This window comes from Sporichthyaceae bacterium, assembly GCA_036269075.1.
In the GTDB taxonomy this organism is placed as follows: domain Bacteria; phylum Actinomycetota; class Actinomycetes; order Sporichthyales; family Sporichthyaceae; genus DASQPJ01.
The window spans coordinates 1-56608 of record DATASX010000095.1 but is presented as its reverse complement, the minus strand read 5'-3'; the positions used below and the strand labels follow the sequence as shown (position 1 = coordinate 56608).

Here is a 56608-nt window from a genome sequence, read left to right as displayed (position 1 = left end):
CAACCATGTAGACCTGGCACTCGAGGCCGAACTGCTTGCAGGCGAAGGACATCGCGCTGCCCCATTGCCCGGCACCGGTCTCGGTGGAGATCCGCCGGATGCCCTCCGCCGCGTTGTAGAACGCCTGCGGCACCGCGGTGTTCGGCTTGTGTGAGCCGGCCGGGGAGACCGACTCGTCCTTGAAGTAGATCCGTGCCGGGGTGTCCAACGCCTTCTCCAGGCGGCGGGCCCGGACCAGCGGGGTCGGCCGCCACAGCGCGAGCACGTCGAGCACCTCGCCGGGGATGTCGATCCACGGCTCGGCGGACATCTCCTGGCCGATCAGCGCCATCGGGAACAGCGGGGCCAGGTCGTCCGGTCCGACCGGCTGCCCGGTCCCCGGATGCAACGGGGGCGCCAATGGCTCGGGCAGGTGCGGCGCGACGTTGAACCACGCACTGGGGATCTCGTTGGTACCGAGCGTGTATCGCATCCGGGCCGCCTCCGTCGCGTCGGTTGGAGACTGGCACGTCTACGCCAACGGAAAGGGACGCGTCAACCATCGCCCAGAGGCCGCCTGATTTCATGGCGGTCTGGACCCGTGGTGCGGGACGACGAAATCAGGACGTGCAGATGGCGACAGCGGTGGCGGGCAGCGCACATCGGGAGCAGCACGAGAAGCTCGTGACCCAGCTGCGGGAGCGGCTACGGGAGCGGGCGCTGGGCGGGTCGCAGCAGAGCCGCGACCGGCACGTCTCGCGCGGCAAGCTCCTCCCCCGCGAGCGCATCGAACGTCTGCTCGACCCGGGCAGCCCGTTCCTGGAGATCGCCCCGCTGGCCGCGGAGGAGATGTACGACGGCGACAGCCCCGGCGCCGGGATCATCACCGGCATCGGTCGGGTCCGCGGCCGGGAGGTCGTGATCGTCGCCAACGACGCCACCGTCAAGGGCGGCACCTACTACCCGATGACCGTCAAGAAGCACCTGCGGGCCCAGGAGATCGCGCTGGCCAACCGGCTGCCCTGCGTGTATCTGGTGGACTCCGGCGGCGCGTTCCTGCCCCGCCAGGACGAGGTGTTCCCGGACCGCGAGCACTTCGGCCGGATCTTCTACAACCAGGCCACGATGAGCGCGCGAGGCATCCCGCAGGTGGCCTCGGTGATGGGTTCCTGCACGGCCGGCGGCGCATACGTGCCGGCGATGAGCGACGAGGCCGTGATCGTGCGCGACCAGGGGACGATCTTCCTGGGCGGACCGCCGCTGGTGAAGGCGGCCACCGGCGAGATCGTCACCGCCGAGGAACTCGGCGGCGGACTGCTGCACTCGCGGACCTCCGGGGTCACCGACCACCTCGCCGACGACGATCTGCACGCGCTGGAGATCGTGCGCGGCATCGTCGGCTCGCTGGGCCCGGCCGGCCCGTCGGCCTGGGTGCGAACCCCGACCGTCGAGCCACCGCGCCCGCAGTCCGACCTCTACGACGTGGTGCCCACCGACTCGCGCATCCCGTACGACGTCCGCAAGGTCATCGAGATCCTCGTCGACGGCGGGGCGCACCAGGAGTTCAAGGCCGAGTACGGCACCACCCTGGTGACCACGTTCGCGCACCTGCACGGACACCCGATCGGAATCGTCGCGAACAACGGCGTCCTGTTCGGTGAGTCGGCGCAGAAGGGCGCGCACTTCATCGAATTGTGCGTGGCCCGCTCGATCCCACTGCTGTTCCTGCAGAACATCACCGGGTTCATGGTCGGCCGCGACTACGAGGCCGGGGGCATCGCCAAGCACGGCGCGAAGATGGTCACTGCGGTGGCCTGCGCCCGGGTGCCGAAGCTGACCGTGGTGATCGGCGGCTCGTTCGGCGCCGGCAACTACTCGATGTGCGGTCGGGCGTACTCGCCGCGGTTCCTCTGGATGTGGCCGAATGCCCGGATCTCGGTGATGGGCGGGGAGCAGGCCGCCTCGGTGCTGGCCACGGTTCGCGGCGAGCAGGTCGAGGCCAGGGGCGGTGACTGGTCGGCGGAGGCGGCCGAGGCCTTCAAGGCCCCGATCCGCGAGCAGTACGAGTCGCAGGGCAACCCGTACTACTCGACAGCCCGCCTGTGGGACGACGGGATCCTCGATCCCGCGATCACCCGCGACGTGCTCGGCCTGGCGTTGTCGGTGTGTGCCCAGGCGCCCCTGGAACCGGTCTCCTATGGCATCTTCCGGATGTGAGGACCGTGTCAGACATGAATTTTCCGTTCGGCTCCGTGCTCGTCGCCAACCGTGGCGAGATCGCAGTCCGGATCATTCGCACCCTGGGGACGTTGGGCCTGCGTTCGGTCGCTGTGTTCAGCGACGCCGATGCCGACGCTCGGCACGTGCACGAGGCCGACGTCGCCTTCCGGCTGGGCCCGGCGGCTGCGGCGCAGAGCTACCTGAGCATCGAACGGCTGCTGGTCGCCTGCGCCGCCACCGGCGCCCAGGCGGTTCACCCCGGCTACGGGTTCCTCTCGGAGAACGCCGCGTTCGCCGCGGCGCTGGAGGAACGCGGGATCGTGTTCGTCGGTCCGCCGGCTCACGCGATCGCGGTGATGGGCGACAAGATCACCGCGAAGAACACCGTGGTCCGATCGGGTGTCCCGGTCGTGCCGGGTGTGGCCCGTCCCGACATGAGCGATGCCGACCTGCTCGAGGCCGCCGAAGGGGTTGGCTACCCGGTGCTCATCAAGCCATCGGCCGGTGGCGGCGGCAAGGGCATGAGGGTGGTCACCCGGACGGCAGACCTGCAGCCCGCGTTGGACAGCGCACGCCGCGAGGCCCGCAACGCCTTCGGCGACGACACGTTGTTCCTCGAGCGGTTCGTCAGCACGCCGCGGCACATCGAGGTCCAGGTACTGGCCGACGCGCACGGCAACGTCGTTCACCTCGGTGAGCGGGAGTGCAGCCTGCAACGGCGGCACCAGAAGGTGATCGAGGAGGCACCCTCGCCGTTGCTGGACGAGGCCACCCGGCGCCGGATCGGCTCCGCCGCGTGCGCCACCGCCCGCAGCGTCGACTACCGCGGCGCCGGCACTGTGGAGTTCATCGTCTCCGCCGACGCCCCGGACGAGTTCTTCTTCATGGAGATGAACACCCGCCTGCAGGTCGAGCACCCGGTCACCGAGATGACCACCGGCGTCGACCTTGTCGAGTGGCAGCTACGGATCGCGGCCGGGGAGAAACTGACGCTGGATCAGTCCGACATAGGTTTCATCGGCCATGCGGTCGAGGCCCGGGTGTACGCCGAGGACCCGGACCGCGGGTTCCTGCCCACCGGCGGGGTGATCGCCGAACTCGTCGAACCGGCCGGCGCGGGTGTGCGGGTCGACTCCGGCATCCGGGCCGGGTTCCGGGTCGGCTCGGACTACGACCCCATGCTGGCCAAGGTGATCGCCTACGGGGCGGATCGCGAGCAGGCGTTGACCCGCCTGGACACGGCGTTGGCCCACACGCTGGTCCTCGGGGTCACCACCAACGTCTCGTTCCTGCGGGCACTGCTCGGCGACCCCCGGGTCCGGGCCGGCGACTTGGACACCGGCCTGCTGGACCGCTTCGTGACTGACCGTCAGATCGAGCCGGTGCCGGTCGAGGTGCTGCTCGCGGTGGCTGCTGCGGACTGGCCGGCCCTGATCGCCCACGATGCCTCGACCGATCCGTGGGCCAGTCTCGTCGGCTTCCGGATGGGCGACCCGGCGGCGCACCGGGTCCGGTTGGAGCACGCCGGCGGCGTGACCACCGTCGAGTTGACCGGCGCGCCGGCGGCCGCGCACGCGATCTTCCACGGCCCCGACGATGCCGTCGGCGACCCGGTGTCGTTCGCCGCGTCGCGAGTCGAGGAGGGGGTTGCCGTCGTGCTCGACGGCGTGCGCCGGGTGCACCGCGTGCTCGCCGTCGACGACGGTTGGTGGGTGCACGAAGCCGGCGTCACCCGGCACCTGCGGCGGGCCCGGCACGAGCGGTTGCGCGGGGCCGACGCGGGGTCCGGGTCGGGCGAGATCACCTCGCCGATGCCGGGAACCGTGCTGGCCGTGCTGGCCGCCGACGGGACGAGCGTGGGCCGCGGCGAGGCGGTGCTGGTAGTCGAGGCGATGAAGATGGAGCACACGTTGACCGCCGCGGCCGACGGCGTCGTGTCGGTGCTGGTGCGCGTCGGGGAACAGGTGAAGCTGGATCAGGTCGTCGCCCGCATCGCGCAGGCCGAGGGGAGCCCGGATGAAACCCACTAGGAGCATCGCATGAAGCACGCCGACTGCCCGGTCGTCGACGTCACCGTCGAGGTGGCGGCGGCGCCGGAACGGGTCTGGGAACTGGTGAGCGACATTGCGGTGATCGCGAGGCTGAGCCGGGAGACGAAGTCGGTCGAGTGGGTCGACGGAGCCGCCGGTCCGGCCGTCGGGCACCGATTCCGCGGCGTGAACGAGCACGAGGCCGCCGGGCAGTGGACCACCGAGTCGACGGTCGTGGTCTGCGACGCGCCCCGAGCCTTCCAGTGGGACGTCGGCGCGGCGCAGGCACCGGCGGCCAGTTGGGGTTACGAATTGCAGGCCGTCCCCGCGGGCACCCGACTGCGCGGCTGGGGCCGGCTGGGCCCGGGGCCGTCGAACCTGACCAAGGTCATCGAGAAGTTCCCCGAGAAGGAGGAGCGCATCGTGGCCCGCCGGTTGGAGGAGTTCCAGGCCGGCGTGGCGAAAACCCTCGCCGGCATCAAGACCCTGGCCGAGACGTGACCTCGGTGTCGTGAGGACCGCGACGACGCTGGAGGCCTCCGGCGGCTGGGCCGAGGCCTCGCAGTTGGCGCTGGAGGCCGAGGTTCTCGGCCTGGACGTGTGCTGGGTGGCCGAGGCATGGGGGTCGGACGCCCCGTCGTTCCTCGGCTGGTTGGCCGGGCGCACGTACCGGATGGGCTTGGGCTCCGGGATCCTGCAGATCGGCACCCGCAGCCCGGTGCTGATCGCGCAGACCGCGATGACCCTGGCAGAGATGTCCGGCGGGCGTTTCCGGCTCGGCCTCGGCGCCTCGGGACCGCAGGTGCTCGAAGGCCTGCACGGGATCGGTTTCGCGCACCCGCTGGGCCGGACCCGGGAGACCCTGCGCGTGATCCGCGCGGTTCTGGCCGGGGAGAAGGTCGACTTCGCCGGCGAGCACGTGCGGATCCCGTTGCCCGGTGGGCAGGGCAAGCCGATGCGGACCTCGCTGACTCCGCGTTCGGACGTCCCGATCTACCTGGCCACGCAGGCGCCGAAGATGCTCGAACTGACCGGCGAGACCGCCGACGGCTGGCTGGGTACGGCATTCGTGCCCGAGGGCGCCGACGCGCTGCTGGCGCCGTTGCGGGCCGGGGCCGCCCGCGCCGGGCGCGATCTGTCCGCCCTCGACCTGTGCCAGGGCGCGGAAGTCGCCTTCGCGGCCGACGAGGTCCAGCTTCACGAGATGGTGACCGAGCGCAAGCCCGGCCTGGCGTTCAGCCTGGGCGGGATGGGCACGTCCAGCACGAACTTCTACTACGACGCCTACCGCCGGCAGGGCTGGGGCGAGCGTGCCGACCGGGTTCGCGACCTCTGGCAGGCCGGCGACCGGCCCGCGGCGGCTGCCGCCGTCAGCGACGAGATGGTGTTGGCGACAACACTGCTGGGTACCGAGGAGATGGTGCGCGACCGGTTGGCCGCGTGGCAGGCCGTCGGGGTCACCACGGTCCGGCTCTACCCGGCCGGGACCGACCTTGCCGAGAAGCTCGACACGCTGGGTCGGGCGATCGACCTGGTCCGGGGCCTCCCGCCGGGCGGCCCGGCATTCTGACGAGCGCTCAGGTTGGCCGGATCCTGCTCGGTTTTGTCGTGATTCGCCGCAGCGCTCGACGCGTTCGCCGTCGGTTTCCTAGGGTGGCGGCATGACAAACATTCTCATCGCAATCACCGGATCCGACGTCTGGACCTTGGCCGACGGCACCAAGCACCCGTGCGGCTACTGGCCGGAGGAGCTCGTGGCGCCGCACCGCGTGTTCGCCGCCGCGGGCGCCGAGATCACTCTGGCCACCCCCGGCGGTGTCCGTCCCGTACCGGACCAGGCCGGATTCTCCCCCGAGATGAACGGTGGCTCGGCCCAGGCAGGCCAGGCGCACCGGGACTACCTCGACTCGATCTCCGGCGAGATCGACAAGGTCGTCAAGCTGGAGGACATCCGCCCGGCCGATTACGACGCCGTGTTCATCCCGGGCGGCCACGGGCCGATGGAGGACCTCGCGGTCGACGAGAGCTTCGGAGCGCAGCTGGTCGAGTTCGTCGCGGCGGGCAAGAAGGTCGCCGCGGTGTGCCACGGCCCGGCCGGTCTGCTCGCCGCCCGTAAGGCCGACGGGAGTTGGCTTTTCGACGGCTACCGGCTCACCGGCTTCAGCAACGAGGAGGAGACCCAGGTCGGCTTCGCGGACAAGGCACCCTGGCTGTTGCAGGACAAGCTGGCCGACAACGGCGGGCTGTACGAGTCGACCTCGGCGTGGGCGGAGCGGATCGTCATCGACCGCGCGCTGTACACCGGCCAGAACCCGGCTTCCTCGCAGGCCCTGGCGCAGGCGATCCTGAGTCCGTGACCCACGACGGGCTGCGCGCGGCCCTGGAACAGCTGGCGCCGACGGTCGGGAGCCACGCCATGGCGTGGCCCCGGCTGTCGGCGCACCGGTGGACCGAGCCGCAACCGACGGAACTCACCGGCGTGGACGCCCTGTCGTTGTGCGCAGTTGTCTCCGGTCGCAAGACAATCGAGATCGAGCGCCGGACCTGGACGTACGACCCGTTCAACTACCTGGTGCTGACCCGAGGGACCGAGTACGTCACGCAGATCGTCGAGGCGTCGCCCGAGCATCCCTATCTCTCGCTGGCGCTGAGTCTGGAAGCCGGGCTGGTCCGGCAGGTCGCCTCGGAGATGAAGGAACGGACCCTCACGGTCCTGCGTCACCCGGTGGCGGCCGGAGCCGATCCGGACCGGCCCGCGTTCGTCAGCGCCTTCGACGACGAGCTCGCGGGCGCCCTCCTGCGTTTCCTGAAGGCGATCGGCACGGAGTCCGACCGTCGGGTGCTCGCGCCGTTGTATCTACGCGAGATCGCCTACCGGCTGCTGCAGGCCGACCAGCGGGACCGTTTGCTGCAGGTCGTCGCCGCCGAAGCGACCGATCCGGTCTCGACAGCGGCTCGCTTCGTCCGTGCCAATCTGGCGAATCAACTGACGGTGGCTCAGATAGCTGCCCAGGTGGGGATGAGCGCCTCGGCCTTCGCGCATCTTTTCAAGGAGGTCACCGGGGTCTCGCCCTACCAATTCCTGACCCAGGCGCGTCTGGACCGGGCACGCCGGCTGCTCGAGGCCGGCGACTTGACCGTCGGCGAGGTGGCCCGGACCGTCGGCTACACCGGCCAGTCCCATTTCAGTCGTGAGTTCCGGCGGCGCTTCGGTAGCACGCCTAGTTCGTTCGCCCGTGCGACACCGGCGGCCTCGACGGGTCGGTGACCACGGATCGCCGAGTCTCGGTCAGGCGCGCTCGAGGCTGCGTAGTCCGCCGCCGGGCGTCCACCACTCGACGACCAGCAGCGTCGCCTCGGGATTGAGGTGGGTATGCACGACCTCGGCGACGTCGAGGGTGAAGCGGTCCCCGTCGGGCCCATCGACGATCGACCCGACGGCCACCGCGCGTCCCGAGACCTTCGCCTCGCCGGGCCAGTCCGCGTGCGCGCCTTCGACCGGGTCGACCGTCGCGCTGTGCAGAGCCAGCCGGGGATCTCGGCGCAGGTCCGCGCTCTTGCGTGACCCGGCCACCGAGCCGAGCACCAACTCGCCCGCCTCGAACGCCACCTCGATGCCGGAGATGCGCGGCGCGCCGTCGGCCCGCAGCGTCGCGGCGGTGTGGTGCCGACGGTCGGTGAACGCCGCTCGCACTCGCGCCGCGAGATCCGGCTCGCCCCGTTCGAAATCGCCCCACGCGGTCATGACGCCCACGATTCCACGGTGATCTCCGTGTGACACGGTGTGGTCTGGGCCGAACGAAGGAGGAGCCCGGATGCGGACTGTGCTGGTCACCGGGGCGAGCAGCGGTCGCTGCGGCGATCGCCGACCTGCCGCAGGAGTGGGCGGCGCCGGGCTGTCCGGCGGGACGGAGTTCTCCGTGGTGCGCTTCCACGCCGACTGGGACCGGGCTGCCGCGGTGTACGCCGACACGCAGGCGCTGAGCGCGGATGACGTCGCTGAGGCTGTGCACTGGGCGGCGAGCGTGCCCCCGCACGTGAACGTCCATCTGATCGAACTGATGCCGGTGGCCCAGAGCTTCGCCGGGTTTCAGATCGCCCGTTCTCAATGAACGGCGCCCGCGAAGAACCGATTCTGACGCCAAGTCAGAAAATATGGGATCGACCGATGCCCCGGAGGACTCCGCCGGATGTTGCGCCGTGCTTCATCTCCCGTGCAGGGCGAGTCCCGCTTGCGGACATCGGCGCCGACTGAGATCCGGCCGGGGGTGGCGCACTGGTGTCGGTTCTGAAGTCTGCGGCCGTGATCGGCGTCGGCGCCCTGAGCGTGACCCTGCTGGCGGCGGCGCCGGGTGCCGGCGCGCGCAGGTCCCAGCCAGGGCCGGAGGTGGCGGTCACCTCGGTCGGCTACCGGATCACCCCGGCCGGACGGCAGACCCGGCTCGGTGACCTGCCGTTGGCGCTGGCGATGTCGCCGGATGCCTCCATGCTGGTCGCGAGCAACGACGGAGAGGGTCTGCAGTCGTTGCAGGTGATCGACCCGGCCACCGGGCACATCACGCAGCACCTGGACTACACATCGCCGGCAGCGTTGTTCCGCGGGCTCGCGTTCAGCCCCGACGGTTCGCGCCTGTACGCCGCCGGGGGCGGCGACGAGACCGTGCACACCTACCAGGTCCTGGGCGGTCGCCTCGTCGAGACGCCCGCGATTCGGCTGCTGCCGGGCCTGCCGGAGTTGCCGAAACTGCCCGGCAGCAAACCTGATGCACCCCAGCCCAACGACGGCGCGAAGCTCTACCCGGGCGGCCTGGCGGTGACCCCGGACGGCCGCCGCCTGGTCGTCACCGACCTGTTGGGCGACTCGGTCTCCGTGGTCGACCTGACCACGTCGGCCGTCCGCACGATCCCGGCCGGGCACCGCCCCGCGGCCGTCGCCATCACGTCGGACGGCGGCACCGCCTGGGTTTCGGACGAGGGCGGGGACAACCTCACCGAGATCCGCCTGTCCGGCGAACCGGCGCCGGTCGGCACTGTCCGGGTCGGGACCCACCCGCTGGGGATGACCTTGGACCGGCGGACCGGCAAGCTCTGGGTCGCGGACGCGGACAGCGACCAGCTCAGCGTTGTGGACACGGCCCGGCGCGCCCTGGTCGCGACCGTGGACCTGACCACTCGGCACCACGGCCTGGTCGGCATGACCCCGGTCGCCCCGGCGCTCTCGCCGGACGGAACCGCCTTGTACGTCGCGGACTCGGGCGGCGACGCCGTCTCAGTCATCGACGCCCGCTCCGCCCACCTGCGCGGGGCGATCCCGGTGGGCTGGTACCCCAGCGCCGTGGTCGCCACGACCTCGCACCTGTTCGTCGCCAACGCGAAGGGCTACGGGTCCGGGCCCAACGACTTCGGCAACTTCCCGGAGCCGGTCTCCGCGGTCCGCGACCCGGAGTCCTACGTCGGGGCGATGATCGTCGGGACGCTGTCGACGATCAGTGCGCCGATCCCGAGCGACCAACTCGAGGAGTGGACGGCGCAGGTCGCGGCCGACTCCACCGCCCGCCATCGCTCGGTGCGGTCGTTCCTGCCCCCGATCAAGCACGTCGTCTACCTGGTGCAGGAGAACCGCACCTTCGACCAGGTGCTCGGTTCGCTGGGCAAGGGCGACGGCGACCCGACGCTGGACCTGTTCGAGGACGGCAGCGCGCCGAACCAACGCGAACTTTCCTACCGGTACGTCACCTTCGACAACTTCTACGCCGACGCCGAGGTCAGCGCTCAGGGATGGAACTGGACGGTCGCGGCCAACTCCAACCCCTACACCGAGCACCTCTGGCCGGCGAACTACTCGGCCCGCAAGGGCCCGTACCCGTCGGAGAGCGGAAAGCCGGAGGAGGCGCCGAACCGCGACCCGAAGGATGCCTACATCTGGGACCGCCTGGCCGATGCCCACGTGTCGTTCCGCAACTACGGCTTCTACGTCAGCCCCGACAAGGCCGGCGCATTCCACGCCGTCGACCCGGTGCTCGACGCGAACACCGACCACGCGTTCCGCGCGTTCGACCTGAACTGCCCGGACAACGCCGACACCTTCCAGCCGCGCGCCAAATGCGGCGTGGATCGCATCGACGAGTGGCGCCGCGAGTACGCGCACTACGAAGCCACCGACTCGCTGCCAACCGTCGAGTTGATGCGCCTGCCCAACGACCACACGTCCGGGACCAAGCCGGGAATGCCGACGCCGCGGTCCTACGTGGCCGACAACGACCTTGCGCTGGGCAAACTGGTCGAGACAGTTACGCACTCCAGGGACTGGGCTTCCACGGCGATCTTCGTCACCGAGGACGACGCCCAGAACGGCCCGGACCATGTGGACGCACACCGCACGCTCGCGCTGCTGATCAGTCCGTGGACGCACACCGGGGCAGTGGATTCCACGTTCTACTCGACCGCCTCGATGCTGGCCACGATCGAGGACGTCGTCGGCATCGGCCCGATGACCCGGTTCGACGCCTTCGCCACCCCGATGACCGCGGCATTCGTGACCCGTCCGGATCTCACGCCGTACCGGTACACCCGACCGCCGTTCGCCGGTGAGGAGGCGAACACCGACTCCTCGCCCTTGGCAGCGATCTCGGCGCGGCAACGCCTGGACGTCGAGGACCAGATCGACCCGCAGACCTTCAACGAGGCGATTTGGCAGAGCATCCGCGGCCCCCGCTCGCCGATGCCCGCGCCGCGCCACAGGCTCGCGGCGATGCCGGTCGCCCGTGCTGGCGGCGACGGCGACGACGACTGAGCACCCGCGGCGCGCCGCGATCACAGCTGAGTAACGACTCGTCCCGTTCACACCCCTTGCAGGTTCCGGTAACCCGGCGTGCTTAGGCTCGAATCAGGTCGGTTCGCCGGCCGGAAGCCCGCGGGCGTGGGGAGCGTTCGCGATGGCGGGGAGTGCCGGTCGGCAGCGCGGCCGTTCCGGTGCACCCCGGTGAGGGGAGGGAAGATGTACCAGGATTCGGTCGCAGATCCGCGAGCCGGTGCGCAGGTGTGCCCGTTCTGCGGGGTCGACCTGGAGCAGCACATCGTGTGCCTGGGCGAGCAGGTGTTCGTCTGTGAGGTCTGCATGCACGAGGTGCCGGGGCCGGTGCCCGGTCAGCGGCGCTCGGGCACACCTCGCTGGGCTCAGTCGAGTTCGACGGAGAAGTCCCAGACGGCCAGCACCTTGCCGTCGTGACGCAGCGTCAGTTGTGCTGAGCCCGAGTGGTACTGCGCCCGCAGGACCAACTTCGCCGGGGCGGCCGGGCTGACCTGGACCGAGTCCGGACCGACCGCGGTGAGCGCGACGGTGCGGCCTTGCTCGTCGCGTGAGTTGAGGTCTCCCAGCGCAACTCGGAACGACCCGGACCAGGCCGTCAGGTGCAGGGTGAACGTGCCGACCACCGGGTTGTCCTGGGCGGCCGGGGCCGAGGTTGGCAGCGGCGGGGCGGCGAAGTAGGGACCGGTGGCCACGATCACACCGCGTGCGCCCGGCAGCGTCACGTACACCGGCGCTCCCATGGCCAGCAGTTGCGGATGACCTTCGTCGGCCTGCGGTGGCGGTGCCGCGCTGGGCGCCGTCGGAATCGGCACCGCCCCCAGCTTGGCGACCGTGTCGGGCGCCGAAGCCGCGGAACTACCGCAGCCGGCCAGGAGCAGCACCGCGGCCGCGCAGACCGCGCCCGAGCGCAGCCCGCGGCGGGTCGTCACTCAGGACCCGGCGCGGGCCAACGGCGCCACTGCCGAGTCGTCGGGCCCCGATGCGTCGTCGGAGGAACGGTCCTCGCCGTAAGGGCTGCCGGCCGGCACGGTCGGGCTGCCGACCGCCCACGGGTCGGCCACCGCGGGGTACACGATCGACCCGCTGGGCGCGGGTTTCAGCGCGTGCCCCGAGGGGTTGTTGAACACATCGCCGCCGAACGGCCGCAGCCCGTAGGCGCCCGCGTAGCCCAGGTGGCCGTCGCCGTCAGTGCCGCCGTCGGTGTGGAAGATGTTCTCCATGCTGCGCAGCCAGCTGTAGTGGTTGTACGGCTGGTTGCTCACCGAACCCGGCTTGATGAACCGGGAGATGAGTACCGCGCCGGTGATCCCGCCGCCCGGCGTGGTGTCCTGACCGAAGGCCCGGTAGCCCGGCTGGCTGGTGTTCGGGCCGGGCAGCTCGTTGCAGCAGGCCACGACCGACTGTGCGACGTCGGTCGGGGTGTTCAGCTCCGACTTGGCGTTTCCGGTGAAATCGGCGATCGAGTTGCCGTACATCTTGTACGGCGGGAACGCCTCGTCGAACAGGATCTGGATCAGGCCGTCGTGCTGGAACGCCCGCGAGCTCATGATCTGCGGGATCACCCGCTGCAGGAACAGGTCCGCCGCGTACAGGCCACCCTGGTGGTTGTTCGGGTCGCCGGACAGGTTGTCGCCCAGACACGTCGAGTCGTGGGCATCGGAACAGTTGTCCGGGGTGATCCAGGAGAATTCCGGGGTGGTGTCCTCGGACTTCAGGTCCTCGGCCATCCCGCTCCGCGCCGCGTGTTCACCGGAGGCCGGCAGACCGTCGAGCGGGACGACGCGGGCGCAGTCGTCCGGGTTGTCGATCACCGAGTGGAACCACGCCGCCGGGTTGTGTTTTGGGACGTACTGGTCGTCGGCTGCCGCGCCGCCGATGTCCTTGACGCCGTCCCCGCTCGGGTCGCCGGGTATCCCGCAGCGGTAGGGGTCCTCGCGGCCGGGAGCGCGGCCCATGTCCTGGGCGTAGATCTTCCAGGACACGTCCTGCTCGTCGAGCTGGTTGAACAGGGTACGCACCGGGCGCGGGTACACGCAGCCGCTGGTGGCGTGGACCTGGCCATCCTGGGCCGGGGTGCCTGGCGCGACGTCCTTGTAGGTCGGGCAGTCGGCCTGGTTGTCCGGCGCGGGTGCCTGACCGCCGACCAGGCTGATGTAGTTGTCCAGGCTGTAGTGCCCGGTGCCGTAGTACTGAGCGAGCAACTCGCCGTAGCTGGGCAGCGTCTTCCACAGGTAGTCGTTCTGGTTCAGCCCGGAGAACGTCGCCTCGTAGGACTTGTTCTCCAGCAGGATCGTCCAGACGTGGCCGATCCTGGCGTGGTCCGACGAGCCCGTGGCCGAAGCCGCGGCGCCGGTGCCCGCCAACGAGGCGACCACGATCACCGCCGTCGCGGCACTGAGCCGTACGCGTGCCCTGCCCCACAAGCTCATGCGTCCCCGCCTGTTCGACCGACGGACCGATTCGTCCGCGAAGTCTAAGTACGTCACGAGGATCGCACTGATCCCATGATGACGAAAATGCCGCCGGCAGGTGAACATCGCGTGTCGGGGCCCGGCGCCCGGCGACCGCGCGGTCCAATCCGGTGAACGCGAGCGCGAACAGGCGCGAAACGTTGCCCACTGGTGTGTCGCGTCCCGTCGCGTCGCGGGCCCAGGACGGTCACCCTCGTGGTCATGACGACCACATTCGCCGCCGCCCGGCGGCACCGCCCGGGCGGTGTGATCGAGAAGCTGCCCGAGGTCGACGCCTTCTTCTGGATCATCAAGATCCTCTGCCTGACCGTGGGAGCCACCTTCGCCGAGGCCGTGTCCGGCATCGCCGGCGCGAGCTCGAAGACCACGGCCGTCATCTTCCTGGCCGCCTTCGCCGCCGTCCTGCTCTTCCAACTCTCGCTCGACCGGTACGTGCCCGAGGCCTACTGGCTGGCCGTCACGATGGCCGGTGCGTTCGCGACCTGCTTCACCACCGTGCTCACCGACGACTGGGGCGTGACACCGTCCGCGGCGACCGTCCTGCTGGCCCTGCTGCTGGCCGCCGTGCTCGCTGCCTGGCAGGCCCTGGCGGGCACGCTCTCGTTGGACCGCGTCAACTCACTCGAGCGGGAGGGGTGCTACTGGACGGCCGTCCTGGTCAGCTTCGTGCTCGGCGAGACCGGCCGGGTCTGGGCCGTGCAAGACGTCTCCGCCTCGCCGTTCGGCACGATGCTGATGCCCGCTTTCGCCTGCGCCGCAGTGCTCATCGCCCACCGGTTCGGTGCGTACGTCTCGATCAGCTTCTGGATCGCCTTCGTCCTCACCGGTTCGTTCGGCGCCGACCTAGGCGACTGGGTGCGGGCCGCGCGGTCCGACGGCGGCGTGGGGCTGGGAACCGGGACGACCACCGGGCTGTTCCTGGTGGCGATCGTGCTCGTGACCGCCTTCCGTGCCTCCCGCCGGGTCGACGTGGATCCCGCCACGCTGCACGGCATCTGATCACCCGTCAGCACTGCGTCGGAGGAGCCGCGGGTGCCGAGGCTCCTCCGACGCGCGTTCAGCAGATGCGTGGCAACTGCTCGCCGAGCGGCATGTCGACCACGCGGGTCGCGCCGAATGTCGTGCGGGCCACCACAATTCCCGGGTGATCCGCGACGCACTCGCCGATCACCGTCGCACCGTGGCCGGCCGGGTGCTCGCGCATCGCGGCCAGCACCGCCTCGGCCGAGGCGGCCGGGACGAACGCCACCAGCTTTCCCTCGTTGGCCACGTACATCGGGTCGAGGCCGAGCAACGCGCAGGCGTTGGCGACCTCCGATGGCACCGGGATCGCTCGTTCCTCCAGGCGGATGCCCACCCGGGAGGCGGTCGCGATCTCGTTCAGCGTGGTGGCCAGCCCGCCTCGGGTCGGGTCGCGCAGAACGTGGACGTCGGGCTCGGCGGCTAGCATCGCCGCGACCAACCCGGCCAGCGGGGCGGTGTCGCTGACGATCTGGCTGCCGAACTCCAGGCCCTCACGCACGCTCATGATCGCCACGCCGTGCTGGCCGATCGGGCCGCTGACGATGACCACGTCACCGAGAGCCGCCCGGTCCGGACGGATGTCGATCCCGTCCGGCACCAGGCCGATGCCGGCGGTGTTCACGTAGACGCCGTCGCCGTGACCGGCGTCGACGACTTTCGTGTCGCCGGTCACGATCCGGACCCCGGCGGCCCGGGCCGCCGCACCCATCGCCTCGGCGATGCGGCCGACCAGGCTCAGGTCGGTTCCCTCCTCGAGCACGAAACCGCAGGACAGGACCGCCGGCACGGCGCCGCTGCAGGCCAGGTCGTTGACCGTGCCGTTGACCGCGAGCTCGCCGATCGAGCCGCCGGGGAAGAACAGCGGGCGGACCACGTAGGTGTCGGTCGAGAATGCCAGCCGGGCCCCGCCCAACTCGACCACCGCCGAGTCGCCCAGGATCACGGGGTGGTCGCCGGCGAAGGCCGGCACGAAGAGGTGGTCGACCAGTTCGGCGGACAGCTGCCCACCGCCGCCGTGGCCCATCACGACCTTCGGGCTGTCGCGCAGCGGCAGCGGGCAGGTCCAGGCCGACAGGTCGAGGACGGACTCAGCCAACGCCGCTCACCTCCCGCTGCGGAGTCAGGCGCCGGTACAGGTAGTAGGCGGCGCAGGCGCCCTCGCTGGAGACCATCGTCGCGCCCAGAGGGTTGCGCGGGGTGCACTCCTTGCCGAACGCGGCACACTCGTGCGGCTTGATGAAGCCCTGCAGCACCTCGCCGCTGCGGCACAGCGCCGACTCGGTCACGGAGATGCCGGTGACGTCGAACCGGTGCTCGGCGTCGAACTCGCGGTAGCGGGGGGCCAGACGCCACCCACTGGCCGGGATCGTGCCGATGCCTCGCCAGCCGCGGTCGGTGACCTCGAAGACCTCCTCCAGCAGCGCCCTGGCGGTCGGGTTCCCGGTCGACGGGACCGCGCGTTCATACGCGTTCTCGAGTCTTGCCTCGCCGCTCTCGAGCTGTCGAACGGCCCGTCGGATCCCTTCCAGGATGTCCAACGGTTCGAAGCCGGTGACCACGATCGGCATCCCGAACCGCTCGACCAGCGGCGGGTACTGCTCGGTGCCCATCACGCTGCAGACGTGGCCGGCGGCCAGGAACGCCTGCACCCGGCAGTTCGGCGCGGACATGATCGCCTCGATGGCAGGCGGGACCAGCACGTGCGAGACCAGCATGGTGAAGTTGCGGATACCGCGCCGCGCAGCCTGGTACACCGTCATCGCGTTCGGTGGCGCGGTGGTCTCGAAGCCGATCCCGAAGAACACGACCTCGCGGTCGGGGTTCTCGGCGGCGAGTCGCAGCGCGTCCAGCGGGGAGTACACCACCCGGACGTCAGCGCCCTCGCTCTTGACCCGGAACAGGTCCCGGTCGGTCCCGGGTACCCGCAGCATGTCGCCGAACGAGCAGAAGATGACGCCGGGGCGGGAAGCGATCTCCAGGGCCTTGTCGATCAGCTCCAACGGGGTGACGCAGACGGGACAGCCCGGGCCGTGGACCAAGTCGACCTGATCGGAGATCAGCTGGTCGATGCCGTGGCGGATTATCGAGTGGGTCTGCCCGCCGCAGACCTCCATGATCGACCATTGTCGAGTAGCGGTCGCGTGGATGTCGTCGACCAGGTTCCGGGCCAGCTCCGGGTCGTGGAACTCCTCGAGGTACCTCATCGGTTGCTCCTCTCCTCGCCGCTTGCCTCGGCCGCGGCGCGCGCCCAGGCGTCACCGAACTCGGCCTCCAGTTCACCCATCCGTTGGAACAGCGCGAGCGTCTCCAACGCGGACGTTTCGTCGAGGCGCTGCAGTGCGAAGCCGACGTGCACGATCGTGTACTCGCCGATCTCGAGGTCCGGGACGAACTCCAGGCAGACCTCCTTGAGGACGCCGCCGAAGTTGACCTCCGCCATCCGGCCGTCGGCCGCTTCCCAGATCCGGGTGACCTTTCCCGGGACTGCCAGGCACATGCTGTACTCCTTCTCGAAGCGCCGAAGTGACGGGGGGTCAGCTCGCCTCAAGGCGGGGTCCGGGCGGCCACCACCAGTTGGCCGAGCGCGAGACCAGCGTCGCTGGGTGGCACTCGGCTGTGGCGCAGCACACGGAAGCCGGCGTCGGCCAACGACCGCACGCACAGCGTGGTGAGCAAGGCGTTCAGGAACACACCGCCCGACAGCGCGACGGTGTCCGGGGCGCCGGCGGCACGCAGGGCGACGGCGGTACGCGTCACCAGATCGGCGACGGCGAGGTGGAACCGGGCCGCGATCACCTCGGCCGGGGTCCCGGCCAGCACGTCCGCGGCGGCGGCGGCCACCACCGGTGCCGCCCTCAGTTGCCGTGGTACACCGGTCTCGATCCCGAACCGGTAGGGGGCCCCGGCCTCGGGCAGGGCCGCGGCGGCCAGTTCCTCGAACCGCATCGCGGCCTCGGCCTCGTAGGCCACCCGGTGGCAGACCCCGGCCAGCGAGGACATCGCGTCGAACAACCGCCCCATGCTTGAGGTCGGCGCGCACGCCACCCCGGTCTCCAACTGACGGGCCATCAGGTTGCGCTCGACCGGGTCGCACGCGGCAACGCAGGGCAGCCGCGGATCCCAGTCCACCCCCGCCGCGCGCAGGTGCGACAGCGCCATTCGGCACGGGTTGCGCACCCCGGCGTCCCCGCCCGGCAGCGGCACGTAGGCCAGGTGCGCGGCGCGTTCGTAGCCCGCGTAGTCCGCGACCAGCACCTCGCCACCCCACACCGCGCAGTCGGCGCCGTAGCCCGTGCCGTCGAAGGCGAACCCGAGCACCCGCGTGGTGCCGTCGTGCCCGTTCTCGGCCATCGCTGAGGCGATGTGCGCGTGGTGGTGCGCCACCTTTCGTACTTCGCGGTCGCCCGCGTGCCGCCGCGCCCAGGCGGTGCTCCGGTAGCCGGGATGGGCGTCGCAGACGAGCAGTTCCGGTCGGACGCCGGTCAAGGTGGCGAGGTGCTCGGTGGCCGCCTCGAACGCCTGCTGGGTCGCCAGGTCGTCCATGTCGCCGACGTGTGCGGACAGCCAGGCGAAGCGCCCGTCGCCGACCGCGAACGTGTTCTTCAGATCGCCGCCGACGGCCAGGGTCGGGCGGACCGGGACCGGCAGCGCGATCGGCATCGGCGCGTAGCCGCGGGAGCGGCGCACCGGTAGTTGGACGCCGGCCGCGAGGCGGACCACCGAGTCGTCGCACGGCACATGGATCGGGCGGTCGTGGCTCAGCCAGGCCTCGGCGATTCCGGCCAGTCGGTCGAGGGCGGCGCCGTCGTCGATGACGATCGGTTCACCGGCGAGGTTGCCGCTGGTCATCACCAGCGCCCGGGGACCGGGCGGGTCACCGGGCAGGCCGAACAACAGATGGTGCACCGGGGTGTAAGGCAGCATGACGCCGAGGTCGGGATGCTGCGGCGCGACGCTCGCTGCGACCAGGTCCGTCGCCCGGCGGCGCAGCAGCACAACCGGGCGGCGCGGGTCGGAGAGAAGCTCCCTCTCGACGGGACCCAACACGGCCAGTGCAACGGCGGTGGGGACGTCCCGGACCATCACCGCGAACGGCTTGTCGCCGCGGTCCTTCCGTTTGCGCAGGCCGGCCACGGCAGTCTCGTCGTCCGCGGCGCAGGCCAGGTGGTATCCGCCGAGACCTTTCACGGCGACGATCGCCCCGCCGGCCAGCAATTCCCGCGTCGCGGCCAACGCGGCGTCGCCGGACACGTCAGGTGCGCCCGGTCGGTGCAGCCGAAGTTGCGGTCCGCAGTCGCGGCAGGCCACGGTCTGCGCGTGGAACCGGCGGTCGGCCGGGTCGGCGTACTCGCCGGCGCAGGTCGCGCACAGCGGGAGGTCGGCCATCGTGGTGGCCGGCCGGTCGTAGGGCAGGTCGACGATCACGGTGAACCGCGGGCCGCAGTTCGTGCAGCTGATGAACGCGTGTCGGTACCGACGGTCGGCCGGGTCGCGAAGTTCGGCCAGACAGTCGTCACAGGTGGCGATGTCGGGGGAGACGAGAGTGCGCGCCGGCCCGCCCTGGGAAGCGGCGATCGTGAACCCGGTGCCGCCACTGCAGGGGATCTGACTGACCGTCACCTCGGTCACCGCCGCGAGCGGGGGAGCATCCGAGCGGATCCGCTCGGTGAACCTGGCCAGCGCGGGCGGGCTGCCCTCCACCTCTATCGTCACTCCGTCCGGGCCGTTGGCAACCGATCCGGACAGCCCGAGTTCTCGCGCTGAGGCATAGACGAACGGCCGGAACCCGACGCCTTGCACCAGGCCCCGCACCTGCACCCGATGCCGACAGCGTTCGACCGCGCGCTCACTGGCTACGTTGGGCGTGGCAACCTCTCTCTGCAGTTCGTCACCGACCGTGGCCGGAAACAGTCCTTCCTCGCCGGTTCCGCGGGCTGTCCCGAGCGCAGTTGCTGCCGTCGGGAAATCTGCCCGGCCGTGGGCGATCAGGCCGCCCGGCCCAGACGCGACAGGTCCCGTGCGATCGGCACGGCGACCGCCAGCGCCCCGCCGACCCACCGCTTCACCTCCGCCGACTCCTTGATCCCGGCACAGGCCGAGCAGATCCGGGCCATCCCCTCCTTGCCCTCCCTGGTGCCGACGAGGAACCCGACCGCGAAGCCGACCAACGTCTCCATCAGAACTCCGTTCTCGCAGCGCAACGGACGGACCCGCGCCCCGGGTCGGGGGGCGGCACAGTCACATCTCCCGAATCTCCAGGTAGCGCTTGATGTCCGGCAGCGACTGCACCACCGCAGCCACCGTCGCCGCGAGCAGCAGGGCCTTGATCAGGCGAACGATCACGTTGACACCTCCTCGACAGTTGTTCTTCCGACATTCGGCCGCGTCTCGGCGGCCAGGCGCTCGACGAGACCGCGCAGGGCAGCCACCGATTCCGGCACCGCGGCGGCCACCACTGGGGTCAGGCCCATACCTTCGGCGGTGACCGCCGGTTCGCAGGCCAGCACGTAAATCCGGTCCACCCGGCCGCCCAACGAGCCGAGCGTGCGCAGGATCGCGACTGGTTCCATCCCGTGCGCGTCCAGCAGTGGGCCGTCCTCCGGAGCTCCGACGCCGGCCGGGTCCACCTCCACCAGGGTGACGGTCCCCGGGGCCTCACCGCGGGGTGCGGCGTCGACGATCACGAGAACGTCGTAGCCCTCGAGCAATTCGTAGGTCAGGTGCAGGCCACGGATGCCGAAGTCGACAGCCGTGAACTCCGGCGGTAGTTCCGAACCGCTGAACTGCCGCAGTACCTCGGGGCCGAATCCGTCGTCGGTCAGGAAAATGTTGCCGACACCCGCGATCAGGGCCTTCATGACGGGATCACCAGTTCGACCTCGTCGGGGTCGAAGTACAGGTACCGGCCGTGCCACCGGGAGATCTCCGCAAGTTCCGCGTCGTCGTCCGGGGTAACGCCGAGATGGCGCTTTCCGTCGACGTCGAACAGCACGCATTCGACCGTCGCGGTCCGCCCGGCCAGGAACAGGTCCTGGGCGTCGGTTCGGCGCCCGGCCGCGCCCGGCCGCAGGCGCACGCGGCTGCCGCGGGCCACCACGACGCCATCGATCAGCACGGAGTCGGTCTCCGGGTCGACGGAGGCGTCGGCCCCGGGGTCCCACCAGGGTGCGTCGGGGGTGAAGTACGTCGGCAGGTCCTCCTGCGCGGCCGGTCCGCCGGGTGCGACCCCGGTTCCGTCGCCGGTCTCCCCGGTCACCTGCCGCAGGTAGCGCAGCGCGCCGTGCAGCCGGTCCAACTGGTCCGCGGGAAGGGTCTCGACGTGGTCGATGACCGCGGCAGCACGGGGGTCGGTCGCCCGGGCCTGTGCCTTCTCATCCTCGGTCAAGGTCATGGTGCGCAGCGTCAGGATCTCATCGATCTCGCAGGCGTCGTAAAGGTTTTCCGGGCTCTCCGGGGCAATCTCGGGATGGTCGGCCAGGATGATCGGCGAGGAGAGCACCACCGCAGCCGGGCGTTGTGACCCACCCGCGAGCACGGGCCAAGTGCCTTCGTTGGTGCAGGAGTCGACCAACGGACGTGCCCATTCCGGTGGGTCGGTCATCGACAGGAAATGGCCGGCATCGAGTGCGAGCAAGGTGTGCGCGGCGATCAGGGCGCGGGACAAGGCCTCATCCCGATCCGCTCCACCGCCTCGGCTGAGGTTGGCGACCTCTACGGCCAACCGCACTGCGCCGTAGGGCCCGGGCAGCTCCGTGACGCTCACCGAGACCGCCCCACGAACGGTCCGGCACAGCCGGTGCACTCCAGCCTCGCTCCGCTCGTCGCCGTCGAACTCGAACTCGTGTCTGACTCCGGCACGCAGCTCGGAGACGGCGCAGCGTAAGCAGACCTCGCGCTCGAGAGTTTCGTCCCAGTCGGGTTGGCCGCCCCCGGTGCGGCGGATCACGTGCAGGAATCGGATCTCGACGGTCAGCCGCGCCGAATCGGGGGCCTCGGTGACGACCTCGGTACGGCATCGGGACCGCTCGGACGGGTCGGCTGCGGCGTACGCCGGCGACATCAGCACGCCGAACTGCCAGCGGGTCCGGTTCTTCGCCGAGGACGCCCGGTAGGGGTAGAGCACGTAGCCCTCGTACAGGACGGCATCGGCGACGGCCCGGGCACCGGCAAACGGGTCGGTTGTGGTTGTCATGCGGTTTCTCGCGCTTCGGTGCGGTCCGGCGTCCCGGCGAGCCCCGGAACCTGATCAGGTCCCGGCAGCTCATCGATCCCGGCCACCTCGTCGAGCAGTGTGGTGATCGCCTGTTCCCACGTGGGGATCGCCCGGCGGTTCTTGAATGCGCCCAAGGTCTGCAGGGTGTCGCGGGACAGCCGGATCCATCCGCAGTTCGGGAAGAACCGGTCCATCATCTCGCGCCAGACGCCGATCGGGACCAGGCATGGCGCCTCCGCCTGCCAGGAGACCGGGGCCACGCTGAAGCCCGTCTCGCCCTTGGTGAACACCGTCCCGCTGAACAGCAGCATCAGCGGGATGTCGCCTTCGTCGAGGGCGTGGAAGTAGGTGGTGGCCGCGATCTCCAGGTCGTAGGTGCACGGCACCGGGAGATCGAAGTCGCACGAGTCGCTGAACCCGGGGACCATCGCGGGCACGGTGGCGAACTGCAACGGACGCAGTGTGTCGGCCCATCGGGTGGTGGCGCCGAACAGATCGCCGAGGTTCGCGGCCTCGGTAGGGCTGTACCGGCGCTTCTGCGGTTCGATCCGCAACTGAGCCCGTAGCGCGATGGCGTGAACCTTCGCCCCGCTCCGTTCGGTGACCCGCAGGCGGATGTTCAACGTGGGACCGGCCGCGTAGATGTCGGCAGCCACGCCCAGGCACTGGAAGGACAGGTCAGCCACGGGTTCCCGCCGTCTCGATGTCCTCGGCCGTCACGACCTGCGCCCGGTCGCGGACGCGGTCGAAGAAGGCGTCGAGGTCGGCTTTGACCTCAGCGCCGCCGTCGAAGCCGCTCCAGTGCATCCGCACCTTGCCGACGAGTTCGTAGCAGGCGTCGATCGGTATCAGGTAGCACTCGTGCCGGCCTGCCCGATCGCGCCGCACCACCAACGCCTCGATGTCGGGGAGCATCGCGGCGACCAGCAGGTTGTCGGCCCAGACGGCCTCCCAGGCGGAGAGGTCCAACAGCGACTCGGTGGCACCTGCCGGGCTCGGGTAGTGCGCGACGATTCGGTCCACCACCGAGTTGTGGAAGAAGAAGGCGATCGCGACCGGTACCTGCAACTGTTCCCAGTGTTCGGCGGACAGGTGCAACTGAGGGTCAGTCAGATATCGCTCGGGCACTGCCCGGTAGTGGCCACGGCTGGCGCCCGTGGCGGTGAACAGCAGGGCACACGGTCGGCACGTGCACAGCAGGCGCCTGCTGTCGATGTCGACCACGTGGGAGTGCTCGTCGGACACGTCGAGGCCGCACATCTCGCAGAACTCACCGAGCGGCCGCGGTGCGCGTTCAGCGAACCGGACCGGTAGGGAAGTCGTCCTCCGCGCCACGAACCGGTGCAGGCCGGGTGCGTTGCTCATCTCATCTCCTCCGTTCGCCGACCGTCAGACTCCGATCTCCGCGGTCAGTGCCACCCGGACCCCGGCGTCGTCGTCGAGCAAGGGGAACGGCGCGAGGTGTCGGCCGGTGCCGTCCTGGGCCTTGCCCGCCAGTCGGAGGTCGTAGCGAGCGGCGCACGAACCGCACTGCAACAAGTCGCCGCTCAATCCGGACCCGACAGCACTCAGCACCGATCCGCACGTGGCACAGGTGTCGGCGTAGGCGTAGAGGCTCTCGCCCAACCGGCAGATCAACAACTGCGCCTGGTCCAGGCGCACCGCGCCGAAGCGTCCGACCGTAGGCAGCTCGGCCGTCGGCACCGCCCGCCAGCGCGGGCCGGGAAGCGCTGCCTCCAGGCCCGGGCCACGCCCGATCTGGAGCAGCCGCTCCGGTGGCGTCGACTGGCCCTCGACCTCGATGCCGGCTACCTCGGGGGCCGCTTTGAGCACGGCCTCCTCGATCGTCATCCGCACGGTGACCGTCGAGGACGGACATCCGTGGCAGCTGCCGTCCAAGCGCAGGTGGGCCACCCCGGCACCGTCGATGCCCAGGTAGGCGACGCCGCCGGCGTGCGAGCCGAGATAGGGCCGCACCTTGTCCAGCGCCTGCTCGATCCGGACGTCGACCTCGACGGGGTGCAGCCCGTGCAGGATCAACTGGCTCTCGACCAACGGATCCTGCGCCAACGTGAGCAGCAATGCCGGGTCGGCCGCCACGACAATCTCGACGACGTTGGCAAGTCCCGATCCGTAGTAGTCGACCAGCAGGCCGATCAGCTCTTCGGCTGTCGCCGCGGCGCGCTTCCCGCCCTGGCGAGCGAGTTGAGCCAACAGCGACTCGACCCGCTCGCCGATCTCCTCGGCCTGACTGCCCATCAGGTTGCCAGCGTCTGCTGCATCATCGCCGGGTTGTGGACGGTCTTGATGGTCTTGCCGTCGCCCAGGTACATGTGCACGCCGCAAGGCAGGCACGGGTCGAAGCTGCGAACCGCTCGCATGATGTCGATGCCCTTGAAGTTGTCCGGTGGGTTCTCCTCGAAGATCGGGGTGTTCTGCACCGCGTCCTCGTAAGGACCTGGAGTCCCGTAGACGTCGCGCACGCTGGCGTTCCACGGCGTGGGCGGGTACGGGTGGTAGTTGGCGATCTTGCCCTTCTTGATCACCATGTGGTGGCTCAGCACGCCGCGGACGGCCTCGGTGAACCCGCAGCTGAACGCCTCGTCGGGAACCGTGAACGAGTTCCACGTCTTGGTGTTACCGGCGCGCACCTCCGCCAGTGCCTGCTCGATGAAGTACATCGCGCACCCTGCCGCGTACGCCTGGAAGTAGGTGCGCGCCCGATTGCGCTCCAGCGCGTTGCTCCACTGCGGGATCTTCCACTCGAACGTTGCCTCGGGCTTGTTCATGGTCTTGGGCAGGTTGATCACGACGCTGTGCCCGGTGGACTTGACATAACCGCAGTCGACCAGACCGCCGAGAGCGGTCGCCCACAGCCGGGCGATCGGACCGCCGCCGGTGTCGCAGGCCAGGTGATCGGTCCCGTCGAACCAGCGCGGCGACATGACCCAGCTGTACTTGTCGTCGAAGTCGCGCTTCTGCGGGCGCGGGATCGTCGACTGGTTCCACGGGTGGTTGCGGTCGACGGGGTTGCCGAGCACGTCGCGCTCGACGAACATCGGCTCGCTCTCCCAGCTCTGGTAGTACGAACTGCCGAGCAGGATGCGGATGCCCAGGTTGATGTTCACCAGGTCGTTGGTGATCAGCTTGCCGTCGACCACGACGCCTGGACTGACGAACGCCTTGCGGCCCCAGTTGGTCATGTTCTCGTACTTGAAGTCGCAGTGGCGCGGGTCGTTCAAGGCGCCCCAGCAGACCAACTGCGTGCGGCGCAGGCCGACCTGCTCGTAGCCGGGAAGTGCCTGGTAGAAGAAGTCGAACAGGTCGTCGTGCAGCGGCACCACGCGCTTCATGAACTCGATGTAGCGCATCAACCGGGTCAGGTAGTCGGTCATCAGTTGGATGGTCGGCGTGGTGCCGACACCGCCCGGGTACAGCGTGGACGGGTGGACGTGGCGGCCTTCCATCAGGCAGAACATCTCGCGGGTGTACCGGGAGACCTGCAGGGCTTCGCGGTAGAAATCGCCCTCCAGCGGGTTCAACGCCCGCATGATGTCGCCGATGAACTTGTAACCGTGGTCGGCCGCGTGAGGCGACTCGGTGCGGTTGGCCAGCTCCAGCACCCCGGGGTTGGTCTCGCGGACCATCCGCTCGCAGTAGTCGACTCCGACCAGGTTCTCCTGGAAGATGTTGTGGTCGAACATGTACTCGGCGGCCTCGCCGAGGTTGATGATCCATTCGCCCAGCGCGGGCGGGTGCACGCCGTAGGCCATGTTCTGGTTGTAGACCGAACAGGTTGCGTGGTTGTCGCCGCAGATGCCGCAGATGCGGCTGGTGATGAAGTGTGCGTCGCGCGGGTCCTTGCCCTTCATGAACAGGCTGTACCCGCGGAAGATCGACGAGGTGCTGTAGCACTCGGCGACCGTCTTCTGCTTGAAATCGATCTTCGTGTAGATCCCGAGGCTGCCGACGATGCGGGTGATCGGGTCCCACGCCATCTCGGTCAGGCCGTCCGAACCCGGCTGATTGGCCGACGCGCGGTGCTTGGAAATCGTTGTCATCGCCGGGTCACCGTCCCTTGTATCCGGACTTGAGAGCGGGGCCGCGGGTTCGCCACGACGGTTCCTTGTTCAAGGTGTCCATGGTGAACTTCCGCAGCGTCCGGATCACCGTCCCGTAGGCCATCGACGCGGTCGTCGACACCTTGCCGCCCGGTGGCTCGTCCATGAACGGCATGAACTTGTCCGGGAAGCCGGGCATCGTGCAACCGATGCAGATTCCACCGACGTTCGGGCAGCCACCGATCCCGTTGATCCACCCCCGTTTGGGGACGTTGCAGTTCACGACCGGACCCCAACAACCGAGCTTCACAATGCACTTGGGGGAGCCGTACTCGGTGGCGAAGTCGCCCTGTTCGTAGTAGCCGGCGCGGTCGCAGCCCTCGTGCACGGTGGCCTCGAAGAGCCACCGAGGTCGCAGTTCCTTGTCGAGCGGGATCATCGGGGCCTGACCGGCCACCTGGTAGAGCAGGTAGACGAGGGTCTCGGAGAGGTTGTCCGGGTGGATCGGACATCCCGGGACGCAGACGATCGGGAGCCCGGCCTTCGACTTCCAGTCCCAACCCAGATAGTCCGGCACCCCCATTGCGCCGGTCGGGTTCCCCGCCATCGCGTGGATGCCGCCGTACGTGGCGCAGGTGCCAACCGCGATCACCGCGGTCGCCTTCGACGACAGCCGGTCCAGCCACTCGTTCGTGGTCCGGACCTCGCCGGTCTCCGGGTCGTTGCCGAACCCGCAGAAGTAGCCGCCGTTGTCCTTGTTCAATTCCTCGTTCGGGATCGATCCCTCGACGACCAACACGAACGGTTCCAACTCGCCGCGGTCGGCCTTGTGCCACCACTCGATGAAGGTGTCGGCGCCGGTCTCCGGCCCGCACTCGAAGTCGATCAAGGGCCAATGGACCGCCACCTTGGGAAGTCCGGGCAGAGCGCCGAGGGCGATCTCCTCGATGCTCGGCTGGGTGGCGGCCGTCAGGGCGACGGAGTCACCGTCGCAACCGAGACCACCGTTCATCCAGAGAATGTGTACGACACCTTCGTCGGTCGCCGTGCTCATCGCCTCGGTACCTCCTCGACGCCCGCGACGTCGATAGCGGGAAATGTGTCGGGACGGCTCGCACTCTACGCCCGCCGTCGATATTGGCAATAGCTCGAAAAGCCTTTGTGCATAAGGGATTTTCGGCTGAAATCCGGGAGTTCGTCGAATGCGATCTCGGGTACTCACGGACTCCGGGATTCCGTAAATGCCCGACTGCGCCACTCGGTCGGACGCGCTAACGTGAGCCTCATGGAGCTCTCGCAGGGCGTGCGCAAGTTGGGCCCGCACAACGGCGCGGTGCGTGTCCGCACTGGGCGTGAGGGCGTCGCCGCGCGCGTCGGGCACGATCTGTTGATCGGTTTCCAACAGTGGTCGGGGTCGGTGGAGATCGGGCCCGGCGGTCAGCAGGACGTGTCGGTCGAGGCTGCCGTGGAGGTCGCGTCGCTGACGGTGCTCTCCGGCACCGGCGGGGTGAGTGAGCTGTCCGCCGCCGACCGCGCCGACATCACCAAGAGCGCGCTGAAGGTGCTCGACGCCGAACGCCACCCGACGATCGAGTTCCGGTCCACGGCGCTGCGGTCCGGCTCCTGGTTGCTCGACGGCGACCTGACGGTGGCCGGCCGCACCGCCCCGCTGACGCTGCGGGTCGTCGAGTCCACCGCGGGCGGGTACCTCGCCACCGGGCGGATCCGGCAGAGCGATCTGGGCATCAAGCCGTACAAGGCGATGCTGGGCGCTCTGCGGCTGGCCGATGAGGTCGAGATCGAGGTCGAGGTGCGCCTGTCCGACCAGTGACCGAGCGACGGACTGCCCCGGCCAATCGTTGACTGCTCGTGATCACGCGGGGAGACTGGTTGCAGAGCGTCTCGCGCCCAGGCCCCCGGCGCGCTCTCGAACGAGTTGCCCCGGCGTTCGAAGGGTCGTCCGATGTCGCAGTCGCTGCACGAGTCGAACCGGGCTCGCCATTGGGTCTGCGCGCTCCAGATCGCGGAGCGCCGCCATCAGTTGGGGCTCACTCAGCAGGACGTCGTCGATCGGTTGGCCGCCCTGGGGGTGTCCACGACAAACCGGACGTTGTCGGCGATGGAGCACGGCCAGGGGATTGACGTCGGGCGAGTCCCGGAGCTCGCGGTCGCGCTCGACTGCTCGGTCACTTACCTCCTGGGCCTGACTTCCCACCCAGCGCAATGGGTCCCGGATGACGGGTCGCGCCCGGGTGTGTCGGGGGTGCCCCGGGCCGGGGGCGACGCGGCCGGCGGCTGGTACCACGGGGTCTGGCGCTCCGACGCCGATCCGGAGGACGGCGACCGACCTGCGCTGACCCAGCTGACTGCGAACCAGCGGGCGAGCCTGCGCCGGTTCACCGATCGTGGCGCCACGGCGGAGGAGTCTCGCGCCCGGCCACGGACCCGCCATGCATGAGCTTTCCCTGTGCGGCGCGATCGTCGACGTGGCCCGACGCCGCGCCGGCGACCGCCGGGTGGAGGTGATCCACCTGCGGATCGGCGAACTGCGACAGGTCGTTCCCGACTCGCTGCATTTCTGCTGGTCGATGGTCACCGCGGAGACGTCGCTCGAGGGCTGCACGCTGGACGTCGAGCGAGTCGCCGCGGTCCTCGAGTGCGGATCTTGCGGGAGCTCCTGCGGGATGGGCGAACAGATCGCATTCGCCTGCGTGACCTGTGGCGCACTTGACGTGTCCGTCGTCGCCGGCGAGGAATTCCTGGTCACCGCACTGGATCTGGTTCCTGCGTGAACCCGATCGCGGGGTGCTGAGGATGGGCCGATTCCACCGCCACGACGACGAGTCGCGCCACGGGCACGGCCACGGGCACGGAGATGACCACGGCCACGACCACAGCCACGGCGACGGCCACAGCCACGGTGACCTGTCCGGGTACGCGACCGAGCGTGAGCGCGTCCTGGTGCTCGACCGCATCTTCGACGAGAACGACCGGGTTGCGGCGGCCAACCGCGACGACTTGGCGGCGGCCGGCACCTACGCGGTCAACCTCATGTCCTCGCCCGGTTCGGGCAAGACGACCCTCTTGCGGGAGACCCTGCTGCGGCTGGCGGACCGGCTTGCGATCGCCGTCATCGAGGGCGACATCGAGACCAGCCTGGACGCGGATCGGCTGCGCGGGCTGGGTGCGGTGGTCGAACTGGTCAACACGGGCAACGGCTTCGGCGGCGAGTGCCATCTGGACGCCCCGATGGTTCGCCGGGCGCTGACCCGGCTGTCGTTGGAGTCGCTGGACCTGGTGCTGGTCGAGAACGTGGGCAACCTGGTCTGTCCGGCGGAGTTCGACGTAGGGGCCCATGCACGGGTGATGATCTGGTCGGTCACCGAAGGCGAGGAGAAGCCACTGAAGTACCCGGTGATGTTCCGGGCCGCCGACCTCATCCTGATCAACAAGGTCGACCTGCTGCCGCACCTCGACGTCGACCTCGCGGCATTCCGGGCGAACCTGGAGCGCGTGCGGCCCGGTGCCGCGACACTCGAGATCAGCGCGCGCACCGGCGTGGGGCTCGACCGGTGGTGCGACTGGCTGGCGAACCACGCCTGACCGATCGTCAGAACCATGCTCGGGCGATGATGTGGCCGTGGGTGAAGCGCGCGGTCGACTGGTCCTGATCCGGCACGGCGAGACCGAGTGGAGTCGGCTCGGCCGGCACACCGGGCGCACCGATCTCGAGCTGACGGCCGCCGGCGAGGCCGCCGCCCGAGCGCTCCGGGTCGGGCTTGGGGAGTGGCGGCCCGCCACCGTCCTGGCCAGTCCGCGGATCCGGGCGCGGCGCACCGCGGAGTTGGCCGGCCTGCACATCACCGACATCGACGAGCGGCTGGCTGAGTGGGACTACGGCTCGCTCGAGGGGCGGACCACCACCGAGGTCAACGTTGAACGCGCCGCCGCCGGCCTACCGCCCTGGTCGCTGTGGCGCGACGGCGCCCCGCAGGGCGAGACCCCCGAGCAGATCGGTGCTCGGGTCGACTCGCTGCTGGCCGACCTGTCCGGAGCGCTCGCGGCCGGCGACGTCGCCCTGGTCGCGCACGGCCACGTCTCCCGCGTCCTCGGGGCCCGCTGGCTGGGCGAGCCGGTTGCGTTCGGCTCGGCCCTGATCCTGGGCCCGGCCCGGGTCTGCGTCCTGGGCGCCGAGCACGACCGACCCGCCATCGAACTGTGGAACGCCACCGGACTGCCCGCCGCCTAGCCGCCGGACCGCCCCCGCCGGACCGCCCCCCGCCGGACCGCCCCCCGCCGGACCGCCCCCCGCCCGCCACCTGACCCGTTCAGCCCGCCACCAAAAACCACTGGCGGGAAGAGTTGCAAGTGGTGTGACGACTTTCGCCCCGGCGGTCGCCTCAGGCGTGGCAACTCTGCCCGTGGGTGGTGGGTTGAGGCCAGGGGTGGTGGGTTGGGGCCAGGGGTGGGGTGGGGTGGGGTGGGGCTGGGTCCTCAGCCGTCGCCCGGGCCCGGTCCGGAGTCGAACGTCTCGCGCCCGCCTTGTTCGACCGCATGCTCGTGCACGGTCTGCGGGTTGCGCGCCGGCGGGGTCTGGGCCGGGGCGACGGTTGCCGGCGGGGTCGCGGGTGGCTGGTGGCCATGCCCGTCGCCGGGCGCCGGCGGCGGCGGGGTCGACACCGGCGTGGCCACCGGGGTGGGGGCGCTCGTCGGCGGCTGCCCGGTGCTGCCCGGGAACGGCGGGAACTGGAGCCCGATCCCGGGGGCCGGGGTGGCGCCGGCCGTGGGGGCCGCGGTCGGCGTCGGCGCGTCGGTCGGGTCCGGGGTCGCGGGGGTGGCGCCCACGCCCGGTCCGATGTTGAAGTCCAGTACCGGCTTGCCGGCCAGCGCGCCGCGCATGAAGGCGGTCCAAGTCTTGGTCGGGTACTCCGCTCCGAAGAACGTCGCCATGCCGCCGGCTCCGTTCAGCGACTCGGTCCCGTCGCCCTTGAAATACACGACTGAGGTGGCCATCTGCGGCGTGCAGCCGTTGAACCAGGCGGTCAGATCCTGGTGGGTGCCGGTCTTGCCGGCCACCGGGCGGCCCAGCGCCTTGGCGTTCTGGCCGGTGCCGTTGGTGACGACGTTCTCCATCGCGCGCAGCACATCGGACAGCACCGGTGCTCCGAATGCGGGGGAGGAGTCGACCTCGGTCTTGGTGATCGGCAGCCGGCCGCTGTTCGGCCCGTTCACGTACTCGACGATGTGCTGCTGGGCGTGGATGCCGTCGCCGCAGAGGGTCGCGTAGGCGTCGGCGACCTCGGTGGCCGGGATTGACGCGACACCGAGCGAGATCAGCGGGTAGTCGTAGAGGCCAGCGGCATCGCGCGGGATGCCCGCCCGGGCCATCGCGTCGTGCACGGCCGCCGGGCCGATGTGCTGGGTCATGTCGACGAACACGGTGTTGATCGACTGCTCGAGCCCGGTCATCAGGCTGACCGCCGGGCCGTACGACTTGTTGAACTCGTTGCGGATCGACTGGTTCTTCGGCAGTGGGAGCGGGGAGTTGCCGTCGTAGGTGCTCTGCAGGGTGTCGCCGTTCTCCAGCGCCGCGGCCAGCGCGAACGGTTTCATCCCGGAGCCCGGCTGGATGGGCGTGGTGGCGGTGTTCACCTGGGCGTACTTGTCGGTGCCCAGGAAGTCCTTGCCGCCATACATCGCCAGGATCCGGCCGGTCTTCGGCTGGACGGAGACCAGACCTACCCGCAGGCCCGCGTTCTTGGTCTTCGGGAACTGCTTGGGCACCGTCTGCTCGGCCGCCTTCTGCGCCTGCACGTCCAGCGTGGTGACGATCTGGTAGCCGCCGCTCTCGATCTGATCCTTCGTCAGACCGCGGTCCAGAAGTTCCTTCTCGACCGTGTTGAGGATGTAGCCGACCTGACCGCCGTAGCGCGAGGTGTTGGTCGGCTGGCCCGGGAACGTCGGGAAGACCAGCGCGGCGCGGTCGGTCGGGCTCACTGCCTTGGTGGTGACCATGCCGTCGAGCACGTAGCCCCAGCGCGTCTTCAATGCCGCCAGGCCGGACGCGGTCGAGGGGTCGTACAGCGTCGGGGAGCGGATCACCGAAGCCAGCACGGCGTCCTGAGCCACCGTCAGCTTGTTCACATCGGTGTGGAAGTAGGCCTGCGCGGCCGCCTGCACCCCGTAGGCCCCCCGGCCGAGGTAGATGGTGTTGAGGTAGTTCTCGAGGATCTGGTCCTTGGACAGCGTCTTGTCGATCTTGATCGACAGCAGCGCTTCCTTGATCTTGCGGTCCAGGGTGCGCTGGGAGTTCAGGTAGTAGTTCTTCACGTACTGCTGGGTGATCGTCGAGCCGCCCTGGGTCGAGCCGCCGTGCAGGTTCACCCACAGCGCCCGCATGATCCCCGACGGCGAGACCCCGGAGTCGGAGTAGAACGTCCGGTTCTCGGCGGCGAGCACCGCGTTGCGCAGCTGCTCGGGCATGTCGGCCAACGGCACGATGCTGCGGTTGGTCTGCCCGAACCGACCGATCTCGGTCTTGCCGTCGGAGTAGTAGACCCGGGAGGTCTGCAGCAGCACGCTCGCGTTCGCGTCCGGGATGCTCACCCGGGAGTAGGCCAGGAACGCCAGCGTCATCGCCAGACCGACGATGCCGATCAGTGCCCACGCGGCCCGCAGGCCGTATCGCTTGCGCTTGACCCGCGGCATCGGCGGCGGCGGCACCCCGACACCGCTCGGGCTGCCCGCCGGGCGGAACCACCGGTCCGGGGACCCGGCCTGGTCACCGCGACGTCGACCGGTCGGCCCGGACAGCCCTGGCACCCGACGGCGCAAACGGTCGAACCTGCTCATCGGCGCACCATCGATCGCCCGCGCGAGTCGGACAGTGGCGGGCACTGTGACATTGATTCGCTCGCAAGCTCGCTCATCGCCCCTCCAGGACCGCCTCTCCCCAGGCGTCCCCCCGATTGTGGGGCCGACTAATGGCTACGCGGCGGATACGCGCCGTTGCTTGCCGTGATTTGGCGAAGCGGCTCCGACGTCGGGTCGGTGCGCTACGTCGGGCTCGGCAGCCTCGAATATGACCCGTGAACCTTGGATTCGGCGCGCGATGTCCGAAAAAGGCAGCAGCCTCGATCCCCGGTCGGGGATCGAGGCTGCTGATTGCTCGGGTGGCGCCGCGGGCTGCGGCGGTCCGATGGCTACTGGCCGGAGCCGCTGCTCGGGCTCGCGCTGCTCATGCCGCTCATTTCGCTGCTGCTCGAGCTGCTGCCGGAGACCAGCGCCTTGGCGAAGGCGTCGATCGCGGCCTCGAGGGTGGAGACGTGGGTGGCGAGGTCACTGGTGACCGCGGCGGCGGGAAGCGCGTTGCCGGTGATCGACGCCAGGAACGTGCCCGCCGCCTGGGTGTAGGCGGTCAGGGCGGCGGCCGCCTTGGACTTGCCGGCGGAGTCGCCGGTGGCGTCAGCGACCGCGTAGTTCACGAAGTCGGTGACGTGTGCGTCCCAGGAGGCCTTGAAGTTCTTCTTGGCGGTGGCCCCGGCGGCACCGACGATGTCGGTGATCTCGTCCGAGTTGGTCTGGACCGCCTTGGCGGCCGCGGCGAACGCGTCGCTCTTGGCGCCCTTGGGGTCGGTGTAAGCGGTGAACACCGCGACACCGGAGAGGTAGACGTGGCCGATCAGCTTGCTGGTCAGCTCCGACTGCAGCGTCGAGGCCTTGTCGTCGACGTTTCCGGTCTTCTTCGTGGCCGCCGCGACGCCCTTGGAGATCACATCCGCACTCATCGCCATGTGGTCGGCGGCGAGCTTCAGGTCGTTGTAGGCAGCGGTCTTGCCTGCCGCCAGGTCGTCGACGGCCTTCTTCAGGGTCAGGATGTGGGTCATCGTGTCCTGCTGGACGGCCGAGGCGGACAGCTTGCCGCCGGTGACCGAGTTGAAGAAGGTGCCGACGGCCTTCGCGTAGGCGGTCAGCGCGGTGACGGCCGCAGACATCCCCTTGGCGTCCTTCTTCTTGGCTGCCACCGCGTAGTTCACGAAGTCGGTGATGTGCGCGTCGAAAGCCGACTTGAACTTCGCGCCGTTGGCGTCGCCGACCAGGCCGGTGACCGCGGTCTCCAGATCGGTGGCGTTCGCGCCGACCTGCGTGGAGGCGGCCTTGAAGGCGTCGGAGTCCGCGCCCTTGGTGTAGGCGGTCGCCACAGCGATGCCGGCCAGGTAGACGTGCTCGGTGAACAGGTTCGTGAGGGCGGCGCGCAGCTTCGCGGCGTCGGTCGTCTCGTCGCCGGAGAGCTTCAGGGCCTTGGCGAATCCGCCGGCCAGCACGGTGGCGGAGCCCGGCATGTGCTGGGCGGCGGTGCGAATGGCGAGGAACGGGTCGCCGGCCGCCGCATCGGCCGCGGCACTCGGGGCGGTGCTGGCCGCGGGGGCGGCGGAGGCGCCGGCGTCGGGCTGGGTGGGGCTCGAGGCCTGGTTGCTGTTGTCGTTGCTGCTGCCACAGCCGGCGAGACCAGCGATCAGGACCGCCGCGACGGAGCCTGCGACGATGGAGCGGGTGGGCATGATTCGCATCTGTTTCGTCCCTGGGTGTGAGCGAGGCGGGTGCGGTGGCACCGCACCGATCAACGGAGGATCCCGGTTTGTCGTGATCCGTTCCGTTCTCGACGGCTCTTCGATCCTCATCGCGAGGCAGATTGGCCGTTCGCCTGGAAAATTACCCGTGCCGGGTATCGGTTCCCGGACGGCACGGGCGGCAGATCGGGACCCGTTGCGGAAACGTTGCACTAACTGCGAGCGGCCGGGCGGCCGGGACACCCGCGTCAGGGATGGCCGAACGCAGCGGGCGTCAGGTCTGAAGGGGACTGGGATGGGCCGGGGGCTGGGAAGCCGGGAACGACGGGTCTGCGGGCGGCGAGGGCACCTGACCTACCGGCCCCACGAGGTCGAGGTGGCGGCGCGACTGCAGGCGTCGACCGCGCACGGTGCGGCGTGGCGATGCCTGCGGTGCGGCGACTGGGCGGTCGGGCCGCCGGCCGCCAGTGGACCCGCGGCCGAGGCACCGATCCCGCCGCGCGGCAAGGCCCTGAGGCAGCAGACGCTGCTGCGGGTGCTCGCGATCGAGCGCATGGTCCGCGCGGTGGTACTGGTGATCGCGGCGTACGGGGTCGAGCACTTCGCCAGCGCGCAGCAGTCGTTGCGCCGGTCGTTCGAGGACGTGCTTCCCAGCGCGCGGCCGCTGGCCAGTCGGCTGGGCTTCGACCTCGACAACTCGGTCATCGTCCGCGAGACCACCAAGGCGCTGGACGCGAAGCACAGCACGCTGGTGCTGGTCGCGGTGGCCCTGCTGGCCTACGGCTTGCTGGAGGGCGTCGAGGGCGTCGGGCTGTGGTTGGCCAAGCGGTGGGGTGAGTACCTGACTGTGGTGGCGACGGCCGCGTTCCTGCCGTTGGAGGTCTGGGAGCTGCACGACCACCCGACCGTGACCAAGGCCGCGACGTTCGCGATCAACCTGGCCGCGGTCGGCTACCTGGTGGTGGCCAAACGCCTGTTCGGGGTGCGCGGCGGAGGCCCGGCCTACGAGGCCGAGCTACGCTCCGAGAGCCTGCTTGACGCGTCGCCACTGACCCCTGAACAGGTGTGAGTCAGATCACATTTGGCCCAGGAACAAACCCTGCCACCGCACCGGTTACCGTGCAGTAGCGGGTCGGTGCGAGACCGTTGGCAGCGAAAGCTCCGGCCGCCCTGACGCCCTCACCGGGACGGAGGACGTCAGGCGCCCACCCGCTCAGCGTCGCCCGGAGCGCCCGCCGCTCCGGGCGACGCGTTTTTTGTGCTCAGTGGGGCCGGCGGCCATCGTCTGTTGCCCACCTCGGCCTCTACCATTGGCGCATGGACGGTTACGGCTACCTGACGATCAAACGTGAGGACGACACGGTCCGGCTGACCATGAACCGTCCGGACCGGCGCAACGCCCTGTCGAACCAACTTCTGGTTGAGTTGGGGCACGCGTTCGTCGAGATCGGGGAGACCGACGCGACCGGGATCGTGCTCGCGGGGGCGGGCCCGGTCTTCTGCTCCGGACACGACTTCGAGGACGTCGCGACCCGCGACCAGGCCGGGGTGCGCGAGATGCTGCGCACCTGCACCGCGCTGATGGCGACGATCCAGTCCGTGCCCCAGGTCGTGATCGCCCGGGTCCACGGGTTGGCCACCGCGGCGGGCTGCCAGCTGGTCGCCTCCTGCGACCTGGCGATCGCCGCGAACTCGGCCGCGTTCGCCCTGCCGGGCGGCAAGGGCGGCTGGTTCTGCCACACGCCCGCGGTCGCCGTCGGCCGCAGCGTGGGCCGCAAGCGTCTGATGGAGCTGGCCCTGACCGGCGAGGCGATCGACGCCCAGACCGCCGCCGCCTGGGGCCTGATCAACTACGCCGTCCCCGACGCGAACCTCGACGACGCCGTCGACGAGCTGCTCGCGCTCGCCACCCGGGGCAGCCGGCGGGCCAAGGGCGTCGGCAAGCAGACGATCTACGCTCAGCTCGACCGGCCGGAGCACGACGGCTACGTCATCGCCACCGAGGTCATGGCCGCGATGTCGAGCTCGCCGAGCGCCCGCGAGGGCATGGCCGCGTTCCTGCACAAGCGTCCGCCCGTCTGGCCGGAGTGAACTGCTACCGCAGGCGTAGCGAGCGACCCGCCTGAGCGAGGAACGAGCGATGGCGACAGGCGATCAATTTGCACTGTTGAACGGGCAACGCCTGCACTGGACTGATTCCGGGGGCTCCGGGCCGGTCGTGCTGCTCTCGCACGGCTTCCTGATGGACCACACGATGTTCGACCCCCAGGTCGCCGCGCTGGCCCCGGAGTTCCGGGTGATCACCTGGGACGAGCGGGGTTTCGGCGCGACCGAGTTCGACGGAAAGCCGTTCGACTACTGGGATTCCGCCCGCGACGCGTTCGCGCTGCTGGACCACCTCGGGGTCGACAGCGCGGTGGTCGGCGGGATGTCGCAGGGCGGGTTCCTCTCGCTGCGGATGGCCCTGCTGGCTCCGGAGCGGATCCGCGGGCTGGTCCTCATCGACACGCAGGCCGGGGCCGAGGACCCGACCCAGGCCGAGACCTACCGCGACATGCTCGAGGCCTGGGCCACGGTCGGGCCGGGCGAGGGCCTGGCCGGGGTGGTGGCCCAGCTGATCATCGGCGATCCGGAGATAGAGGCGGTCTGGATCGCCCGCTGGCAGCAGGCGGACCCGGCGCTGATCGTCGAGCCCGGACGCTGCCTGCTCGAGCGCGACGACATCTCCGGCCGACTGGTCGAGATCACCTGCCCGGCGCTGGTGATCCACGGCGACGAGGACTCAGCGATCGAGATGCCGGCCGCACAGGCCTTGGCCGCCGGGCTGGTCGGCGCGGGCGAGGTATTCGTCGTCGAGGGCGCCGCGCACGCCGCGAACCTCACCCACCCGGAACGTGTCAACTTCGCATTGCTGCATTTCCTGCACCACCTCTAGCTCCGGACGAACCGCAGCAGCCGGACGGACTCCGGGGTCAGCATCTGCCCGCCGTCCGGTACGAACCCATGCTTGGCGTAATACGCCTGGGCGCGGCTGTTGCCCTCCCAGCACCACAGCATCGCGGGCCCCGTCCCGATCGCCCCGGTCAGCAGTCGGTCGGCCAGTCCGGTGCCGTGCTGGGTGGCTCGGACGTAAAGCATGATCAGCTCCACCGGCAGCGGCGGATCGGCACCGCGGCTGGGGCCGGAGGTGGCGAAGCCGACGGCCGCCGCGCCGTCGAGGGCGATCCAGGCCGTTCCGCCGGCGTCCAGGAACTCCACCCAGGTAGCCCGGCGGCGGTGCTCCGGCGCGCTGTCCGCATAGAAGTCGGCGGGCAGCACCGAGGCGAACGCCTCGCGGTAGCAAGCGGTCTGACACCGCGTCAGTTCCGCGACGTCGGTCGGCACCGCGCGACGGATGACCGGACTCATGCCACCAGCATGCGGTATCCGTAGGGTGGCTCACCGAGGAGGTAATCGTGGGCGAGCCGAACGTGCGGAGCGGCCCCGAACTGCTTCACGGGGAGGACTTCCACCCCGGCATGGAGTTCAAGTTCGGGTCGGTGACGTTGAGCGAGGCGGACATGATCGCCTTCGCGGAACTGTGGGACCCGCAGTACTTCCACGTCGACGCGAAGGCCGCCGCGGACAGCCCGTGGGGCGGGATCATCGCCAGCGGCATCCAGACTGTCGGGGTCTACCAACGGTTGGCCGTCGAGGCGATGTGGAGCAAGACGGCGGTGAAGGCGGGCCGGGGGTTGACGGTGAAGCTGCGTCGTCCGGTTCGGCCCGGGGCGACTTTGACCGGCAAGGTCGTCGTCGCCGAGGTGACCCAGCGCCCGGAGCGCGGCGAGGCAATCGTGGTTGTTGCGGCCGAACTGGTCGATGACGCCGGGGATGTTGTCCTGGAACTGACCCTGGACGGGGTCGTCCTGCGTCGTACCCCGCCCGGGGAGTGATCATTCGCCCGATCAGGAATTGGGGCAGACTGCCGGGATGACTTCGCAGTACGTGCTCACGCTGGGCTGCCCGGACCGCACCGGCATCGTGGCCCGGATCGCCGCGTTGCTCGCCGAGGCGGGCGCATCGATCACCGAGGCCGGCTACCACGCCGATCCCGAGACCAACTGGTTCTTCACCCGCCAGGTCGTGCGCGCCGAAGGCCTGGGCCTCGACGAGCTACGGGAGCGCTTCGCCGCCGTGGCCACGGAGGTCGGGGCCGGCGAAGCCTGGCGCGTGCGCGATGCCGACCAACCGCGGCGGGTCGTCGTGCTGGTCTCGAAGGAAGGCCATTGTCTCTACGACCTGCTCGGCCGCTACGCGGGCCGCGAGCTGCACATGGACATCCGTGCGGTGATCGGCAACCACAACGACCTGGAACCGATCACCCGGGCGCACGACATCCCGTTCCACCACGTGCCGTTCGCGCCCGGTGCTCAGGGCCGCCGGGCGGCGTTCGACGAGGTCCGCAAGCTCGTCGACGTCGAGGAACCGGATGCGGTCGTGCTGGCGCGGTTCATGCAGATCGTCCCACCGGACCTGTGCGAGGCGTGGGCCGGCCGGATGCTGAACATCCACCACAGCTTCCTGCCGAGCTTCATCGGCGGGAAGCCGTACCACCAGGCGCACATCCGCGGGGTCAAGCTGGTCGGCGCGACCTGCCACTACGTCACCGAGAATCTCGACGCCGGGCCGATCATCGAGCAGGACGTGATCCGGGTCGACCACTCCGACACGGTGGCGGACATGGTCCGCAAGGGCCGCGACATCGAGAAGGTCGTACTGGCCCGCGGCCTGCGGGCGCACCTGGAGGACCGGGTGCTGGTGCACGGGAACCGTACGGTGGTCTTCGGGTAGAACCCGCTGGAGGACGAGTGAGCGCACTGCCGGGCCTGCCCGGACCGGTTGCCGCGACCCTGGCGCGCTGGCACGCGATGGTCGAGGTCGGCGACCTGTCCGACGTCGCGGAACTGCTGCACCCGGACGTCACGTTCTCCTCACCCGCATTCTGGAAGCCGTACCCGGGGCCGGTCGCGGTGGCGCACGTGCTGGCGACTGCGGTGCGCAACTTCGAGGATTTCGCCTACCTCCGCAGCTTCGCGACCGCCGGCGGGCACGACGTCGTGCTGGAGTTCTCCGCGCGGATCGGTGAACTGCAGCTCGAGGGCATCGACATGATCGCGTTCGACGCCGCTGGGCTGATCGCCCACTTCGAGGTGATGATCCGGCCGATGAAGTCGTTGGCCGCAGTCGCCGAACGGATGGGCGCCACCCTCGACCTGAGCCTGCTCGGCAAAGCCCCACGCCCCTGAACCAACCCGGCTCCGCCCGAGGGTGCCTACAGGTCACTCTCGAGCGGACGCCACAGCGGGACGGGTGGCTGGAGCGCGGGCGCAGCCTGGATCGTGGGCCCGGGCGCGGCCTGGATCGTGGGTGCGGCCCGGATCGCGGCGGCCACCCCTGCGGCGGCCAGCTCCAGCGGCCGGACCTCCCGCCAAGTTCGGGCCAGCAGCAGCCCGCCCTCCAGGGCCGCGAGTACCTGGCAGGCAAATTCGTCGGCCTGCGCGGTCGCGATCCCGGCGTCCTCGAACGCGGCACGCAGTCGCGTCCGCCAGGACCGGAACGAGTCGGCGCAGGCGGCACCGAGGGTCGGGGCGCTGGTCGCGGTCTCCAAGGCGACGGTCGCCACCGGACACCCGCACTCGAACTGACTGTCCCTCAGGTTCGTTGCGGCGAGAGCGAACCAGCGCTCGACGGCGGCCGCGACGTCCGGCGCAACGGCCAGACACTCCTCCAGCGCGGCCAGGACCCGCGCCGAGCCGAGTGCCACCGCCTCAGCTCCCAACTGCTCCTTGCCGCCGGGGAAGTGGTGGTGCGCCGAGCCCCAGGGTGTGCTTCCGGCCTCGACCACGTCGCGCCAACCGGTGGCCGCGTAGCCGTCGCGCTGGAAAAGGCGGGCGGCCGCGGCAATCATGCGGTCTCGGGTGCCGGGAGCCATTCGAACAGATTAGGACGAACGTCCTGTAAATGCTTGACGACTGGCTACCGCGGGATGTCGTATTAGGACAGTCGTCCTAGAAAGCCGGGAGGGCCCATGCCTGAGCTGACCGCGCAGATCGTCGACACGTTCCTGACCGGTCCGCAATTGGGCCACATCACGACCCTGAACCCGGACGGCAGCCCGCACTCCACGGTGGTCTGGGTGGGAGCCGAGGACGGCGAGGTGGTGTGCGCACACCTGTCCGACGGCTACCGCAAGTTGCGCAACGTGGCCCGCGACCCGCGGGTCTCGATCACGGTCGAGCTGCCCACGATCGCGCCGAGCGGTTTCCAACACCACCTGGTGATCGAGGGCCGGGCCAGGCTGACCGAGGGCGGCGGCGCCGAGCTGCTCCAGCGGCTGGCACGGGAGTACCTGGGACCGGACGTGGTGTTCCCCGGCCCGGGCGCCCCGGACGGCTACGTGCTGCGCACGACGGTGGACACGGTCCGGGGCGTGTTCCCGTAGGTCCTAAGGCACGTGGCGGGCGGCGCCCTTGTCGGCCGACAACGCCAACGCCGCGTAGGCGCGCAGCGCCGCGGACACCGGACGCTCGCGCTTGAGTGGGGCCCAGCCCAGCTCCTCACGCTCGGCTCGGCGCTCGGCGAGCACCGCGTCGTCGACCAGGAGCTGGATCGACCGGGTGGCGATGTCGATCTCGATCAGGTCGCCGTCCTCGACCAGCCCGATCGCCCCGCCGCGGGCGGCCTCCGGGGAGACGTGTCCGATCGAGAGCCCCGAGGTCCCCCCGGAGAACCGGCCGTCGGTGACCAGCGCGCATTTGGCGCCCAGGCCGCGGCCCTTGAGGAAACTGGTCGGGTAAAGCATCTCCTGCATCCCCGGCCCGCCCTTTGGGCCTTCGTAACGCACCACGACGACGTCACCGGCCACGATCGTGCCCGCCAGGATCGCGGTAACCGCGTCGTCCTGACTTTCCGTCACCTTCGCCGGACCCTTGAAGTACAGCTGCTCCAGCACCACGCCGGCCGTCTTCACCACGCAGCCGTCAGGAGCCAGGTTGCCGTACAGCACGGCCAGGCCGCCGTCCTGACTGTAGGCATTCTCGATGTCGCGCACACACCCGTGCTCGGCGTCGGTGTCCAGACTCGCCCAGGTAACCGTCGAGCTGAACGGATCCACCGTGCGCACGCCACCGGGCGCCGCGGCGAAGAGCTCCAGCGCCTCCGCCCGAGCGTCCGCGCGGCCGATGTCCCAGCGTGCCAACCACGAGTCCAGATCGGGGGAGTGCACGGTGTGCACGCCGCGCTCGAGCAGCCCACCGCGGTCCAGCTCGGCCAGGATGCGGGGGATTCCACCGGCCCGGTGCACGTCCTCCATGTGGTACAGCGGCGTGGACGGGGCCACCTTGCAGATGCACGGGGTGTGCCGGGAGAGCTCGTCGATGTCCGCGAGATCGAAGTCGACCTCGCCCTCGATCGCGGCGGCGAGCAGATGCAGGATCGTGTTGGTCGACCCACCCATCGCGATGTCCAGGCGCATGGCGTTGGAGAACGCCTCCCGGGTTGCGATGGAACGGGGCAGCACCGACTCGTCGTCGGCGCCGTAGAAGCGGTTCGCCAGCTCGACGACCAACCGGCCGGCCTCGACGAACAGTCCGCGCCGGGCTGCCGAGGTGGCCAGCGTCGAACCGTTGCCGGGCAGCGAAAGGCCGAGTGCCTCGGTCAAGCAGTTCATCGAGTTGGCGGTGAACATGCCGGAGCAGGAACCACATGTCGGGCACGCGGAGCGCTCGATGTCGGAGAGGTCCTCGTCGGACACGGAATCGTCCGCGGAAGCAGTCATGGCCGAGATCAGGTCGAGTTTCGGCCGGGCGACGCCGTCCCGCACGACGGCCTTGCCGGCCTCCATCGCCCCGCCGGAGACGAACACGGTCGGGATGTTCAGCCGCATCGCGGCGATGAGCATCCCCGGGGTGATCTTGTCGCAGTTGGAGATGCACACCAGCGCGTCCGCGACGTGCGCCTGAACCATGTACTCGACGGAGTCGGCGATCAGCTCGCGGCTGGGCAGGCTGTAGAGCATCCCGCCGTGGCCCATCGCGATGCCGTCGTCGACCGCGATCGTGTTGAACTCGCGGCCCACCCCGCCGGCGGCGGCGATCGCGTCGCACACCAGCGCGCCCATGTTGCGCAGGTGGACGTGGCCGGGCACGAACTGGGTGAAGCTGTTGGCCACCGCGACGATGGGCTTGTCGAAGTCGCCATCGGTCATCCCGGTGGCCCGCCACAGGGCCCGGGCACCGGCCATGTTGCGCCCGTGGGTCGTGGTGCGCGATCGCAGCTCTGACATGTTCGTCCTCTCGCCGTTGCACGTTCATCCTAAGAGCGATTGCCGGCGATGAGATTTCTGTCGGTGGCCGGTCTTAGGGTCGAGGAAAGCCCGTCACTCCATGAGGAGGAAGTTCATGCCGCAGCGGTCGAGCTATGCGCCGGGCACGCCGTCCTGGGTGGATCTCGGAACCCCGGACGTCCCCGGATCCACCGCCTTCGTCAGCAAGCTGTTCGGCTGGACGGCCGACACGGTGACCGACGAGGCGGGCAACCACGTCTACACGATGCTCAGCAAGGGCGGTCAATCCGTCGCCGGACTGTCCGGCCCGCCGCCGGGGGCGGAGAAGCTGCCGCCGTTCTGGTCCTCCTACATCTCGGTGGCCGACGCGGCGCACACCTGCGCCCTGATCGAGAAGGCGGGCGGCACAGTCATCATGCCCGCGATGCAGGTGTTCGAATCCGGGTCGATGGCCGTGGCGATGGACCCCAACGGCGCGTTCTTCCGGATCTGGCAGCCGATCGAGCACATCGGCGCCGGGCTGGTGAACGAGGCCGACACCTACTCCTGGAACGAACTGATCACCGCCGACGTGGATCGCGCCAAGCAGTTCTACGCCGACGTGTTCGGCTGGACCTACGACGGCATGGACATGGGTCACGGCATGTACTGGGTGGTGCAGGGCTCCGAGTCCGGCGGCTTGGCCGGGCTCATGTCGCGCCCCCCCAACATGCCCGCGGAGGCGCCCGACCACTGGGCGGTCTACTTCATGGTCGACGACATCCAGGCCAAGATCGACGCGGTGGTCAGCCAGGGCGGGGTGGTGCTGTTCGGCCCGGAGGACATCCCCGGCGTGGGACGCATCGCGACGGTCGACCACCCGGCCGGTGGCGGCTTCTCGTTGATGCAGCCGCCGGGGTGAGACGTCGTCGCACCGCAGCGGGCGGGTGTCCGGTCGCCATTGTGACCGGAGTCTCAGCGATCCTCGCCCGCTCCGGGGGCGCCGATACTCTGGGGTGGAGGCGTCGCGGCTGGACAGGCCGCTGACCTCGCGTAGCGCCCGGTCCGGAGAGGGGTGAGCAATGCTCCCCGTCTCTCTGGCCTTTGTTGCCGCGTGCCTGTTCGCCGTTGGCGCCAGCCTGCAGCAGCAGGTCGGGCGAGCCTCGTTGCCGGTCACCGTTCCGCCGCACGTCCCGGTCCGCCGGGTGCACCGTTGGCTGCCGATCACCGCGGCGCTGAGCCATCTTTTGCGTCACCCGGTTTGGTTGGCCGGGTGGGTGGTGAACGGGGTCGGATTCGGGATCCAGGCGGTCGCGCTGCACACCGGGTCGGTGGCGCTCGTCCAGCCGGTCATGGTCACCCAGTTGCTGTTCACGGTCCCCATCGCTGTGCTGACCACCCACAGTCGTCCGTCTGGCGCGACGTACCTGTCCAGTGCGGCGATCTTCGCCGGTGTCACGTTGTTCATCGCGAAGTGGGGCACGGCCAACCCGCCGGGCCCGGCCGATCGGACTCGGGTGCTCGGTGCGGTGGTGACCGCACTCGGCCTCGCCATCGCGTTGGTGACGATTCCGGCGCGGTTGCACCGGGCGTCTCGGGCGGTGCTCGAGGCAATCGCGGCAGGGCTGTGCTTCGCGGTCAGCGCCGCCCTGATGAAGCTGACCCTGGACTCTCTGCTGCGCAGCGGCCTCGGCACGGTCGGGGAGTGGCCGGCTTACCTGCTTGCGATCTCGACGGTCCTGGGTCTGGTGATCGGGCAGGATGCGTTGGCCGCCGGCCATCTCTCGACGACCGTGGCCGGGATGGCAATCACCAACCCGTTGGCCAGCGCGGTGATCGGCGTCTACGCCTTCCGGGAGAAGATCCCGATCTCCGCGGGCGTCGTCGTCGGGCTGTGCTGCGCCGGCGTGCTGATCGTGTCCGGCGTGATCGGCCTGGCCCGGTCGGCGTCGCGGTTGGCCGCGAAGGTCGACCCGGACGACGAGGCGACCGGTCGCCCGACCACGATCGGCAGTTGGCCGGCCGGGCTGACCCCCGGCGGCTGACGCCCACCCATCAACGTCAGTCGTCCCGGAAACGTCAGTCGCCCCGGAAACGTCAGTGGCCCCGGAAGCAATGAGTCCGGGGCCACTGACGATCGCCTCAGTTATGCGTCACTTCTTGAACATCAGGGTCTTGGTGTTGGTGAACTCGGCCAGACCCTCGGCCCCGTTCTCCACACCCACGCCCGACTCCTTGTGACCACCGAACGGCAGGTCGATGCCGTGGACGTGGATCTCGTTGACCCACACGGTGCCGGTCTCGATGCGCAGGGCAACCTCGTTCGCCAGCGGCTGCGGGCCCCACACCGAGCCACCGAGTCCGAAGCGGGTGTCGTTGGCCTTGGCCACGGCCTCGTCCACGTCGGAGTACTTGATCAGCGGGAGGATCGGGCCGAACGGCTCCTCCTGCACGATGCGGGAGTCGTGCGGGGGGTTGTCGACGACGGTCAGCGGGACGAAGTTGCCCGGGAGCGACTCGTCGATCTTGCCGCCGACCGGGACTTCGTAACCGTTCTTCTCGACGTCGGCGAACATGTCGATCAGCTTGCCGTACTGCATCTTGTTCTGGATCGGGCCGAAGTCGACGCCCTCCTCCAGACCGTTTCCGACCTTCTTCGACGCAGCGATCGCGACGAACTTGTCGCGGAAGGCGTCGTAGATCGAGTCGTGCACGTAGAGACGCTTGACTGCGATGCACCACTGGCCCGAGTTGCCGAACGAGGCCTCGAACAGGGTGTTGACGAGCTCGTCGGTGACCTCGGCGCCCGGCAGCACGATCGCCGGGTCGTTGCCACCGAGCTCCAGGGTGACGCGCTTGAGCGTGCCGGAGCTCGACGCCATGATCTTCTTGCCGGTGGCGGTGGAGCCGGTGAAGGAGATCTTGTCGACGTTCGGGTGCTCGGTCAGCTGCTGGCCGAGCTCGTTGGGGCCCGAGACGATGTTGAGCACGCCGGGCGGGAAGATCTCCTGGGCGATCTCACCGAAGCGCAGTGAGGTCAGCGGGGTGGTCGGGGCCGGCTTGAGCACCATCGTGTTGCCGGTGATCAGGCAGGGCGCGACCTTCCACAGGCCGAGCAGGACCGGGAAATTCCAGGGCAGGATCGCGCCGACGACACCCAGCGGGGTGTGGTGAACCTCGACCCAGTGCTCGTCGGTGTCCTCCATGACCTCGACCGGGAGCTTGCGCAGGCCGACCTCACGGACCCAGTACACCGCGGCACCGGTCTCGGCCTCGGCGCCGACGCGGCCGGGCGGGGCCTTGAGCGGCTTGCCCTGCTCGGTGGTCAGCAGGCGGGCCAGGTCGGCACTCTGCGCCTCGAGGGCGTCGGCGTACCGCTGGACGTAGGCCGAGCGCTCCTCCCACGACAGGGCGGACCAGGCGGGGAACGCGGCGCGGGCGGCGGCGACAGCCTCGTCCATCTGCTGGGCCGAGGCGGCGGGAGCCTGGGCGATGACCTCATCGGTGGCCGGGTTGACCACGTCGAAGGTGCTGGTTCCATCCACCAGTTTGCCGCCGATGGAGAGCTTGTAAGGACCGCTCCAGTCGATGATTCCGGCCTGGGAGCTGATAGCGACAGTTGTCACGAGGGGGTCCTCCTTGCGGCGCGGCGGTGCCGCCGTGCCGTCTTCCGATTAAGTGGGGACAGTTCCGCTGAGGCCGCAGTCGACAACGTGTGAGCCAACACACATTTGCACTTGCCAGGTCAGCAGAGGTTGCCAACACTACGCCGGGTATTCGGGCAGGCCAATGCGATGTGTGCCACGTAACGGACTGGCCCGATCGCGACGGAACGGCTGCCCCGTAAGGAGAAATCGACGGGTTCAGGACCCCGGGGAAAGGGTGATGTCGGCGACGAGTTCGCCGCGGTCGGCCTCGCTCGGGTTGGGCACGGTGAGCATCTGCGAGACCGCCGGGAGGCCCTCGGTGGAAACGCTGTAGTGCCCGTCGACCAGACCGCCGAACTCGAAACTGCCGTCCTCGGCGGTGAGTTGCTCGTGCAGGGCGATGCCGTCGGCGCCGAGCAGGCGGACCGGGGCCGCGGCCACCGGCTGACCGGACGGTGTGCGGACGACGCCGTGCACCCGGGCCACCGAGCCCAGTGCCAGGTCGCAGACCGCCGGGTCCTGCGGGCGGCGCACGGTCCGGACCCCGGGGGCCGTTCCCGGCCCGACGGCGATCAGCGTGAACGTGCCCTCGGCGGGGGCGGTGAGCCGGAACAGGCCGGCGGAGTCCGTGCGGCCGTGGGCGACCACGACCGCGCCCTCGTCGAGCAGAGTCACCAGGGCATTGCCCACCGGGGTGCCGTTGTTGCGGACCGTTCCGCGAAGTTCCGAGTCGGGGTACAGGGTGACGTTGAGCTCGACGCCGGCCGGCGGGACCTCGAGCACGGCCGCCTTCGGGGCGTGGTCCGGTGCGGTGACCGCGATCAGCAGTCGACCCAGCGGCACGGCGACGCGAACCTCGCGACCGGTCCCGCTGCGGGCGGCCGCCACCTGGTTGCCGTTCGGCTCGATGACGCAGACCGAGGCGCCGGTGATGGCCTCGCCGGAGGAGCTGCGGACCGCGATGACCAGCATGGCCGTCTCGGCCGCGCGCCCAGCGGTCGCGTCCGCCTCGACGGTGGGGGCAGCGGTGCCGTTCGACGTCGGGTTGGACATGGCGGTACCTCTTCCGTTCCGGTGCCCGGTCGGTCGCGTCGGACGCGTGACTTCCCAGGGGCGTCGGTGCCTCGGCAAGCACGCTACGCCGTTCCTCACGCCAGGTGTACGGTACCGTACTCAAGTTGCGACAAATTGTGAGTATTCGATCACGCATAGTGGTCAAGTGTTGGCTGCGAGTGCACGTCTCAAAAGCGTGAAGACCCCACAGGACTCTCACAACGACGGCACAGAGCCGGAACAGCGCATCGGCTGATGCTGTGGGCATGTCGATGTTGAACTCGTCTTCCGAACCGCTCATGACGCAGGCCGAGGCGTCCGTTCCGGCGCCCGCCCGCGGTACCTCGACCACCCCTGGTCCGCGGCGAGCCGATGGTTCGGCCGCCCGGGTGCTGGTCGTCGACGACGAGCCGAGCCTGTCCGAGTTGTTGATGCTCGCCCTGCGGTACGAGGGCTGGGAGATCCGCACGGCCGGCAACGGTGCGGACGCCCTGCGGATCGCCCGGGAGTTCCGGCCGGACGCGGTGGTGCTCGACATCATGCTTCCCGACCTCGACGGCATCGCGGTCCTGCGCCGCATGCGCGCCGAGATCGGCGATATCCCGACCTTGTTCCTGACCGCCAAGGACGCCGTGGCCGACCGCGTGGCCGGCCTGACCGCCGGTGGCGACGACTACGTGACCAAGCCGTTCAGCCTCGAGGAGGTCGTCGCCCGGCTGCGCAGCCTGGTCCGGCGCACCCTCGGCCCGGCCGCCCAGGAGGGCAACCGGTTGGTCGTCGGCGACCTGGTCCTCGACGAGGACAGCCACGAGGTTCGTCGCGGCGGCGAGACGATCGCGTTGACCGCCACCGAGTTCGAGCTGCTGCGCTACCTGATGCGCAATCCGAAGCGCGTGCTGTCCAAGGCCCAGATCCTGGACCGGGTGTGGCGCTACGACTTCGGCGGCCAGGCCAACGTCGTCGAGATCTACATCTGCTACCTGCGCAAGAAGATCGACGCCGGCCGCCCGCCGATGATCCACACCCTGCGCGGCGCCGGCTACGTGCTGAAGCCCGCCTCCTGACCCTACGTTGTCGGCCCTTGTGGTCGCGGCGGGGCTCAGCCGCCCGCGTTGCGCACGATCGAGGCCGCGACCTCGCGGGCGATGGCGAACACCTCGTCCTCGGGCATGCCCAGCCCCTCGGCGGAGATTGCCGCGGTGTGCAGGCAGATCAGTGCCATCCGCACCTGCATGCGTAGCTCCGGCGGGCTCGACTGGTCGACGACGGTGTCGGCCACCAGGTCGATCGACCGCTTGCCCTCGTTGCCGTGCAGACCGAGGTGCCGGACCAGGCGCTGGTTGGCGTGGATGAACCGGCCGATCATCAGGCCCTGCGTGCGGGCCAGGTCGGACCAGCGGGCCAGCAGTTCGGGCAGCTCCGGGGAGGTCGCCTGGGCCCAGGCCACCAGCTCGTCGACGGCGGTGAGGTAGCCACCGATCAACTCGCGGGCGATCTCCTCCTTGCTGATGAAGTGGTGGTACAGCGCTGCCTTGCTCACACCGAGCGCCTCGGCGACCTCGCGCATCGAGACCGCGTCGTAGCCCTCCCGGCTGAACAGGTCGAGCGCGACCGCGAGGGCGCGTTCGCGCGTACCCGTCGTCGGTTGAGGCGCCGTGCTCATCGCCCTACCGCCCGGTCCCCGAGCGGCCCGCGCGCCGTACTGGCGGTCATGCGGATCCTCCGAACGTCTCGAAATGGTTGTGCGCCAGTCGAGTGGCCGACATCGCGTTGAAACTTACCGACCGGTCAGTTAGCTTAGTCCTGTCGCACAGGTTGTGCCAGGGGGGCCACAGTTGTGCGCACGTCGGGAAGGAATCAGCATGGCGGCAGGGCAGTCACCGGCGGCGGTCGGGTCGGATTCGACTCGGGTCCGGGTGGTTGACGAGCACGGGTACGAGCAGCGGACCCATCGGGAAATCCTCCTGGTGATGTCTGGCCTGATGATCTCGATGCTCCTGGCGATGCTCGACAACATGATCGTCGCGCCCGCGCTGCCGACGATCGTCGGTGATCTCGGTGGGCTGCAGCACCTGGCCTGGGTGACCACGGCGTACATCCTCGGCACCACTGTCGCGACCCCGCTGTGGGGAAAGCTCGGCGACATGTTCAGCCGCAAGGCCATGTTCATGACGTCGATCGTGATCTTCCTGGTCGGCTCGGCGCTGAGCGGTGCGGCCCAGTCCATGAACCAGCTGATCGGGTTCCGGGCCCTGCAAGGCATCGGCGCCGGCGGTCTGTTGGTCGGGGTCATGGCGGTGCTCGGTGTGCTGATCCCGCCGCGCGAACGTGGCCGCTACATGGGCTACTTCATGGCGATCATGCCGGTCTCGATGATCGCCGGCCCGCTGGTCGGCGGGTGGATCACCGACAACGCCAGCTGGCGCTGGGCCTTCTACGTCAACGTCCCGATCGGCGGTGTCGCGCTGGTCGTGATCGCGGCGACGATGCACCTCCCGAAGCCGACCGCGGTGGACGTCCGCATCGACTGGGTGGGCGCCGCGCTGCTCACCGTCTGGATCAGCGCGCTGACCCTGATCACCAGCTGGGGCGGCACGCAGTACGCCTGGGGCTCCACGACGATCATCGGGCTGTTGGCGCTGACCCTCGTCGCCTTCGTGTTGTTCCTGCGGGTCGAGACCCGCGTGGCCCAGCCGATAATGCCGCTGGGTGTGTTCCGCAACCTCAACTTCACCTTGGCCGGGGTGATCAGCTTCATCGTCGGCTTCGGGATGTTCGGCGGCATGACGTTCCTGCCGCAGTACCAGCAGTACGTCCAGGGCGCATCGGCCACGAACTCCGGTCTGCTGCTGCTACCGATGATGGTCGGCGTCGTGATCAGCAGTCTGACGGCGGGTCAGGTTTCCACCCGGACCGGGCACTACCGCACGTTCCCGGTGCTCGGCACCGCGCTGATGACCGTTGGTCTGGCGCTGTTGGCCACGATGCACACCGACACCACCCGGACCGTCACCGGTGCCTTCATGTTCGTGACCGGGCTGGGCATGGGAATGTTGTTCCAGACCACGATGCTGGTCGCGCAGAACAGCGTGCAGCTCAAGGACATCGGCGCCGCCACGGCCGCCGCGACGTTCCTGCGCAGCATGGGCGGTTCGATCGGCGTGAGCATGCTGGGTTCGCTGTTCGCCGGCCGGATCACCGAGTCGATGCAGCATCAACTCGGTGGGAGCAGTCCGCTGGGTGGCACGGCGGTGCTGTCGCCGGACGTCGTGCGCCGGATGCCGCACGACGTGCTGGTCGCCTTTCAGAACGCGATCACCCACGGCGTGCGCGGTGTTTTCGGCTGGGCGGCGGTGATCTGCGCCCTCGGCGTCGTGACCGGGCTGTTCGTCAAGCAGGTGCCGCTGCGCGGCTCGAAGCCCGCGGAGGCACCGGCCGCGGCCACCGAGCGAGCGGTCGCGGCCCCGGCCGCACCGACGCTGGTGCCGGTGCCGGCCGAGACGGTCGTCGGGCGGGTCGTCGAACGCGACGGTTGGGCGGTGCCCGCGGCTGTGGCCACTCTGCTGGACCTGACGGGCAATCAGATCGGGGTGGCCGCGGCCGGCGAGGCGGGCGAGTTCGTCGTCGTCCCCGAGGTGGGGACGCGCCCCCAGACGCTTGTGGTCAGCGCGGTCGGCTTCGAGCCGGCGGTGCGTCAGGTCCTCGGCGGGCACTCGTTCGAGATCGTCCTGGACGCCCTGCCGCCCAGACTGTTCGGCCGGGTGCAGCCGATCGGCGAGGCCGACGCGCAGACAGCCGTGCTGACCGCGTTGGACCCCGAGGGCGTGCTGCTGGCCCGCACCGGTACCCGGTCCGGTGGGCGGTTCACGCTCGGCGGACTGCCGGACGGCCCGATCTCGCTGGTCGTGCAGGCCGCGGGCTTCGCCCCGTACGTCACCGAGGTGACTATCGGGACCGACGCCGCCGCCTGGCTCGACGTCACCCTGGTCGCGGACGGCTCCATCGGTCGGGCCCCGGTTCTCGGTTCACCCCGCCCGGCGAACGGCGAGGACGAAGAAGTGGTCGTTCCCGTCTTCGTACTCGAGTAGCTCCCAACCGGTGCGGGTCAGCGAGGCCCGCAGCGGCCCGGCCGACAACGCCTCGTCGTCGCGGATCTCGCGTCCGTGACGGGCGGCCAGTGCCCGGCGGGCGATCGGGTGGAACAGCACCAGGCGGCCCTGAGCACCGGTGACCCGGGCCAGTTCGACCAGGGCGGCCTCGGGGTCGGGCAGATGGTTCAGCAGTCCGGCGGCGAACAGCCCGCCGAGGGCGGCGTCGCGGATCGGCAGGTGCAAGGCGTCAGCGAGCAACGGGTGGGCCACCGTGGCCCGCCCGGTGCTGCGCGTCACCGCAAGCATCTCCGAGGTGACCTCGACGCCGAGCACGATCCCGTCCGGCCCGACCGCGGTCCGCAATGCCGGCAGTGCGCGCCCGGTACCGCAGCCGAGGTCGGCCACCACACACCCCGGCCGGTACCCGGCCCGCGTCACGGCGGCCTCGTAAACGGGGATGTCGTCGCCGAACTTGGTGTCCCAACCGGCGGCCCGCTCGGCGAAGAAGGAGCGGGTGGACCGCAACCTTTCCGAGTCATTGCCGGACCGTCGATCGCCGATCATGCACCGACCGTACTGTTGAGGGTTCAGTAGCACTGGAGGCACCGTGTTCGGCCACCTGCCGTCGTGGGCGATCTATCTGTCCATGCCGTTGGTGGCCGCGGTGATCGGGTACGTCACCAAGCTGGTGGCCGTCGAGATGATGTTCCGGCCCCTGGAGTTCCGCGGCATCCGGCCGTTCCTCGGCTGGCAGGGCGTGATCCCGCGGTTCGCCCCACGGATGGCCAACGTCGCCGTCGACCTCATGCTGTCCCGCCTGCTGACCACCACGGAATTGTTCGAGCGGATCGATGGTCGCGAACTGGCCGCGCAACTTCAGGACCCGATGCGGCGCACGATCGACGAGATGGTTCGCGACCTGATGTCGACCCATTCACCGGCGCTCTGGGAGCCGATGCCGGAGGTCGGCAAGCGGGCGGTGATCTGGTCGGTCCAGCGGCAGGCGCCGAAGATGATCGAGCGCTTGGTCGAGGACCTCAAGCGCGACCCGGAGTCGGTGATCGACCTGCGTGCGGTCGCGGTCGACGCGTTGACCCGCGACAAGGCTCTGCTCGTCTCGCTGATGCGACGGATGGGAAAGAACGAGTTCGCGTTCATCGTTCGGGTGGGGGCGCCGTTCGGACTTGTGCTCGGCGCGGTGCAGGCCGGGGTCTGGGCGCTGACGCACAGCACGTGGGTGGTTCCGGTTTTCGGTGGCCTGGTCGGGTTCTGCACGGACTGGGTGGCGCTGCAGTTGATCTTCCGGCCGATCCGCCCGCGTCGTATCCTCGGGCCGCTGGCCTGGCAGGGCATGTTCCACCGGCGGCGCAGCCAGGTGATCGCGGACTATGCCGAACTGCTGGCCGCCGAGATCCTCACCCCGACCAACCTGATCGGCGCGATGCTGGCCGGCCCGCAGTCCGACCGGCTGCTGGCCCTGATCGCTCGCGAGGTCGACAGCGCGCTCAGCTCGCAGGTGGGGCCGGCCAAGCCGCTGCTCGTGCTGGCCGTCGGCGGGCGGCGCTACCAGGAGATGCGGGCGCACATCGCGGCCTCGGCGCTCGAGCGGATGCGCGCCGATCTCGACTCGGTCGGCGACTACGCGATGGAGCAGCTCAACGTCCGCGGCACCATCGTGACCAAGATGAGCGCGATGACCGACGACGAGTACGAGGCACTGCTGCGCCCGGCCTTCAAGCAGGACGAGTGGAAGCTGATCACCGTCGGCGCAGTGCTGGGCTTCCTGATCGGTGAGCTCCAGGTGCACCTGCTCCTGACCTGACGCATCCCGAAACCCGACACAAGCTGACTCCGGGGGGTGAGCGTCAGTCGGGGCGACTCGCTGCGGCGTCGTAGTTCCGGAACGCGGGCACCGCCAGGGCCGCGAGCACCACCACCGAGCAGACCAGCCCGCCGCCGACCCAGGCGGCCTGAGTGCCGAACCAGTCCGCGGTGGCGCCGGCCCGGACGTCGCCCAGCCGCGGCCCGCCGGCCACCACCACGATGAACACCCCCTGCATCCGGCCGCGCATCTCATCCGGCGCGTAGGTCTGCAGCATCGTCTGCCGGTACACCGCCGAGACGAGGTCCGCCGCGCCTCCGACGGCCAGCAGCGCCACGGTCAGCCAGAGCCGGTCGGCCAGCCCGGACGCGGCCACCGCCAGGCCCCAGACGACGATCGCCACCACCAGCGCCCCGCCCTGCCGGCGCACCCGGCCGATCCAGCCCGAGGTCGCTCCGACGACGACCGCGCCGATCGCCAGTGAGGCGAACAGCCACCCGACGGCCGAACCACCGCCCAGTGTCTGGGCCCGGGCCGGGAACAGCGCGCGGGGCATCGCGATCACCATCGCCGCGATGTCGACCAGGAACGACATCAGCAGCACCGGACGGGTCGCGATGAACGCTAACCCGTCGATCACCGAGCGCAGCCCCGGGGCCTCGCGGATCTCGCCCGGCGGCAGCTTCGGCAATCGGATCGCCGCGTAGAGCGCGGCGGTGAACAGTAAGGCGTCGGCGGCGTACGCGGCTGTCACCGAGGAGTCGGCGATGAGAATGCCTGCCAGCAGCGGACCGCCCAACGTCGCCACGTTCGAGGTGGTGAAGCTCAGGGTGTTCGCGGCGGCCACCATCTCCTCGGGCAGCAACCGCGGCACGATCGCCCCACGGGTGGACGAGGCCACCGCGAATCCGGCCGACTGCAGTGCGACCAGAGCCAGCAGCACCCCGAGGTTGTCCAGCCCGGTCGCCGCCTGCGCGAACAGCCCCCCGGTGCTGGTCCAGAGCAGCAGTGACCCGAACAGCAAGAGCCGGCGGCGGTCGATGGCGTCGGCCACCGCTCCGCCCCACAGCCCGAAGACGATCAGCGGCACCAGGCCGGCCGCGCCGAGCATGCCGACCCAGAACGACGAGCCGGTCACGTCGTAGACCTGGACGGCAACGGCCACCGCGGTGATCTGGAAGCCCACGAACGCGATCGCGTTGCCGGCCCACAGCCGCCGGAACGCGACGTGACGCAGCGGCGAAATGTCGATGGCCGCCCGGCGCCAGCCCTGCGGCTCGGCCTTGGTCGCCGTGGTCATGCCGCGACCGTCATGCGGTGGGCGGCGGCATACGCTCGCCCGTCGCGTTCTCCCACGCGGTCAGTTCCTTCTCCAGGGCCCGCATGAGCTCCCACATCTGCCGCGGTGGCAGGCGGACCCGGGCGACGATCCGAGCCGGCGCGACTGCCACCTCGGTGCCGCTCTCGTCGATCTGCAGATACGGAGGCTGCCGCAGCACCGCGAAGTCCAACACGATCGTGTCCTGCGTGTGCCAGAGGTTGGCGAAGTCGGCGTGGAGCCCGACCTCGACCTCCGGCGACATCTCCACCTCGAAACGCTGGAGTGGCTGGCGGGGTTCCTCCGTCACGGATCCGAGGCTAGTCGGCCGGCGGCCCCGCCGCGGGCCTGCGTGGCTGTGTGACGCCTCAGACATCCACGCAGACAGCTCCTCAGGTCTGAGGGCAATTTCTCAGAAATCGCCCGAATCTCATACTCTTCTCATCTTTCGCCGACATATTGTGATCCGCCGATGAACGTGCGAGCCGTCACCAGCGTCGCGGTTCAACTCGTTCCTCGTCGGACAAGAACACCCCTCCGGATGGCGGCTGACCTGGGGTCGGTCGACGGTCGGACGGCGAAGTGAGACGGCAGGCGTGGCAGCGCAGCAGTAGTCGTCGAGCGTCGACCCGAAGCCACTGTCCGCAGGGCGCAACGTCCCGCTTCTCGGAGCCTCGTTCTAGCCCTCGGGTGCATCAGCGCATGTGCCCCCGGGAGTCAGATCGCCGAGGGGATTCGGGAGCCACGCGAACTCCTCGGCGTGGTTGCCGACCTGTGTCCAATTCGATCCGACGCTGGACTCGAAGGAGACGCTTACCTTGAGAATTAACTCCCGTGTCGTGAAGGCCGTCCCGGTCGTCGCGTCCGTCGCTCTAGTGCTCGCTGCTTGTGGCAGCAGCGGAAACTCGAACTCGGTGGCCCAGGCCCCGGCTGCTCCGGCCGCCGACGCCGCCGCCCCCGCTGCCGCGGCCCCGGCCGCTGCTGCTCCGGCCGCCGCCGCCCCGGCTGCCGCGGCCCCGGCTGCTGCTCCGGCTGCCGCCTCCACCACCACCGCTGCCGCCCCGGCCGCGGTCAAGGCCGCCCCGGCCGCGAAGTCGGCCACCAAGGCCACCAAGGCCGTCACCAAGGCGAACGCCGCTGCTCCCGCTGCGACCGCCGCCGACACCGCGAACAGTGGTGGCAACGACGTCAAGTCGACCGACTCCGCCGGCGACAAGGCCGCGAACCAGAAGGTCTACGACTCCAAGCAGGGCGCCACCGACATCGGTGTCACCAAGGACACCATCAAGCTCGGCACGATCAACATGCACGGCATGGCGCTGGGCAACGTCCTGGTGACCCCGCAGGTCCACGGTGACCTCGCGGCGATGCAGGCCATCAACGACCGCGGTGGCATCCTGGGCCGTCGCATGTCGATGACCGACTGCGACGACGGCCCCGGTGAGGTCGCGCGTGCCAAGGCCTGCATCAAGAAGCTGGTCGGCCAGGACCAGGTCTTCGGTCTGATCACCGGTGTGGACTGGGCGACCGCCTCGATCCATGACGACCTCAAGCAGTACCACCTGCCCTACTTCGGCGCCTGGGCCTACTCCCAGACCGAGTGGCAGGACCCGTTCATGTTCCCCACCCACATGTCGATGATCCACGAGGCCATGTCGGGTGCCCACTGGGCGGCCAACGTCATCAAGCCGAAGACCTACGGCCTGGTGTGCCTGACCAGCCCGGAGATGCAGCTGGCCTGCAACGCGGTGTCCCAGGTCATGGACGCCTCGGGTTCGAAGCTGGTGAAGCGCGCTGACGTCTCGATCTCGGAGACCTCGATGTCGGCCTACGTGCTGGCGATGCGAGCGGCCGCCCCGGAGCACATCATCCACTACGTGATCAACCCGGCCACGATGGCGAAGTTCATGGTCGAGGCCGCGCAGCAGGGTTACTACCCGCCCAAGGGCATCTCGGGTAACCACCTGGCTGCCGAGGTGCTGGGTTCGATCTTC

55 protein-coding genes (1 of these 55 cut by a window edge) are annotated in these 56608 nt (G+C 69.8%); 28 read left to right on the top strand and 27 right to left on the bottom strand.

The features are described from left to right. On the bottom strand, window positions 1-472 hold the 5' end (the start) of the coding sequence (locus tag VHU88_17850; GenBank protein ID HEX3613558.1) for a TrpB-like pyridoxal phosphate-dependent enzyme. The gene continues 818 nt to the left of window position 1, outside the view; the window shows 472 of its 1290 coding nt (coding positions 1-472); its start codon is at window positions 470-472; its stop codon lies beyond the left edge, outside the window. Window positions 473-612: 140 nt separating this feature from the next. Between VHU88_17850 and VHU88_17845 the strand changes: the two genes are divergently transcribed. The 6 genes from VHU88_17845 (at window position 613) to VHU88_17820 (ending at window position 7497) form a co-directional block, all read left to right on the top strand. Continuing rightward, window positions 613-2196 (top strand): carboxyl transferase domain-containing protein, encoded by a 1584-nt coding sequence (locus VHU88_17845; protein ID HEX3613557.1) that lies wholly within the window; start codon window positions 613-615, stop codon window positions 2194-2196. 14 nt (window positions 2197-2210) lie between these two features. After that, window positions 2211-4229, top strand: a complete 2019-nt coding sequence (locus VHU88_17840) for an acetyl/propionyl/methylcrotonyl-CoA carboxylase subunit alpha (protein HEX3613556.1) — start codon at window positions 2211-2213, stop codon at window positions 4227-4229. 9 nt (window positions 4230-4238) lie between these two features. Beyond that, window positions 4239-4730 carry an SRPBCC family protein gene (locus tag VHU88_17835; protein ID HEX3613555.1) on the top strand — a complete coding sequence of 164 codons (492 nt, stop codon included), beginning with the start codon at window positions 4239-4241 and terminating at the stop codon, window positions 4728-4730. Window positions 4731-4740: 10 nt separating this feature from the next. Further along, on the top strand, window positions 4741-5799 hold the full coding sequence (locus VHU88_17830) for an LLM class flavin-dependent oxidoreductase (protein ID HEX3613554.1): 1059 nt from the start codon (window positions 4741-4743) through the stop codon (window positions 5797-5799). 91 nt (window positions 5800-5890) lie between these two features. Then, window positions 5891-6586 carry a type 1 glutamine amidotransferase domain-containing protein gene (locus VHU88_17825; GenBank protein ID HEX3613553.1) on the top strand — a complete coding sequence of 232 codons (696 nt, stop codon included), beginning with the start codon at window positions 5891-5893 and terminating at the stop codon, window positions 6584-6586. Continuing rightward, window positions 6583-7497: an AraC family transcriptional regulator gene (locus VHU88_17820; GenBank protein HEX3613552.1), complete on the top strand. Its 915-nt coding sequence runs from the start codon at window positions 6583-6585 to the stop codon at window positions 7495-7497. Before VHU88_17825 ends, VHU88_17820 begins: the two co-directional genes overlap by 4 nt. Window positions 7498-7518: 21 nt before the next feature. Here the strand turns inward: VHU88_17820 and VHU88_17815 are convergent, their stop codons facing one another. After that, window positions 7519-7974, bottom strand: coding sequence for a pyridoxamine 5'-phosphate oxidase family protein (locus VHU88_17815; GenBank protein HEX3613551.1), 456 nt, complete (start codon window positions 7972-7974; stop codon window positions 7519-7521). A 70-nt stretch (window positions 7975-8044) separates the two neighbouring features. Here VHU88_17815 and VHU88_17810 point away from each other — a divergent pair, with 70 nt between their 5' ends. From VHU88_17810 to VHU88_17800, 3 genes are all read left to right on the top strand, one after another. After that, window positions 8045-8341 carry a hypothetical protein gene (locus VHU88_17810; GenBank protein HEX3613550.1) on the top strand — a complete coding sequence of 99 codons (297 nt, stop codon included), beginning with the start codon at window positions 8045-8047 and terminating at the stop codon, window positions 8339-8341. A gap of 167 nt (window positions 8342-8508) precedes the next feature. Continuing rightward, complete coding sequence (locus VHU88_17805) at window positions 8509-11022, top strand: alkaline phosphatase family protein (protein HEX3613549.1); 2514 nt, start codon at window positions 8509-8511, stop codon at window positions 11020-11022. Window positions 11023-11226: 204 nt separating this feature from the next. Next, complete coding sequence (locus VHU88_17800) at window positions 11227-11457, top strand: hypothetical protein (GenBank protein HEX3613548.1); 231 nt, start codon at window positions 11227-11229, stop codon at window positions 11455-11457. On the opposite strand, the gene VHU88_17795 is transcribed toward VHU88_17800, so the two are convergent. Then, complete coding sequence (locus VHU88_17795; protein HEX3613547.1) at window positions 11406-11969, bottom strand: hypothetical protein; 564 nt, start codon at window positions 11967-11969, stop codon at window positions 11406-11408. The genes VHU88_17800 and VHU88_17795 overlap by 52 nt on opposite strands. After that, window positions 11970-13469 (bottom strand): alkaline phosphatase family protein, encoded by a 1500-nt coding sequence (locus VHU88_17790; GenBank protein ID HEX3613546.1) that lies wholly within the window; start codon window positions 13467-13469, stop codon window positions 11970-11972. Between the two features lie 243 nt (window positions 13470-13712). Here VHU88_17790 and VHU88_17785 point away from each other — a divergent pair, with 243 nt between their 5' ends. Then, on the top strand, window positions 13713-14510 hold the full coding sequence (locus VHU88_17785; protein ID HEX3613545.1) for a hypothetical protein: 798 nt from the start codon (window positions 13713-13715) through the stop codon (window positions 14508-14510). A gap of 58 nt (window positions 14511-14568) precedes the next feature. On the opposite strand, the gene hypE is transcribed toward VHU88_17785, so the two are convergent. The 12 genes from hypE to VHU88_17725 all read right to left on the bottom strand — a co-directional run bounded on the left by hypE (window position 14569) and on the right by VHU88_17725 (window position 26862). Next, the gene (gene hypE, locus VHU88_17780; GenBank protein ID HEX3613544.1) at window positions 14569-15630 is read right to left on the bottom strand and encodes a hydrogenase expression/formation protein HypE; all 1062 of its coding nucleotides are present in this window, start codon (window positions 15628-15630) and stop codon (window positions 14569-14571) included. Further along, window positions 15623-16738, bottom strand: coding sequence for a hydrogenase formation protein HypD (hypD, locus tag VHU88_17775; GenBank protein ID HEX3613543.1), 1116 nt, complete (start codon window positions 16736-16738; stop codon window positions 15623-15625). Before hypD ends, hypE begins: the two co-directional genes overlap by 8 nt. After that, complete coding sequence (locus tag VHU88_17770) at window positions 16735-17031, bottom strand: HypC/HybG/HupF family hydrogenase formation chaperone (GenBank protein ID HEX3613542.1); 297 nt, start codon at window positions 17029-17031, stop codon at window positions 16735-16737. The genes hypD and VHU88_17770 overlap by 4 nt, the downstream gene beginning before the upstream one ends. A 47-nt stretch (window positions 17032-17078) precedes the next feature. After that, complete coding sequence (gene hypF / locus VHU88_17765) at window positions 17079-19346, bottom strand: carbamoyltransferase HypF (GenBank protein ID HEX3613541.1); 2268 nt, start codon at window positions 19344-19346, stop codon at window positions 17079-17081. A gap of 173 nt (window positions 19347-19519) precedes the next feature. Beyond that, window positions 19520-19711, bottom strand: a complete 192-nt coding sequence (locus tag VHU88_17760; protein ID HEX3613540.1) for a hypothetical protein — start codon at window positions 19709-19711, stop codon at window positions 19520-19522. Window positions 19712-19873: 162 nt separating this feature from the next. Beyond that, window positions 19874-20392, bottom strand: coding sequence for a hydrogenase maturation protease (locus tag VHU88_17755; protein HEX3613539.1), 519 nt, complete (start codon window positions 20390-20392; stop codon window positions 19874-19876). Then, the gene (locus VHU88_17750) at window positions 20389-21726 is read right to left on the bottom strand and encodes a hypothetical protein (protein ID HEX3613538.1); all 1338 of its coding nucleotides are present in this window, start codon (window positions 21724-21726) and stop codon (window positions 20389-20391) included. The genes VHU88_17755 and VHU88_17750 overlap by 4 nt, the downstream gene beginning before the upstream one ends. Beyond that, a complete protein-coding gene (locus tag VHU88_17745; protein HEX3613537.1) occupies window positions 21723-22433 on the bottom strand; it encodes a DUF6084 family protein in 711 nt (236 codons plus the stop codon). Before VHU88_17745 ends, VHU88_17750 begins: the two co-directional genes overlap by 4 nt. Next, complete coding sequence (locus VHU88_17740; protein HEX3613536.1) at window positions 22426-23112, bottom strand: DUF5947 family protein; 687 nt, start codon at window positions 23110-23112, stop codon at window positions 22426-22428. Before VHU88_17740 ends, VHU88_17745 begins: the two co-directional genes overlap by 8 nt. 24 nt (window positions 23113-23136) lie before the next feature. Further along, window positions 23137-24006, bottom strand: a complete 870-nt coding sequence (locus tag VHU88_17735) for a NifU family protein (protein HEX3613535.1) — start codon at window positions 24004-24006, stop codon at window positions 23137-23139. Next, entirely contained in the window at window positions 24006-25808 is a 1803-nt protein-coding gene (locus VHU88_17730) for a nickel-dependent hydrogenase large subunit (protein HEX3613534.1), read from the bottom strand. The genes VHU88_17735 and VHU88_17730 overlap by 1 nt, the downstream gene beginning before the upstream one ends. Before the next feature lie 7 nt (window positions 25809-25815). Further along, window positions 25816-26862: a hypothetical protein gene (locus VHU88_17725; protein HEX3613533.1), complete on the bottom strand. Its 1047-nt coding sequence runs from the start codon at window positions 26860-26862 to the stop codon at window positions 25816-25818. Window positions 26863-27093: 231 nt separating this feature from the next. On the opposite strand from VHU88_17725, the gene VHU88_17720 reads away from it, so the two are divergent. The 5 genes from VHU88_17720 (at window position 27094) to VHU88_17700 (ending at window position 30057) form a co-directional block, all read left to right on the top strand. Continuing rightward, entirely contained in the window at window positions 27094-27639 is a 546-nt protein-coding gene (locus VHU88_17720; GenBank protein HEX3613532.1) for a YceI family protein, read from the top strand. A 132-nt stretch (window positions 27640-27771) separates the two neighbouring features. After that, window positions 27772-28266, top strand: coding sequence for a helix-turn-helix transcriptional regulator (locus VHU88_17715; protein ID HEX3613531.1), 495 nt, complete (start codon window positions 27772-27774; stop codon window positions 28264-28266). Beyond that, a complete protein-coding gene (locus VHU88_17710) occupies window positions 28259-28600 on the top strand; it encodes a hydrogenase maturation nickel metallochaperone HypA (GenBank protein HEX3613530.1) in 342 nt (113 codons plus the stop codon). The genes VHU88_17715 and VHU88_17710 overlap by 8 nt, the downstream gene beginning before the upstream one ends. A gap of 22 nt (window positions 28601-28622) precedes the next feature. Further along, entirely contained in the window at window positions 28623-29411 is a 789-nt protein-coding gene (hypB, locus tag VHU88_17705) for a hydrogenase nickel incorporation protein HypB (protein HEX3613529.1), read from the top strand. 37 nt (window positions 29412-29448) lie between these two features. Next, on the top strand, window positions 29449-30057 hold the full coding sequence (locus tag VHU88_17700) for a histidine phosphatase family protein (GenBank protein HEX3613528.1): 609 nt from the start codon (window positions 29449-29451) through the stop codon (window positions 30055-30057). Between the two features lie 245 nt (window positions 30058-30302). On the opposite strand, the gene VHU88_17695 is transcribed toward VHU88_17700, so the two are convergent. Then, window positions 30303-32660, bottom strand: coding sequence for a transglycosylase domain-containing protein (locus VHU88_17695; protein ID HEX3613527.1), 2358 nt, complete (start codon window positions 32658-32660; stop codon window positions 30303-30305). Window positions 32661-33010: 350 nt separating this feature from the next. Continuing rightward, a complete protein-coding gene (locus VHU88_17690) occupies window positions 33011-34369 on the bottom strand; it encodes a hypothetical protein (GenBank protein HEX3613526.1) in 1359 nt (452 codons plus the stop codon). Window positions 34370-34673: 304 nt separating this feature from the next. Between VHU88_17690 and VHU88_17685 the strand changes: the two genes are divergently transcribed. The 3 genes from VHU88_17685 (at window position 34674) to VHU88_17675 (ending at window position 37313) form a co-directional block, all read left to right on the top strand. Then, entirely contained in the window at window positions 34674-35447 is a 774-nt protein-coding gene (locus VHU88_17685) for a DUF2127 domain-containing protein (GenBank protein HEX3613525.1), read from the top strand. Window positions 35448-35695: 248 nt separating this feature from the next. Then, window positions 35696-36469 (top strand): enoyl-CoA hydratase-related protein, encoded by a 774-nt coding sequence (locus VHU88_17680; protein HEX3613524.1) that lies wholly within the window; start codon window positions 35696-35698, stop codon window positions 36467-36469. A 49-nt stretch (window positions 36470-36518) separates the two neighbouring features. Then, window positions 36519-37313, top strand: a complete 795-nt coding sequence (locus VHU88_17675) for an alpha/beta hydrolase (protein HEX3613523.1) — start codon at window positions 36519-36521, stop codon at window positions 37311-37313. Here the strand turns inward: VHU88_17675 and VHU88_17670 are convergent. Next, complete coding sequence (locus VHU88_17670; GenBank protein ID HEX3613522.1) at window positions 37310-37786, bottom strand: GNAT family N-acetyltransferase; 477 nt, start codon at window positions 37784-37786, stop codon at window positions 37310-37312. The genes VHU88_17675 and VHU88_17670 overlap by 4 nt on opposite strands. A gap of 47 nt (window positions 37787-37833) precedes the next feature. Between VHU88_17670 and VHU88_17665 the strand changes: the two genes are divergently transcribed. Genes VHU88_17665 through VHU88_17655 form a run of 3 tightly spaced genes read left to right on the top strand, consistent with a single transcriptional unit; the run spans window position 37834 to window position 39666 of the window. Continuing rightward, window positions 37834-38313 (top strand): MaoC/PaaZ C-terminal domain-containing protein, encoded by a 480-nt coding sequence (locus VHU88_17665; protein HEX3613521.1) that lies wholly within the window; start codon window positions 37834-37836, stop codon window positions 38311-38313. Window positions 38314-38350: 37 nt separating this feature from the next. After that, window positions 38351-39211, top strand: a complete 861-nt coding sequence (purU, locus tag VHU88_17660) for a formyltetrahydrofolate deformylase (GenBank protein HEX3613520.1) — start codon at window positions 38351-38353, stop codon at window positions 39209-39211. A 17-nt stretch (window positions 39212-39228) separates the two neighbouring features. After that, window positions 39229-39666, top strand: coding sequence for a nuclear transport factor 2 family protein (locus tag VHU88_17655; GenBank protein ID HEX3613519.1), 438 nt, complete (start codon window positions 39229-39231; stop codon window positions 39664-39666). A gap of 26 nt (window positions 39667-39692) precedes the next feature. On the opposite strand, the gene VHU88_17650 is transcribed toward VHU88_17655, so the two are convergent. Beyond that, window positions 39693-40352, bottom strand: coding sequence for a helix-turn-helix domain-containing protein (locus tag VHU88_17650; GenBank protein ID HEX3613518.1), 660 nt, complete (start codon window positions 40350-40352; stop codon window positions 39693-39695). A 96-nt stretch (window positions 40353-40448) separates the two neighbouring features. Between VHU88_17650 and VHU88_17645 the strand changes: the two genes are divergently transcribed. Continuing rightward, entirely contained in the window at window positions 40449-40862 is a 414-nt protein-coding gene (locus VHU88_17645) for a TIGR03618 family F420-dependent PPOX class oxidoreductase (protein ID HEX3613517.1), read from the top strand. Between the two features lie 3 nt (window positions 40863-40865). On the opposite strand, the gene ilvD is transcribed toward VHU88_17645, so the two are convergent. Further along, window positions 40866-42704: a dihydroxy-acid dehydratase gene (ilvD, locus tag VHU88_17640; GenBank protein HEX3613516.1), complete on the bottom strand. Its 1839-nt coding sequence runs from the start codon at window positions 42702-42704 to the stop codon at window positions 40866-40868. Window positions 42705-42819: 115 nt separating this feature from the next. Here ilvD and VHU88_17635 point away from each other — a divergent pair, with 115 nt between their 5' ends. Next, window positions 42820-43605 carry a VOC family protein gene (locus VHU88_17635; protein ID HEX3613515.1) on the top strand — a complete coding sequence of 262 codons (786 nt, stop codon included), beginning with the start codon at window positions 42820-42822 and terminating at the stop codon, window positions 43603-43605. A 160-nt stretch (window positions 43606-43765) separates the two neighbouring features. Then, window positions 43766-44728 carry a DMT family transporter gene (locus VHU88_17630; protein ID HEX3613514.1) on the top strand — a complete coding sequence of 321 codons (963 nt, stop codon included), beginning with the start codon at window positions 43766-43768 and terminating at the stop codon, window positions 44726-44728. A 108-nt stretch (window positions 44729-44836) separates the two neighbouring features. Here VHU88_17630 and VHU88_17625 read toward each other — a convergent pair whose 3' ends face one another. After that, window positions 44837-46309, bottom strand: a complete 1473-nt coding sequence (locus VHU88_17625) for an aldehyde dehydrogenase family protein (GenBank protein ID HEX3613513.1) — start codon at window positions 46307-46309, stop codon at window positions 44837-44839. A gap of 237 nt (window positions 46310-46546) precedes the next feature. Beyond that, window positions 46547-47383, bottom strand: coding sequence for a carboxypeptidase-like regulatory domain-containing protein (locus VHU88_17620; GenBank protein HEX3613512.1), 837 nt, complete (start codon window positions 47381-47383; stop codon window positions 46547-46549). 266 nt (window positions 47384-47649) lie between these two features. On the opposite strand from VHU88_17620, the gene VHU88_17615 reads away from it, so the two are divergent. After that, window positions 47650-48447 (top strand): response regulator transcription factor, encoded by a 798-nt coding sequence (locus tag VHU88_17615; protein ID HEX3613511.1) that lies wholly within the window; start codon window positions 47650-47652, stop codon window positions 48445-48447. Between the two features lie 35 nt (window positions 48448-48482). On the opposite strand, the gene VHU88_17610 is transcribed toward VHU88_17615, so the two are convergent. Beyond that, on the bottom strand, window positions 48483-49046 hold the full coding sequence (locus VHU88_17610) for a helix-turn-helix domain-containing protein (GenBank protein ID HEX3613510.1): 564 nt from the start codon (window positions 49044-49046) through the stop codon (window positions 48483-48485). A gap of 199 nt (window positions 49047-49245) precedes the next feature. On the opposite strand from VHU88_17610, the gene VHU88_17605 reads away from it, so the two are divergent. Further along, a complete protein-coding gene (locus VHU88_17605) occupies window positions 49246-51471 on the top strand; it encodes an MFS transporter (protein ID HEX3613509.1) in 2226 nt (741 codons plus the stop codon). Here VHU88_17605 and VHU88_17600 read toward each other — a convergent pair. Beyond that, a complete protein-coding gene (locus tag VHU88_17600; protein HEX3613508.1) occupies window positions 51409-52038 on the bottom strand; it encodes a methyltransferase domain-containing protein in 630 nt (209 codons plus the stop codon). The two genes, VHU88_17605 and VHU88_17600, sit on opposite strands and share 63 nt — an antisense overlap. Window positions 52039-52081: 43 nt before the next feature. On the opposite strand from VHU88_17600, the gene VHU88_17595 reads away from it, so the two are divergent. Continuing rightward, complete coding sequence (locus VHU88_17595; protein ID HEX3613507.1) at window positions 52082-53296, top strand: DUF445 domain-containing protein; 1215 nt, start codon at window positions 52082-52084, stop codon at window positions 53294-53296. Window positions 53297-53339: 43 nt separating this feature from the next. Here the strand turns inward: VHU88_17595 and VHU88_17590 are convergent, their stop codons facing one another. Both VHU88_17590 and VHU88_17585 read right to left on the bottom strand, forming a co-directional pair. Next, window positions 53340-54596, bottom strand: a complete 1257-nt coding sequence (locus tag VHU88_17590; protein HEX3613506.1) for an MFS transporter — start codon at window positions 54594-54596, stop codon at window positions 53340-53342. Window positions 54597-54606: 10 nt separating this feature from the next. Further along, window positions 54607-54924 (bottom strand): DUF3467 domain-containing protein, encoded by a 318-nt coding sequence (locus VHU88_17585; protein HEX3613505.1) that lies wholly within the window; start codon window positions 54922-54924, stop codon window positions 54607-54609. A gap of 508 nt (window positions 54925-55432) precedes the next feature. On the opposite strand from VHU88_17585, the gene VHU88_17580 reads away from it, so the two are divergent. Beyond that, on the top strand, window positions 55433-56608 hold a 1176-nt coding region (locus VHU88_17580; protein ID HEX3613504.1), incomplete at its 3' end, for an ABC transporter substrate-binding protein.

Excerpts from the sequence above, each read along its gene's own strand:
- VHU88_17845 (HEX3613557.1), top strand. The coding sequence starts at position 613 with ATGGCGACAGCGGTGGCGGGCAGCGCACATCGGGAGCAGCACGAGAAG.
- VHU88_17840 (HEX3613556.1), top strand. The coding sequence starts at position 2,211 with ATGAATTTTCCGTTCGGCTCCGTGCTCGTCGCCAACCGTGGCGAGATC.
- VHU88_17835 (HEX3613555.1), top strand. The coding sequence starts at position 4,239 with ATGAAGCACGCCGACTGCCCGGTCGTCGACGTCACCGTCGAGGTGGCG.
- VHU88_17825 (HEX3613553.1), top strand. The coding sequence starts at position 5,891 with ATGACAAACATTCTCATCGCAATCACCGGATCCGACGTCTGGACCTTG.
- VHU88_17815 (HEX3613551.1), bottom strand. The coding sequence starts at position 7,974 with ATGACCGCGTGGGGCGATTTCGAACGGGGCGAGCCGGATCTCGCGGCG.
- VHU88_17810 (HEX3613550.1), top strand. The coding sequence starts at position 8,045 with ATGCGGACTGTGCTGGTCACCGGGGCGAGCAGCGGTCGCTGCGGCGAT.
- VHU88_17800 (HEX3613548.1), top strand. The coding sequence starts at position 11,227 with ATGTACCAGGATTCGGTCGCAGATCCGCGAGCCGGTGCGCAGGTGTGC.
- VHU88_17790 (HEX3613546.1), bottom strand. The coding sequence starts at position 13,469 with ATGAGCTTGTGGGGCAGGGCACGCGTACGGCTCAGTGCCGCGACGGCG.
- VHU88_17785 (HEX3613545.1), top strand. The coding sequence starts at position 13,713 with ATGACGACCACATTCGCCGCCGCCCGGCGGCACCGCCCGGGCGGTGTG.
- hypD (HEX3613543.1), bottom strand. The coding sequence starts at position 16,738 with ATGAGGTACCTCGAGGAGTTCCACGACCCGGAGCTGGCCCGGAACCTG.
- VHU88_17770 (HEX3613542.1), bottom strand. The coding sequence starts at position 17,031 with ATGTGCCTGGCAGTCCCGGGAAAGGTCACCCGGATCTGGGAAGCGGCC.
- VHU88_17760 (HEX3613540.1), bottom strand. The coding sequence starts at position 19,711 with ATGGAGACGTTGGTCGGCTTCGCGGTCGGGTTCCTCGTCGGCACCAGG.
- VHU88_17755 (HEX3613539.1), bottom strand. The coding sequence starts at position 20,392 with ATGAAGGCCCTGATCGCGGGTGTCGGCAACATTTTCCTGACCGACGAC.
- VHU88_17750 (HEX3613538.1), bottom strand. The coding sequence starts at position 21,726 with ATGACAACCACAACCGACCCGTTTGCCGGTGCCCGGGCCGTCGCCGAT.
- VHU88_17740 (HEX3613536.1), bottom strand. The coding sequence starts at position 23,112 with ATGAGCAACGCACCCGGCCTGCACCGGTTCGTGGCGCGGAGGACGACT.
- VHU88_17735 (HEX3613535.1), bottom strand. The coding sequence starts at position 24,006 with ATGGGCAGTCAGGCCGAGGAGATCGGCGAGCGGGTCGAGTCGCTGTTG.
- VHU88_17730 (HEX3613534.1), bottom strand. The coding sequence starts at position 25,808 with ATGACAACGATTTCCAAGCACCGCGCGTCGGCCAATCAGCCGGGTTCG.
- VHU88_17725 (HEX3613533.1), bottom strand. The coding sequence starts at position 26,862 with ATGAGCACGGCGACCGACGAAGGTGTCGTACACATTCTCTGGATGAAC.
- VHU88_17720 (HEX3613532.1), top strand. The coding sequence starts at position 27,094 with ATGGAGCTCTCGCAGGGCGTGCGCAAGTTGGGCCCGCACAACGGCGCG.
- VHU88_17715 (HEX3613531.1), top strand. The coding sequence starts at position 27,772 with ATGTCGCAGTCGCTGCACGAGTCGAACCGGGCTCGCCATTGGGTCTGC.
- VHU88_17710 (HEX3613530.1), top strand. The coding sequence starts at position 28,259 with ATGCATGAGCTTTCCCTGTGCGGCGCGATCGTCGACGTGGCCCGACGC.
- hypB (HEX3613529.1), top strand. The coding sequence starts at position 28,623 with ATGGGCCGATTCCACCGCCACGACGACGAGTCGCGCCACGGGCACGGC.
- VHU88_17695 (HEX3613527.1), bottom strand. The coding sequence starts at position 32,660 with ATGAGCAGGTTCGACCGTTTGCGCCGTCGGGTGCCAGGGCTGTCCGGG.
- VHU88_17690 (HEX3613526.1), bottom strand. The coding sequence starts at position 34,369 with ATGCCCACCCGCTCCATCGTCGCAGGCTCCGTCGCGGCGGTCCTGATC.
- VHU88_17685 (HEX3613525.1), top strand. The coding sequence starts at position 34,674 with ATGGGCCGGGGGCTGGGAAGCCGGGAACGACGGGTCTGCGGGCGGCGA.
- VHU88_17680 (HEX3613524.1), top strand. The coding sequence starts at position 35,696 with ATGGACGGTTACGGCTACCTGACGATCAAACGTGAGGACGACACGGTC.
- VHU88_17675 (HEX3613523.1), top strand. The coding sequence starts at position 36,519 with ATGGCGACAGGCGATCAATTTGCACTGTTGAACGGGCAACGCCTGCAC.
- VHU88_17670 (HEX3613522.1), bottom strand. The coding sequence starts at position 37,786 with ATGAGTCCGGTCATCCGTCGCGCGGTGCCGACCGACGTCGCGGAACTG.
- purU (HEX3613520.1), top strand. The coding sequence starts at position 38,351 with ATGACTTCGCAGTACGTGCTCACGCTGGGCTGCCCGGACCGCACCGGC.
- VHU88_17650 (HEX3613518.1), bottom strand. The coding sequence starts at position 40,352 with ATGGCTCCCGGCACCCGAGACCGCATGATTGCCGCGGCCGCCCGCCTT.
- VHU88_17645 (HEX3613517.1), top strand. The coding sequence starts at position 40,449 with ATGCCTGAGCTGACCGCGCAGATCGTCGACACGTTCCTGACCGGTCCG.
- ilvD (HEX3613516.1), bottom strand. The coding sequence starts at position 42,704 with ATGTCAGAGCTGCGATCGCGCACCACGACCCACGGGCGCAACATGGCC.
- VHU88_17635 (HEX3613515.1), top strand. The coding sequence starts at position 42,820 with ATGCCGCAGCGGTCGAGCTATGCGCCGGGCACGCCGTCCTGGGTGGAT.
- VHU88_17630 (HEX3613514.1), top strand. The coding sequence starts at position 43,766 with ATGCTCCCCGTCTCTCTGGCCTTTGTTGCCGCGTGCCTGTTCGCCGTT.
- VHU88_17620 (HEX3613512.1), bottom strand. The coding sequence starts at position 47,383 with ATGTCCAACCCGACGTCGAACGGCACCGCTGCCCCCACCGTCGAGGCG.
- VHU88_17615 (HEX3613511.1), top strand. The coding sequence starts at position 47,650 with ATGTCGATGTTGAACTCGTCTTCCGAACCGCTCATGACGCAGGCCGAG.
- VHU88_17610 (HEX3613510.1), bottom strand. The coding sequence starts at position 49,046 with ATGAGCACGGCGCCTCAACCGACGACGGGTACGCGCGAACGCGCCCTC.
- VHU88_17605 (HEX3613509.1), top strand. The coding sequence starts at position 49,246 with ATGGCGGCAGGGCAGTCACCGGCGGCGGTCGGGTCGGATTCGACTCGG.
- VHU88_17600 (HEX3613508.1), bottom strand. The coding sequence starts at position 52,038 with ATGATCGGCGATCGACGGTCCGGCAATGACTCGGAAAGGTTGCGGTCC.
- VHU88_17590 (HEX3613506.1), bottom strand. The coding sequence starts at position 54,596 with ATGACCACGGCGACCAAGGCCGAGCCGCAGGGCTGGCGCCGGGCGGCC.